The organism is Acinetobacter sp. ANC 3929 (assembly GCF_000369405.1).
Classification (GTDB): Bacteria; Pseudomonadota; Gammaproteobacteria; order Pseudomonadales; family Moraxellaceae; genus Acinetobacter.
Genome location: NZ_KB850000.1, coordinates 461,370 through 519,040, shown reverse-complemented (window position 1 = coordinate 519,040; position 57,671 = coordinate 461,370). Strand labels below are relative to the sequence as shown.

58 protein-coding genes, 1 tRNA gene and 1 pseudogene (1 of these 60 only partly in view) are annotated in these 57,671 nt (G+C 37.9%); 30 read left to right on the top strand and 30 right to left on the bottom strand.

Annotation, left to right across the window (positions count from 1 at the left end; genetic code table 11):
- Window positions 1-745, bottom strand: the 5' portion of a protein-coding gene (locus F909_RS05975) for an IclR family transcriptional regulator (protein ID WP_005152506.1). It extends 5 nt beyond the left edge of the window; 745 of the gene's 750 nt are visible here — the first part of the coding sequence; the start codon lies at window positions 743-745; the stop codon falls past the left edge of the window.
- A 273-nt stretch (window positions 746-1,018) separates the two neighbouring features.
- Between F909_RS05975 and F909_RS05980 the strand changes: the two genes are divergently transcribed.
- Complete coding sequence (locus F909_RS05980; protein ID WP_005152504.1) at window positions 1,019-2,689, top strand: FMN-binding glutamate synthase family protein; 1,671 nt, start codon at window positions 1,019-1,021, stop codon at window positions 2,687-2,689.
- Window positions 2,690-2,720: 31 nt separating this feature from the next.
- Here the strand turns inward: F909_RS05980 and F909_RS05985 are convergent, their stop codons facing one another.
- The 5 genes from F909_RS05985 to F909_RS06005 form a co-directional block, all read right to left on the bottom strand.
- Window positions 2,721-3,749 carry an alpha/beta hydrolase gene (locus F909_RS05985; RefSeq protein ID WP_005152503.1) on the bottom strand — a complete coding sequence of 343 codons (1,029 nt, stop codon included), beginning with the start codon at window positions 3,747-3,749 and terminating at the stop codon, window positions 2,721-2,723.
- Complete coding sequence (locus F909_RS05990) at window positions 3,749-4,885, bottom strand: YdcF family protein (RefSeq protein ID WP_005152501.1); 1,137 nt, start codon at window positions 4,883-4,885, stop codon at window positions 3,749-3,751. Before F909_RS05990 ends, F909_RS05985 begins: the two co-directional genes overlap by 1 nt.
- 8 nt (window positions 4,886-4,893) lie before the next feature.
- Window positions 4,894-5,928: a UDP-N-acetylmuramate dehydrogenase gene (murB, locus tag F909_RS05995; protein WP_005152500.1), complete on the bottom strand. Its 1,035-nt coding sequence runs from the start codon at window positions 5,926-5,928 to the stop codon at window positions 4,894-4,896.
- Between the two features lie 13 nt (window positions 5,929-5,941).
- The gene (locus F909_RS06000) at window positions 5,942-6,451 is read right to left on the bottom strand and encodes a low molecular weight protein-tyrosine-phosphatase (protein ID WP_005152499.1); all 510 of its coding nucleotides are present in this window, start codon (window positions 6,449-6,451) and stop codon (window positions 5,942-5,944) included.
- Window positions 6,452-6,802: 351 nt separating this feature from the next.
- On the bottom strand, window positions 6,803-7,648 hold the full coding sequence (locus F909_RS06005) for a DUF4344 domain-containing metallopeptidase (RefSeq protein WP_005152498.1): 846 nt from the start codon (window positions 7,646-7,648) through the stop codon (window positions 6,803-6,805).
- Between the two features lie 211 nt (window positions 7,649-7,859).
- On the opposite strand from F909_RS06005, the gene F909_RS06010 reads away from it, so the two are divergent.
- The 3 genes and pseudogenes from F909_RS06010 (at window position 7,860) to F909_RS06015 (ending at window position 10,102) form a co-directional block, all read left to right on the top strand.
- Complete coding sequence (locus tag F909_RS06010) at window positions 7,860-8,834, top strand: helix-turn-helix transcriptional regulator (RefSeq protein ID WP_005152497.1); 975 nt, start codon at window positions 7,860-7,862, stop codon at window positions 8,832-8,834.
- 6 nt (window positions 8,835-8,840) lie between these two features.
- Window positions 8,841-9,034: pseudogene (locus F909_RS21590) on the top strand (DNA polymerase V subunit UmuC); the annotation flags it as partial.
- Window positions 9,035-9,172: 138 nt separating this feature from the next.
- Window positions 9,173-10,102 (top strand): LpxL/LpxP family acyltransferase, encoded by a 930-nt coding sequence (locus tag F909_RS06015; protein WP_032878061.1) that lies wholly within the window; start codon window positions 9,173-9,175, stop codon window positions 10,100-10,102.
- Window positions 10,103-10,197: 95 nt separating this feature from the next.
- Here the strand turns inward: F909_RS06015 and F909_RS06020 are convergent, their stop codons facing one another.
- From F909_RS06020 to F909_RS06030, 3 genes are all read right to left on the bottom strand, one after another.
- Window positions 10,198-10,407 (bottom strand): cold-shock protein, encoded by a 210-nt coding sequence (locus F909_RS06020; RefSeq protein WP_005152493.1) that lies wholly within the window; start codon window positions 10,405-10,407, stop codon window positions 10,198-10,200.
- 104 nt (window positions 10,408-10,511) lie between these two features.
- Entirely contained in the window at window positions 10,512-10,733 is a 222-nt protein-coding gene (locus F909_RS06025; protein ID WP_005152491.1) for a hypothetical protein, read from the bottom strand.
- 192 nt (window positions 10,734-10,925) lie between these two features.
- Window positions 10,926-11,002: transfer RNA gene (locus tag F909_RS06030), tRNA-Met, on the bottom strand.
- 167 nt (window positions 11,003-11,169) lie between these two features.
- Here F909_RS06030 and F909_RS21585 point away from each other — a divergent pair.
- On the top strand, window positions 11,170-11,349 hold the full coding sequence (locus F909_RS21585; protein WP_005152489.1) for a hypothetical protein: 180 nt from the start codon (window positions 11,170-11,172) through the stop codon (window positions 11,347-11,349).
- A gap of 44 nt (window positions 11,350-11,393) precedes the next feature.
- Here F909_RS21585 and F909_RS21665 read toward each other — a convergent pair whose 3' ends face one another.
- From F909_RS21665 to F909_RS06040, 3 genes are all read right to left on the bottom strand, one after another.
- Complete coding sequence (locus F909_RS21665; protein ID WP_005152487.1) at window positions 11,394-11,528, bottom strand: hypothetical protein; 135 nt, start codon at window positions 11,526-11,528, stop codon at window positions 11,394-11,396.
- A gap of 601 nt (window positions 11,529-12,129) precedes the next feature.
- A complete protein-coding gene (locus F909_RS21580; protein WP_005152476.1) occupies window positions 12,130-12,240 on the bottom strand; it encodes a hypothetical protein in 111 nt (36 codons plus the stop codon).
- Window positions 12,241-12,636: 396 nt separating this feature from the next.
- The gene (locus F909_RS06040) at window positions 12,637-12,846 is read right to left on the bottom strand and encodes a hypothetical protein (RefSeq protein ID WP_005152473.1); all 210 of its coding nucleotides are present in this window, start codon (window positions 12,844-12,846) and stop codon (window positions 12,637-12,639) included.
- Window positions 12,847-13,194: 348 nt separating this feature from the next.
- Between F909_RS06040 and F909_RS21290 the strand changes: the two genes are divergently transcribed.
- Complete coding sequence (locus tag F909_RS21290; protein WP_005152471.1) at window positions 13,195-13,371, top strand: hypothetical protein; 177 nt, start codon at window positions 13,195-13,197, stop codon at window positions 13,369-13,371.
- Between the two features lie 506 nt (window positions 13,372-13,877).
- On the opposite strand, the gene F909_RS06045 is transcribed toward F909_RS21290, so the two are convergent.
- Window positions 13,878-14,339, bottom strand: a complete 462-nt coding sequence (locus F909_RS06045; RefSeq protein WP_005152465.1) for a hypothetical protein — start codon at window positions 14,337-14,339, stop codon at window positions 13,878-13,880.
- Window positions 14,340-14,569: 230 nt separating this feature from the next.
- Window positions 14,570-14,770 (bottom strand): hypothetical protein, encoded by a 201-nt coding sequence (locus F909_RS06050; protein ID WP_005152464.1) that lies wholly within the window; start codon window positions 14,768-14,770, stop codon window positions 14,570-14,572.
- 661 nt (window positions 14,771-15,431) lie between these two features.
- Between F909_RS06050 and F909_RS06055 the strand changes: the two genes are divergently transcribed.
- Window positions 15,432-16,592, top strand: coding sequence for an iron-containing alcohol dehydrogenase (locus F909_RS06055; protein WP_005152463.1), 1,161 nt, complete (start codon window positions 15,432-15,434; stop codon window positions 16,590-16,592).
- Window positions 16,589-17,029, top strand: a complete 441-nt coding sequence (locus tag F909_RS06060) for an acyl-CoA thioesterase (RefSeq protein ID WP_005152462.1) — start codon at window positions 16,589-16,591, stop codon at window positions 17,027-17,029. The genes F909_RS06055 and F909_RS06060 overlap by 4 nt, the downstream gene beginning before the upstream one ends.
- A 42-nt stretch (window positions 17,030-17,071) precedes the next feature.
- Here F909_RS06060 and dnaX read toward each other — a convergent pair whose 3' ends face one another.
- A complete protein-coding gene (gene dnaX / locus F909_RS06065) occupies window positions 17,072-19,060 on the bottom strand; it encodes a DNA polymerase III subunit gamma/tau (protein ID WP_005152460.1) in 1,989 nt (662 codons plus the stop codon).
- Between the two features lie 202 nt (window positions 19,061-19,262).
- Between dnaX and F909_RS06070 the strand changes: the two genes are divergently transcribed.
- A complete protein-coding gene (locus F909_RS06070) occupies window positions 19,263-20,429 on the top strand; it encodes a cupin domain-containing protein (protein ID WP_005152457.1) in 1,167 nt (388 codons plus the stop codon).
- A 198-nt stretch (window positions 20,430-20,627) separates the two neighbouring features.
- Entirely contained in the window at window positions 20,628-21,683 is a 1,056-nt protein-coding gene (locus tag F909_RS06075) for a linear amide C-N hydrolase (RefSeq protein WP_005152454.1), read from the top strand.
- 106 nt (window positions 21,684-21,789) lie between these two features.
- Here F909_RS06075 and F909_RS06080 read toward each other — a convergent pair.
- Window positions 21,790-22,955, bottom strand: a protein-coding gene (locus F909_RS06080; protein WP_085940850.1) for an IS3-like element ISAba21 family transposase whose coding sequence is annotated in 2 segments (ribosomal slippage) — window positions 21,790-22,697 and window positions 22,697-22,955 — 1,167 coding nt in all. Because the reading frame shifts where the segments join, the coding sequence is not laid out codon by codon here.
- Between the two features lie 80 nt (window positions 22,956-23,035).
- Between F909_RS06080 and F909_RS06090 the strand changes: the two genes are divergently transcribed.
- From F909_RS06090 to F909_RS06125, 8 genes are all read left to right on the top strand, one after another.
- On the top strand, window positions 23,036-23,509 hold the full coding sequence (locus F909_RS06090) for a hypothetical protein (RefSeq protein ID WP_005152452.1): 474 nt from the start codon (window positions 23,036-23,038) through the stop codon (window positions 23,507-23,509).
- Between the two features lie 477 nt (window positions 23,510-23,986).
- Window positions 23,987-24,553 (top strand): TetR/AcrR family transcriptional regulator, encoded by a 567-nt coding sequence (locus F909_RS06095; protein WP_005152450.1) that lies wholly within the window; start codon window positions 23,987-23,989, stop codon window positions 24,551-24,553.
- Window positions 24,554-25,110: 557 nt separating this feature from the next.
- Window positions 25,111-25,422 carry an ArsR/SmtB family transcription factor gene (locus tag F909_RS06100; protein WP_005152449.1) on the top strand — a complete coding sequence of 104 codons (312 nt, stop codon included), beginning with the start codon at window positions 25,111-25,113 and terminating at the stop codon, window positions 25,420-25,422.
- 83 nt (window positions 25,423-25,505) lie between these two features.
- On the top strand, window positions 25,506-27,206 hold the full coding sequence (locus tag F909_RS06105; protein WP_005152447.1) for a SulP family inorganic anion transporter: 1,701 nt from the start codon (window positions 25,506-25,508) through the stop codon (window positions 27,204-27,206).
- Between the two features lie 197 nt (window positions 27,207-27,403).
- Complete coding sequence (sstT, locus tag F909_RS06110) at window positions 27,404-28,606, top strand: serine/threonine transporter SstT (protein WP_005152446.1); 1,203 nt, start codon at window positions 27,404-27,406, stop codon at window positions 28,604-28,606.
- A gap of 6 nt (window positions 28,607-28,612) precedes the next feature.
- On the top strand, window positions 28,613-29,293 hold the full coding sequence (locus F909_RS06115) for a YoaK family protein (protein WP_005152445.1): 681 nt from the start codon (window positions 28,613-28,615) through the stop codon (window positions 29,291-29,293).
- A 3-nt stretch (window positions 29,294-29,296) separates the two neighbouring features.
- Window positions 29,297-29,836, top strand: coding sequence for a DUF2058 domain-containing protein (locus F909_RS06120; RefSeq protein ID WP_005152444.1), 540 nt, complete (start codon window positions 29,297-29,299; stop codon window positions 29,834-29,836).
- Between the two features lie 120 nt (window positions 29,837-29,956).
- Entirely contained in the window at window positions 29,957-31,198 is a 1,242-nt protein-coding gene (locus F909_RS06125; RefSeq protein WP_005152443.1) for a mechanosensitive ion channel family protein, read from the top strand.
- Between the two features lie 33 nt (window positions 31,199-31,231).
- On the opposite strand, the gene F909_RS06130 is transcribed toward F909_RS06125, so the two are convergent.
- The 9 genes from F909_RS06130 to F909_RS06170 form a co-directional block, all read right to left on the bottom strand.
- Window positions 31,232-31,483 (bottom strand): hypothetical protein, encoded by a 252-nt coding sequence (locus F909_RS06130; protein ID WP_005152442.1) that lies wholly within the window; start codon window positions 31,481-31,483, stop codon window positions 31,232-31,234.
- 157 nt (window positions 31,484-31,640) lie between these two features.
- Window positions 31,641-31,922, bottom strand: a complete 282-nt coding sequence (locus F909_RS06135) for a hypothetical protein (RefSeq protein WP_005152440.1) — start codon at window positions 31,920-31,922, stop codon at window positions 31,641-31,643.
- 294 nt (window positions 31,923-32,216) lie between these two features.
- Complete coding sequence (locus tag F909_RS21575; protein ID WP_228129401.1) at window positions 32,217-32,342, bottom strand: LptA/OstA family protein; 126 nt, start codon at window positions 32,340-32,342, stop codon at window positions 32,217-32,219.
- 184 nt (window positions 32,343-32,526) lie between these two features.
- Window positions 32,527-32,859, bottom strand: a complete 333-nt coding sequence (locus F909_RS06140) for a hypothetical protein (protein WP_032878191.1) — start codon at window positions 32,857-32,859, stop codon at window positions 32,527-32,529.
- A gap of 258 nt (window positions 32,860-33,117) precedes the next feature.
- Window positions 33,118-34,920, bottom strand: coding sequence for a non-contractile tail sheath protein (locus F909_RS06145; RefSeq protein WP_416202067.1), 1,803 nt, complete (start codon window positions 34,918-34,920; stop codon window positions 33,118-33,120).
- A gap of 250 nt (window positions 34,921-35,170) precedes the next feature.
- A complete protein-coding gene (locus F909_RS06150) occupies window positions 35,171-35,824 on the bottom strand; it encodes a hypothetical protein (protein ID WP_005152434.1) in 654 nt (217 codons plus the stop codon).
- Between the two features lie 577 nt (window positions 35,825-36,401).
- Complete coding sequence (locus tag F909_RS06160) at window positions 36,402-36,704, bottom strand: hypothetical protein (RefSeq protein WP_005152429.1); 303 nt, start codon at window positions 36,702-36,704, stop codon at window positions 36,402-36,404.
- A gap of 92 nt (window positions 36,705-36,796) precedes the next feature.
- Entirely contained in the window at window positions 36,797-36,991 is a 195-nt protein-coding gene (locus F909_RS06165) for a hypothetical protein (RefSeq protein ID WP_005152427.1), read from the bottom strand.
- A 156-nt stretch (window positions 36,992-37,147) separates the two neighbouring features.
- Window positions 37,148-37,465 carry a hypothetical protein gene (locus F909_RS06170; protein WP_005152425.1) on the bottom strand — a complete coding sequence of 106 codons (318 nt, stop codon included), beginning with the start codon at window positions 37,463-37,465 and terminating at the stop codon, window positions 37,148-37,150.
- Between the two features lie 457 nt (window positions 37,466-37,922).
- Between F909_RS06170 and F909_RS06175 the strand changes: the two genes are divergently transcribed.
- A complete protein-coding gene (locus F909_RS06175; RefSeq protein WP_032878053.1) occupies window positions 37,923-38,870 on the top strand; it encodes a metal-dependent hydrolase in 948 nt (315 codons plus the stop codon).
- A gap of 163 nt (window positions 38,871-39,033) precedes the next feature.
- On the opposite strand, the gene F909_RS06180 is transcribed toward F909_RS06175, so the two are convergent.
- Entirely contained in the window at window positions 39,034-39,396 is a 363-nt protein-coding gene (locus F909_RS06180) for a hypothetical protein (protein WP_005152418.1), read from the bottom strand.
- A 417-nt stretch (window positions 39,397-39,813) separates the two neighbouring features.
- On the opposite strand from F909_RS06180, the gene F909_RS06185 reads away from it, so the two are divergent.
- The 4 genes from F909_RS06185 to gcvH all read left to right on the top strand — a co-directional run bounded on the left by F909_RS06185 (window position 39,814) and on the right by gcvH (window position 43,748).
- Window positions 39,814-41,661 carry an ABC transporter ATP-binding protein gene (locus tag F909_RS06185; protein WP_005152414.1) on the top strand — a complete coding sequence of 616 codons (1,848 nt, stop codon included), beginning with the start codon at window positions 39,814-39,816 and terminating at the stop codon, window positions 41,659-41,661.
- On the top strand, window positions 41,661-42,101 hold the full coding sequence (locus tag F909_RS06190; RefSeq protein ID WP_005152412.1) for a MaoC family dehydratase: 441 nt from the start codon (window positions 41,661-41,663) through the stop codon (window positions 42,099-42,101). The genes F909_RS06185 and F909_RS06190 overlap by 1 nt, the downstream gene beginning before the upstream one ends.
- Window positions 42,102-42,229: 128 nt before the next feature.
- Entirely contained in the window at window positions 42,230-43,255 is a 1,026-nt protein-coding gene (locus F909_RS06195) for an AraC family transcriptional regulator (RefSeq protein ID WP_005152410.1), read from the top strand.
- Between the two features lie 118 nt (window positions 43,256-43,373).
- Window positions 43,374-43,748, top strand: a complete 375-nt coding sequence (gene gcvH, locus F909_RS06200; protein WP_005152409.1) for a glycine cleavage system protein GcvH — start codon at window positions 43,374-43,376, stop codon at window positions 43,746-43,748.
- Between the two features lie 70 nt (window positions 43,749-43,818).
- Here the strand turns inward: gcvH and F909_RS06205 are convergent, their stop codons facing one another.
- Together F909_RS06205 and aspA are read right to left on the bottom strand one after the other, a co-directional pair.
- Complete coding sequence (locus tag F909_RS06205) at window positions 43,819-44,973, bottom strand: lytic polysaccharide monooxygenase (RefSeq protein WP_005152408.1); 1,155 nt, start codon at window positions 44,971-44,973, stop codon at window positions 43,819-43,821.
- Between the two features lie 264 nt (window positions 44,974-45,237).
- Entirely contained in the window at window positions 45,238-46,686 is a 1,449-nt protein-coding gene (aspA, locus tag F909_RS06210) for an aspartate ammonia-lyase (protein WP_050559995.1), read from the bottom strand.
- A 473-nt stretch (window positions 46,687-47,159) separates the two neighbouring features.
- Between aspA and putP the strand changes: the two genes are divergently transcribed.
- A complete protein-coding gene (gene putP, locus F909_RS06215) occupies window positions 47,160-48,656 on the top strand; it encodes a sodium/proline symporter PutP (protein ID WP_005152406.1) in 1,497 nt (498 codons plus the stop codon).
- A gap of 45 nt (window positions 48,657-48,701) precedes the next feature.
- Here the strand turns inward: putP and F909_RS06220 are convergent, their stop codons facing one another.
- Window positions 48,702-49,193 (bottom strand): Lrp/AsnC ligand binding domain-containing protein, encoded by a 492-nt coding sequence (locus F909_RS06220; protein WP_005152404.1) that lies wholly within the window; start codon window positions 49,191-49,193, stop codon window positions 48,702-48,704.
- 120 nt (window positions 49,194-49,313) lie between these two features.
- Here F909_RS06220 and putA point away from each other — a divergent pair, with 120 nt between their 5' ends.
- From putA to F909_RS06240, 4 genes are all read left to right on the top strand, one after another.
- Window positions 49,314-53,075 (top strand): trifunctional transcriptional regulator/proline dehydrogenase/L-glutamate gamma-semialdehyde dehydrogenase, encoded by a 3,762-nt coding sequence (putA, locus tag F909_RS06225; protein WP_005152401.1) that lies wholly within the window; start codon window positions 49,314-49,316, stop codon window positions 53,073-53,075.
- 104 nt (window positions 53,076-53,179) lie between these two features.
- Window positions 53,180-53,650, top strand: a complete 471-nt coding sequence (locus F909_RS06230; protein ID WP_005152399.1) for a GrpB family protein — start codon at window positions 53,180-53,182, stop codon at window positions 53,648-53,650.
- A 95-nt stretch (window positions 53,651-53,745) separates the two neighbouring features.
- The gene (gene trmA, locus F909_RS06235) at window positions 53,746-54,831 is read left to right on the top strand and encodes a tRNA (uridine(54)-C5)-methyltransferase TrmA (RefSeq protein ID WP_005152393.1); all 1,086 of its coding nucleotides are present in this window, start codon (window positions 53,746-53,748) and stop codon (window positions 54,829-54,831) included.
- Window positions 54,832-55,080: 249 nt separating this feature from the next.
- The gene (locus F909_RS06240) at window positions 55,081-55,308 is read left to right on the top strand and encodes a hypothetical protein (protein ID WP_005152392.1); all 228 of its coding nucleotides are present in this window, start codon (window positions 55,081-55,083) and stop codon (window positions 55,306-55,308) included.
- 43 nt (window positions 55,309-55,351) lie between these two features.
- Here F909_RS06240 and F909_RS06245 read toward each other — a convergent pair whose 3' ends face one another.
- The gene (locus tag F909_RS06245; RefSeq protein WP_005152390.1) at window positions 55,352-56,095 is read right to left on the bottom strand and encodes a phosphodiester glycosidase family protein; all 744 of its coding nucleotides are present in this window, start codon (window positions 56,093-56,095) and stop codon (window positions 55,352-55,354) included.
- Between the two features lie 73 nt (window positions 56,096-56,168).
- On the opposite strand from F909_RS06245, the gene F909_RS06250 reads away from it, so the two are divergent.
- Both F909_RS06250 and F909_RS06255 read left to right on the top strand, forming a co-directional pair.
- Window positions 56,169-56,870 carry an IS1 family transposase gene (locus F909_RS06250; RefSeq protein ID WP_004282341.1) on the top strand — a complete coding sequence of 234 codons (702 nt, stop codon included), beginning with the start codon at window positions 56,169-56,171 and terminating at the stop codon, window positions 56,868-56,870.
- 192 nt (window positions 56,871-57,062) lie between these two features.
- Window positions 57,063-57,596, top strand: coding sequence for a lecithin retinol acyltransferase family protein (locus F909_RS06255; RefSeq protein ID WP_005152389.1), 534 nt, complete (start codon window positions 57,063-57,065; stop codon window positions 57,594-57,596).
- Window positions 57,597-57,671: the final 75 nt, after the last annotated feature.

Genomic DNA, 57,671 nt, shown 5'->3' with positions numbered 1-57,671 from the left:
CATCAATCAATTTATTTAAATTATTTGCAGCCTGACGTAATAAAGGCTCAAAAGTTAATAGATCATCAAGGGATTTTCTTATTGTGGGTGCATGTACATAAAGGCACGCCACAATGCTACCTGCTCTTTGAATGGGAACTGAACAAGCCACCATACCTGCAATAAACTCTTCATTATCAGTACCAAGTTTATTCAAAAAAATTTGATCCAAATTTTCTTCAAGTAAAACTGGATCGGTAATTGTATTTTTGGTGAGTTGTACGATCGGTAGATGTTCTAGTATATTTTTCCTGCGATTCATAGGCTGAAAACTTAAAAAAAGTTTTCCACTTGATGTACACCACAAAGGCACAGTAGCGCCAACAGGAAGATATACCTGTAAAGGCCAATTCGCCTGTACCCTATCGGTGTAAAGCATTTGATTATCACTGAGTATTGCAATACCACATGTTTCATTAATCTGATCAGATAGTTTTTGCAGGATTGCCAACCGCTCCATCTTTCGTGGTTCCTGCTCCCATGAACTCATCAACAGCTTATAGGTGCGATCCCCTAAAATATAACCTCCGTACATATCCGTCTTCACAAATTTTTCTTGCTCTAAGGTTTGCAACAATCGATGGATACTTGGCTTTGGAATATCCAACTCGACTGAAAGATCTAAAGGTGATGGTGGATGTTTTGCAGTTGAAATTGCCTCAATAATGTCTAAAACCCGAGTAATTGATGAACCTTTTTTATTCATTTTGAAGTCCCAAAACCTACATGCAGCCAATCTCTTTTCAAATACAGCGCATCTATATTTATGAAAGTTGGCAATATTCAAGATAGTAATCGTGTTAGGAACATGGATACAAGTAAATCTTCAGCCGTAAGCAGGAAAGTTACTTTTCCAATAAAAGATCAAATAAGCAAACTTATAAGAGAATAATTCTCATATCTAACAATTCATTACTTGAGCTTGTGTGAGCTTCTTGGCATCGTTTGTCAGTTGCTTCATTATGGGAATCTCCTGCCGATGGCTAGTCCAGCACAAGCTATAAGACATAAATTACTTAACACTTTCTTTTCAAGACATTCTGTTTGGTTTCTTTGTATTTTTACTGCTTTAACCATTACTTGGTTTAAATTTACCTATACCCCGCATACAATTTATTACTTTATATCCGATACACTCTTAAACGGTCTTTGGTTAGTCACAGGGTTGCTCAGTATTGTTGGTTTACGCGATTTACTGCAAAAGAAGCATGCTATCTTAAGAAACTATCCAATTCTTGGACATTTCCGCTTTCTTTTTGAAGATGTTCGCCCTGAAATTCGCCAATATTTCATAGAATCAGATCAAGATGCACTGCCTTTTTCACGCATGCAACGCAGCCTCGTTTATCAACGTGCAAAAAATGAAAATGCAGATAAACCTTTTGGTTCAATCATTGATGTCTATGATCCAAACTATCGTTTCATTGTGCATTCAATCGCCCCATGCCCACCTGCAAACCCAGAGTCTTTTCGTGTCCTGATAGGTAATGCGCAATGTAGTCAGCCTTATAGTGCATCAATCATGAATATCTCTGCGATGAGCTTTGGTAGTCTGAGTGCCAATGCAATTCGTGCTCTTAATAAAGGCGCGCATTTAGGCAACTTCTACCACGATACGGGTGAAGGTAGTCTAAGCCCCTACCATTTAGAGCATGGCGGCGATATTGTCTGGCAAATTGCCAGTGGTTATTTTGGTTGTCGTACACCTGAAGGCTTATTTGATCCAGATAAATTTGCACAACAAGCCAAAAATCCGAATATTAAAATGATTGAGGTCAAGCTCTCACAAGGAGCGAAACCAGGCCACGGCGGTATTTTACCCAAGCATAAAATCACTGAAGAAATTGCCCGTATCCGTGGTATTTCCAGAGACCATGACTGCATTTCTCCGTCTAAGCACCCAAGTTTTAACACCCCAATTGAAATGATGCATTTCATCCAAAAATTGAGAGAACTTTCAGGTGGTAAACCAGTCGGGTTTAAATTGTGTATTGGCCAACCCTGGCAATTTATGAGCATTGTCAAAGCCATGCTCGAAACCAAAATTGTGCCTGACTTTGTGGTGGTTGACGGTTCTGAAGGCGGAACTGGCGCAGCACCCATCGAGTTTAGTGACTATATTGGTACGCCACTCAGAGAAGGTTTACGCTTTGTACACAATACACTGGTGGGCGCAGGACTTCGCAATCAGGTTAAAATTGGTGCCAGCGGTAAAATGATCAGTGCCTTTGATATTGCCAGCACCTTTGCCTTAGGTGCGGATTGGGTCAATTCCGCTCGTGGCTTTATGTTTGCAGTAGGTTGTATCCAAGCGCAAAGCTGCCATACCAACCAGTGTCCTGTTGGCGTTGCGACACAAGATAAAGACCGCCAAAAAGCCATTGATGTTCCAAGTAAGGCTGAACGAGTCTTTAACTTCCATAAAAACACCCTACACGCCCTATCTGAAATGATTGCAGCTGCGGGTTTACATCATCCATCAGACATCAAAGCGCATCATTTGGCACAACGTATGAATGACCGTGAAATCAAAAACTATGCACAAATTCACTTCTTCTTGAAAGAAAATGAATTACTGCTTGGTGATTTGAAAGATGAAGATAATTTCTACTATCGTATGTGGAAAATGGCGGATGCCAATCAATTTTAAGATACGTATTTGAGTCAATCAAAAATCACCACTAGTAATAGTGGTGATTTGGTTTTGCATGCAAGAAAGCAGGAATTAAACCTGTCAGCGCAGCACGAATATCTGCCCGCTCATTAATCAATTGATGTGAACCTTCTTCTAACATCAACAAAGTCTGCAATCTGAACTTACGACGGATATATTCAATGTTATAACGCCAATCTACAGTTTGATCCAAAGCACCTTGTGCGAGCCAAACAGGAATACGACATGCTGGTCGTTGTTCCATTTCCAACATCCATTTTGACATGGCTAAAATCCAGTCCATGCCCATCATCCGAGGTTGCAATGGATCTTTTAGACGAACAAAACGTAGAAATTCAGGATTATGGTTATTACGGCGGAAATGTCGTGGTACTTGGCTTTTAATCCGACGGATAATGCCGAGTCCAACCGAATTATGCCACCAAGCCGTTTTTGCAGGTCGGATCAATGGTGACAACAGTAATACACGATCAACAATCGGATCTTCTCTACGTTCCGCAAATTCGAGTAAATGATGCATCCAAATTGCACCACCTGTACTTTGCCCAATGCCTAACCAAGGTTTAGGTAATTGTTTTGCACCCCGCACTGCTTCATAAACGGCCTGCAACACTTGCTGATAATGATCAAAATTCTGAATACTGGCTGGTGAACCATTACTCAAGCCATGCCCAGGCAGATCATAAGTCACAATGCTGAAACCTTGATCTAGTATCTCTTTAATAATTGGCTGATAAATTCCGCTATGTTCTAAATAACCATGTAGCAGACAAACCGTACCTTGTAATTTTTGCTGTTTTGGCTGAAAAACCTGCACATGCAAACGAAACAAAGGCATTTCCACATAGCCTTGCCAATGCTCACAATCCAGTAAATGTAAGCCATATAGCTTACGATAGGCTTGCAAAGGTTTGGATAGCTCAGTTGCACTGGATAAATCCAATGGCTCAAGAACTTGAGGCGTTGTTTCTCGATTCGGTACAGGTAGATCTAGTTGTTTTAAAATTGTCGGATTTAAAAATGGAATATCAGACATTATGGTATCTCTCGACAATCACTTGAGCCAAATAACATATCACGTATTGTTGCCAGCATCTCATAGTTCGCACGACGACTATGGTCATAGTTTTGCTCACTTGGACGCCATTGAGTTAACGTTGTTGGCATCGGGGCAATGACAGGAATCGTTTCTATTCCATTTAAGGCAAACAAGCGACGAGTACGTGGCATGTGGTATTCATCAGTAATTAGGATCACTGTGGGTGCACCACCTTTCTTTTGTAATAATAAAGAACTGAATCGAGAGTTTTCACAAGTGTTCATACTGCGATTTTCAAGTAGCTTCGCTTCAACACCACGTTCTTTTAACCATGCCTGCATATAAGGTGCTTCTACACCACTGAGTACAATTGGTAATGCATACTTCTTCTCGACTTGTAATGTTTTTTCTAAGCGCAAGCGAGTGTAATTATTCACAACAATATCTTTACCATTTGCTCCAAGCGTCAACCCGCCACCCAATACGACGATTGCATTTGGCTGTGAAATACTTTGTTGCTCGGCTACACTATCTCTGTTTTTTTTCAGTTCAATCAGATCTTTATTGGTCTGATCTTTGTCATCCTCACTCACAGGCAATGCAATCGGATAGGTTTCTAAAAAGGCAATATATTTCCCCATGAGTGCCTGATTATCGGGTGTATTCCATTGTAAAAAGTCCAACGGCGTATTAATAACAACAGCTGAACTCTCCTGCTCCTGTTCAGGCTGCTGTTCACTCAATAATGGAATATTCGGTTGTTTTTTCTCATCTTGGTTTTCTTTTTCTTGCTCTTCAGAAATTAACTGCTGCAGCAATTTATAACGGGCTTGAATTAACCTTAAATCCTCTGATTTCTCAGATTGAAAAGTTTTTTCCATAAGCTTCAAATAAGCCTGACGAGCAATCCATAAATTAGAACCTGGTTCAAGCGTTTCATGTTCACTTAAGGCCGCTGGCCGCTGGCTTTGCGCTGCCACCTCATTGACATCTACAGGAACAAAACGATTCAAACCTTTTACAACAAACTGTGAGTAAAAAGGTGAATATAAAAAAAGTACAAAACAGCCTAATAGCACGAATAATATGGTAATTACCCGTACTAAACTGACCATCCAATGTACTTTCGCCATAGATTTTTTCACCCACTATGCGCTTGAATTAAACCTTGTTCACTGTATAACACAGGTTCAGGTTCCAATAGAATACTAAACTTTTGTTTTACATCACTTTGTACAGCATGATAAGTATTTTGTACATCCGCTAGCGTCGCCTCAGCATAATTCACCAACACTAAAGCTTGCTTATGAAACATCCCAACCGAGCCTAATTGCTTACCCTTCCAACCGGCTTCATCAATTAACCAACCAGCAGCCACTTTAACACTGCTATTTGCCTGCGGATAATGCGGAATGTTTGGAAATTGTTGGGTAATTTTATCAAATTCAACTTGTGCCAAAATTGGATTCTTAAAAAAGCTTCCAACATTTGGAAATTCTTTCGGATCTGGCAATTTACTTTTGCGAATTTGTATTACCTGATTTTGTAAGTTTTCTGCAGTCAATTGATCGCCTACTGCTTGCTTAAGGTCACCATAATTCAGTTTAAGCTCAGCTTGTTTCAATAGTTTAAAAGTCACACTTACAATGATGTAACGATTGGGATGATCTTTGAAAATACTATGGCGATATGCAAAATGGCAATCTTGCGCAGAGATCGAATCAAACTGTTTTAGTTCACGATCATAAACTTGTACCGATTCAATAAACTCACCTGCTTCAACGCCATAAGCACCAATATTCTGTACAGGAGAAGCACCGACTAACCCTGGTATCAAAGCAAGATTTTGCAATCCAAACCATTGCTGTTGCGTACTATACAAAACAAAGTCATGCCATATTTGCCCAGCACCTACTTTAACTGTAATGGTATTTTCATCTTCATAAAGGACTTCAATGCCGTGAATATTTAAATGCATTACCAAGGCTTGTATTTGTTGTGGCAATAAAACATTACTACCACCGGAAAGAACCAAAACGTTTAAATGTTGCTGTTCGGCAAATGCCAAAGCCGCAATGACATCATCTGCATGATTGATCTGCACATAATGTGAAGCAATTGCATTCAAATTTAATGTATTTAAGTTTTTAAGCTGAACCTGCGCTTGTAGCTGCATATTAAATTAAATCCTATTGCCCTGCTTTCATTTGCTTTTTAAAAATATCCACCCATGCTTTGCTGCTGGACTCACACTGATCGAGTACTCGATCAAATCCATCCGCACCGCCATAATAAGGGTCTGGTACAGCTTGTTGACTAAACTGAAGATCATGCTCACTCATCAAAGCCAACTTGGCGCGAATCTGATGCGTACCAAACTGTTGCACAGCCTGTGACATGAGTGTTCGAATATCATCAAAGTTTTCATAGTCCATTGCTAAAATCAAATCGAACTCAACAAAGTCTGCTAAAACAATCTGTCTCGCACGTAGCGCAGATAAATCATAACCACGCTTTAGCGCATGTGTTTGACTACGTTTATCTGGTGCTTTATTGGGATGGTAATTGCTTGTTCCAGCAGAGTCGACCACGACATTTAGGCCATGTGCGTCACAATAATGTCTGAGAATCGCCTCCGCAGTTGGGGAGCGACAAATATTTCCTAAACACACACATAACACTTTATATTGTGTTGTCATCAGAAATAAGACTCAACATTTTGTTTTATAAGGAGGTTAAAATATTGCATGCAAAATTCCTGCAAAATAAAAGCAAAACTATTAAATGTCATTATGCCTGAATTGACCAATCTGACATCAGCTATTTTGTCAAAAATTGCTTTGATTTGAAAGGAAATAGTGTTTATCTCTATTGAATATTCTGTATGAATATGTGCTTTTTTTGAATTAACAATGTGTGCCGCTTACCAACCTGTTGCAATAAGCCATAATTAGCGGCTAAATTTATAAACGGATGAAATCTAATTAAATTAAAAGCGGAATAGCACAAAAGCCACTCCACTAGAGAGATTCATTTTTTATCTTTTTTAATTATTTTTTAAAATAAGGAGCAAGTAAAAAATCCCAAGCTTTAACGATTTGGTTGTACTCACGCTCACATTCTTCTGAACGATCTTTATTAAGTAAATCATCACTTATCAGGTATTGAAAGTTCTTCGTATCAGATCCATATACATAACATAGGAAATTTACTGCGCGCTGAGCATCTAATGAATGAGAATCATAAAAAGGTAAATCATCTAAAGTTTTTGCTCGCTTAGCAGCAAGACTGTAGGTGTCAGAAACAGTAAGCAGATAATCTTTATCCTCATCATTGTAAGTTAAAATATAAGCTGCTAATTGATCAGCGACATCCTCTTCTCTGCCTGTAATTTTTAAATCAAGTACATCGATCAATGCATGTCCAGCTTCGTGGAATAAAGTCCCGACAGCACTTTGATAGAGTTCAGTATCCAATATATCACCAAAATCCCCAGCTTCTGTGAACATCTTTCTTTCTTCCGCGCCTAATTCATAACACAATTCAATCGATTGCGTATCACTGTCATAAAATGCATTTGCTTCCTTACATTCTTTTGCCACAACTTTAATATCTACAGGAATATTCACAAAAGTATTCATCTCTGCAGTGTAGCCTTCCAGAAGTTTTCTACTTCGCCAAAGATTTTCTTCAATTCGATTTTCATTCGTTCGAGCAACTTCATAAATAGGTATAAATTTACCTTTCAACGGTGCAGTTTCGACTTTCTGCTCTGATTTGACATTTTTAGATTTAGAATCTGAGCTGTCATTACAACCAGCCATACTGAGTATGGCAAACATTGAAAGAGAAAGAATCGCTATTTTGTTTAGACTGCTGCTATGCATAATGTTCATTAAAAATGTAACCTTTACATGGAATATTTAATATTCATAAGATGGGGTGAATGGATACATTTTTAATGTTTCCACAATTTCTTAGGTTAAATTATTTATAGAATCATCTAGTGAAACAATCTGCAAATGCAGACGCTCTTGCAGACTTTCTCTTAATTAAAGTATGCTGCTACACAACAAATAAGTAGAGGCTGAAAAGCACTTGGAAGAAATGCAAAGTATTACTTCGATTGCGGTCTTAGGGCATTACTTATTGAAATTAGGAAAGATTTCTAAAGATCATCTTGCCTCTGAATTGATTCGAGAAGCATTACAAGAATTAAAAAATGTCATATCTTTCGATGCCGCTTGGTGTGGTCTAATCACCCATAATAAAGATCAAAAAATGGTGGGTATTCATCACGCCGAAACGATCAATCTACCAACGTGTTTCCCAACTGAATGGAAATCTTTAGCTATTGATGATGAATTCGCTCAAGAAGTAGATAACCTATCAGATACCGTACATCATTTTAGCTACCCAACCGATTTCCAATATGAATTTGAAACAAAAGAGCTCAATCAATTCAGCCGAAAATATCAACTGCTACATGGAATGTCCATGTGCATAAAGGATACCTTTACAGGACACATTTTTTTTATAACGTTATATCGCCATAGTGGAAGTTCATTTACAGACATAAATATGGCTTTTTTCGAGCAAATAGTTCGTCATATCAATCAAGCTTGGCGATATAACTTACAAGAGGCTTTAGAGCTCTCACCTAATCACAATATGTCCCATGCAGGCCTCGTAAGGCAGGATGGCTACATATTGAGTATTGGCTCAAGTCTCTGTGAAATCATTTATGCTAAATGGCCAAAATGGGAAGGTGTTTACATCCCTAATGAACTATTGTTTCACTTTGATAAGACACCTACGACTATTCGACTAGGTAAACTCAGCCTTAATGTCTCAAAAAAGGCAGGCAATATACGTATTGAAATTATAAATAAGAAAAAAGATTTAACCTTATCTCCACGTGAGTATCGCGTTGCGTATCTATTTTCACAAGGACATTCATATAAAAAAGTTGCTGAGCAATTAGGATTAAGTCCCTCCACTGTTCGGACCTATCTGCAAAGAGCATACTTGCAATTAGATGTTAGTAATAAAGTGGAATTGATCAAAGCACTCAACGCCTAATCATATTTCCGAAGGGATATCAAATACAAAAAGTGCTGTGCGTTATTGACGTGTTTAGAGCCTAAGAGTGGTCACACATACGATCTACTGACCGATTTTCACAAGATAGAAGAAAAGCTGATCAAGACTATAGAGTTTTTTCATCAGAGATTTGGAAAGAAAAATTTGGAATTAACCCCTGCTTTCTACCCAATCGAAATTGATCGATGAATCGTTATAAATTAAGTAAAAACCAGTTTCGTTAAGACGATCTTCTTATCGTAAATTAATCTTGAATAAATCAATAATATTAATTCATTTATGTTAGGCTAATCAGTTTTTCTTAAGAAACAGCCGCTATGTCGTCTAAACGGAAATTTAAGGCAGGAAAGTTTCATTGGTGTTTTTTATTACCAAAATATTGGGGAATATGGATAGCTTTAATAATCTTAATGATATTTGCAATTCTTCCTTGGGCCATCCAATGGCGGCTTGCTGAGAGGCTGTCAAAACTAGCGTGGAAAGCTCTCAAATCTCGACGCAGAACAACGATTAGAAATCTAGAACTATGCTTTCCTGAAAAAAGTGAGCAGCAAATACAAGCAGATGCGAAACAAGTCTTCTTTAATATGATGTTAGGACTATTTGAAGCATTAAATGCTTGGTACAGTCCCCGCTGGTTCCAAAATCGAATGCATATTCAAGGTTTAGAACATCTTAAAAGTGCTGGAGAAAAAGGAGTTTTACTGATAGGCACGCATACTACTTTGCTAGACGCTGGTGGTTTTGCATGTGGATCTTTTTTCGATTTAGATGTTGTCTATCGACCTCAAAATAATCCCCTCTTAGATATGTTCATTAGTCGATGCAGAGCCACAATTTATCAAAATCAAATTTCTAAAGATGATATGAAAGGATTGATATCTAATCTAAAACTTGGACATGCCATCTGGTATAGTCCAGATCAAGATTTTGGACTTAAGCAAGGAGTGATGGCACCTTTCTTCGGTGTGCAGGCAGCGACCGTAACAGCGCATAGACGGTTAATTAAAATTACCAAAGCAGCAGCAATTCCTTTATATTTTTATCGTGATGGTGACATTCGCAATCCTCAATACCATGTTTTACTAGAACCAGCTCTGGAAAACTTTCCAAGTACTAATGAAATGGAAGATGCAACACGAGTCAATTTGGTGATTGAAAATCAGATAAAAATGTATCCTACACAATACATGTGGTTCCACCGTAGATTTAAAACTCGCCTTCATGGTGAGAAAAGTCTCTACTAACTTTTAAGATTGCCATTAAGGCACGATCAATTAATTAATTTTATAGAATAATAAAAAAGCCCACATAAAGTGGGCTTTTTACTGATCTAAACGAATTAGATAACAGTGATAAGTGTTGCTTGTGGTCCTTTTTTACCTTGTCCAGGCACATAAGAAACACGTTGACCTTCATTTAAAACTTTAAAGCCATTGCTTTGAATTTCGCTGAAATGAGCAAATAAATCTTCACCAGAATCAGCTTGAATAAAGCCAAAACCTTTAGTTTCATTGAACCACTTAACTGTACCAGTAGATGTATTAGACATATTTTAAACCTTTTATACTTTACTTAAAGATCAAATCAAAGTTTCAGCAATGATTTGATCCAATTAATCTTTTAAAAAAAAGATATTACAAGAGTGTGAATTATTTATATCAATCGATAAAGCTGATTAACATCGGTATAGAAACTTTTTCCGTCTAAATTAAAGTCAATTTCCAGACCAGAATCTAAAAGTACTTTTTTTCCAACCTCAACCCATTTAAAACCTTTCAACGTATTTTGTTGACGTTTAAGTGGAATAATTTTCACACAAATTTCATTGCCATTACTGGCTTTGGCTACACGCCATTCACTAATAATTTTTAACACAAAATCACTCTTTTAAGAGCTCAAATGATTAATTTTATTTACTATACACTAGACAGATAATAATAACTGAATTTCTAGAATTTAATAATATATAGCTTTATTTAGGATTATATAAGCTAATTTTAATTGCTATTTGTTCTTTCCAGAATAGCAACTTTAAATACATCAAAGAGCAAAATTAATTTAATCGGTTGGTAGCGGGAGCTGGATTTGAACCAACGACCTTCGGGTTATGAGCCCGACGAGCTACCAGACTGCTCCATCCCGCACCGACGAGTTAGCTTTATAGTCTCTTTAACCTAAATAAGCAAGCTTAATATTGAATATAGGGGAAATAAAACCAATTTACAGGGTATTTCTCTATATTTAAGCGCTTAAACACCTATTTTGCTCAAGTTTACGTTAATATGGATTTCTAATGAAATAAGGATCTGGCATGCTCACTAGGTTTAAAGTAATAACAAAACAACCTGAACTTCAAAAGGATTTCACGAATCAAGAGTTTGCTAATCCAATTACTGAGTTTTGGGAGTTCTTTGAAAATAATACTCAATATACTTTATTAAGATATGAACATGTTATTGATGGTGTAAAAGCTATTTATTGTAATACATAGCCTCCTAATGGAGACCACCGAACTGATTCAATGAATATTGTTCTTTATTTAATCAAATGTTCTTTTACGATATGATCACTTAAAAATTCAATAACTTCTGAGCGTTCATCTAAAGAAGTCTCAATTTTTCTCACATAAATACTGATAAATACAGGTGCATGTGTTTCCAGTCCTTCCATTGAATTTAAACCTCTAACTCCATAATCACTAGCACCTGTGTGATCTGCGATTTTCCAACCTATTAGGTAAAGCAGATCTCACCATCTTACCTGCACAACTTTTGCCTATCATTGATTCTGTTAATAGTCCTTTTGAGCTTTTAGCCCATTACCCATCAATAACTTTTCATGCTGACGTTCAGCATATCGGGAGGAGTTGTATCTCAGATATATCCTTTAGGATTCATGGTAAGATTTGGTTCATATCCGTCTGATCTTGTCATCTGCTCACCGATTGAACGCATGAATGGGTAGCCCTACGGATCCTCCTCCTGCCTCTATAGCAAAGTTTGCTGCCGTATCATCAGTATATGCAGTTGTAATTTCATAAGCTTGTTTCTCATTTACATAATTTTTGACAACTGGTGAATAAGTCACAATATCTTTTTTGCTGGAGCATTTTTGAATGCTCTAGAGTAAGTTTTTAGTCTTCAACTTGGGCCTACACAAGTTTGTCGCGCACAAGAACGCACTCAATATTAAAATGGTTTTCTGTCCATTTTGTCTTCCTCTAAGCGTAAAAAAACACCCGTAGGTGCAATTAAGCAACTGATAACAAACCTTAAGGATTGATATAGTAAAAATACAGAATAAGCGTGGCGAGCAGAATGCTGGCCGCAGTTAAATAAGATCCAACAGTATTAAAGCTTTTAATAAATTTAGCAATTTCCATATTTTTCAATCTCTTGGAATTTTCATGAATTGTCATTTACTTTTAAAAGTATGTGAACCAATTCACGATAAAAGCATTATTTTGCCCGACCAACACCACTTTTGGCCATTTTACGACCAGTTCAAGCAGCAAATCATCCAACATGAAAATACAGTCATTAAATAATATGTGGACCAACTGGTAAATTATTACGTGTCCCACCCATCGTGGCAATCTACGGGCAATAAAAGGTCCCTAAATTTGCATAATCAGGGTTATAAAAACGATCTTCAGGATTGAGAAAGATGGACTTTATCGATTGCTATAATTCTGGCGGTAGTGCAAATTTGGGTGGATTTAAACGATGCAGTTTTCCTAAATTTCACCCATTAAAAAACCCACCGAAGTGGGTCATATTTATTCTATATAATAGCTATTGCCATCGGAGCTGTTGAAAACCAAATCTAAAGTGGGGAAAATAAACTCACCTTTTAATAATATATATTCAACATTAGGCTTCTGAACCCTCGCTGAATGGTTGATTTTAGTAGTATTTACTTCTGTGTAGTGTGCCTGGGCTCTCTTTTCTTTACCATGAAAATCAATAATTATAATGTCTTTTAGCATTAATATGCTCCGATTTAATCATACATACTATGCTTAACCACATTTTTATACTATCAATATTTTGTAGGCAAGTAGAATTAATTTTTATAACTTTTCAGTTAAAAACACTGAGAAATTTTATATTTGTGTGCTTTATGTACTCCCACTTGAAATTTAGATAGGGTCATTCCAAAATTTAAAGGATAAGACTCAACAAGTTATATATAATTGATTTTATTTATGAAATAAGTCATCGAGATAAACACCTTTTCTAAGACATATCAACACATATACGTCCTAAAAATACCTCAATGTAAAGGCTTTTAAAGTGTACTATCAATTCTCCCTAGTGAAGATAAGAAGATAAAAATGTCAGGTTTTAAAAGTTTTTCTCAAAATACAACTACCCATGTAAATACGATTAAAGCTCAGTCGAATGAGCATACAGAAGTAAACTCCCCTACTGATTCTCAACCTTCACAAGTTCTAGGCACCGTAAAAGATTTGCCTGAGAATGATAAACAAGCTGATCCTAATAACAAATAATTTCTAATTAACAGTGCAGCGTAAGCAATTTTGAGGCTCTATGACTATAAAGAATAAATTAGTGCACTGATTTATTATCCTATAAACTACTTTTATCAATTTGATTTGTTTAGTTATTAAAGAAATTAAAACCATTCATACGCTAAAATTGATATGACTAGTCTCTCAGATATGAGGGGCTTTTTTAATTGTTTTTAAAGTCACTCCATCAAAAAACGATTTGTTCGTCCAAATCACTGCCTATGCATATGTACATCATCATAATCCATCTAATTATAAATCGCAGCTTAGTATTGGGAGTAAGAAGCACCACTTTTGAAGTAACACAAATATTCCGTTATTCTTTTGTCTTAAAGGTTTCATCTTCAAAATTTTCAATATGGGAATCTGTCTCCTTCAAAGATCCTCCAGTAAATTTATTGATTGTTAAATCTGCTCCTGAAAGAATTAATCGCAAGATAAAAGTAAAAAGCCCATCTTCCGATGAGCTTTAGCCATCAACGATATTACTCTCCAATTGGGATGGAAAATCTAAGTTGATTAGTTCTCTGCCCTGATGGCAAAGGACTTTGCCTCACGATTCTTTGCTGGTAGTCTTGTTCTGAAATTAAACCTTTATTTTTAGCCTTCAGTATTGAGTTGAACTGTTGCTCATAGCCTTGCGCATTCAAAGCGTCAAAATGCCGATGTTCCAGTAAATATTGAGACTTATCATGTGGACTCATATTGGAAGTATTCGATTGAATTTGCTGTTGCTGCGCTAAATCATAATTGCGTTGATTTATGCGGTCCTGCTCTTGTTGTTTGAATGATTCAAAAAAATCAACCTGTTCACCACTTTCAATCTCGTAATGAGGCTCATCATTATCTAGAATTAAAAGTGATTTATCTTTCTTGAAGATATCATCTGCACTATATACCGAACCACTAATTGCCGTACTTATAAAAAAAATTAATATTTTTTTCACCGAAAACACTCAACATAAAACAAATAAAGACAAGTGTATATTTTAATATTTCTACAGAGATTTTTCAAATTAAATATTAAAAACAAAAACTTATAATTATCCTGCTGAATCATAACTCCTACTTGTGACTCTTAATGATGTATCCAGCCATATGATTATTTACTTCATAAGTACCGTAAATAAACAATCAAAAGAAAACCTCCCGAGGGAGGTCATCATTCTTTACGTTGTTAAAGGTCAGTTCCTATAAACACGCTCGAAATAAAGAATTCTGCATCTTCATCATCAGTTGAATCAAACTCTACTTCAAGGTGAATGACTTCCGCACCCGTCTTTTCTTTGAACTCAGCAAATTTCTTCTCAAGAAAATCTGAAATCTCATTTTCTAATGTTGCTCGTTCTTGGCGATATTGTTCTATTGCTTCTTTCATGATGAGTTCCTATTAAATTGAATAACCATAAAAGCAAACTATTGTGAAAATAACAAGACAACAAAAAAGCCCATCATTCGATAAGCTTTGAATTCTTTTCTTTGTTCTAGATATCGACTTTATAAATGCATGATTCAACCTTAACAACGCCACAAACTGCATCGATGAATTAATTTACTTAAGTTCTATTTAAAGGATGATGATCCTGATGAACAACTATTCAATCTTGGATCGTCTTATGAATCACTTTTTGTTTATTTATAAGAGATTGAGGCTTCTACAAATACTGCATATCAACAACCTTCAGGAAGCGCATAAATCTGGGATGAAACTATCTGGAACGATACTAATGTTGGTATTGCACTCACATTTGCAGAATGTGATGTGAAAAGTGGTTGCAAAACTATAGCTTAGGTTCTTGTTTTCGTTAAATTATAACCTTACTTTTTTGCGATAAACTCTATTCATGGCACTATAAGATATAATAATTTCAAAAAGATAATTAGGTGAAAAACCAACAATTTATAAGACGATTTGGATAGCATAATCACCTTAAAGTTACACGTTTAAGCGCGTCTTATGTTAATTTATTGAGGCAGTGATCCCCACAGTCACTTGATATAAAAATGTTGTATTTATTATGAAAAATAAGGATGTATGTATGAACCCGTTTCAATTTCAAACTGTTCCAAACATCATTTCGGGACTCGGTTCGATACAAGAACTTAAAAGTGTTTTAACACAACAAAATTATCATAAAGCACTGATCGTAACAGATGCAGGCATGATCCAGCATCAACTACATCTGCCAATCTTAAAGCTTTTAGAACAGATTAATCTGAACAGTATTATTTACTCGGATATTCAAGCCGATCCTCCTGAGCACATTGTGCTAGAAGCAGTTGATTTTGCGAAGCAAGAAAACATAGATGTGATTATTGGTTTTGGTGGTGGCAGTTCCATGGACGTTGCCAAGATCATCGCGCTGCTTGCTCATCCTAAACAACAGCAAACCCTGAGTGAAATCTACGGCGTGAATCAAGCTCAAGCACCACGCTTACCGTTAATTCTCATCCCAACAACTGCTGGAACAGGTTCAGAAGTTACCCCTATCTCGATTGTCACCACAGGTGCAACCACCAAGATGGGCATAGTTTCTCCTTTTTTATATGCTGATGTGGCAATTTTAGATGCAACTTTTACCCAAGGATTACCTGCACATATCACGGCAGCCACAGGTATTGATGCGATGGTTCATGCAATTGAGGCCTATACCTCAAATATCAAAAAGAACTTTTATGCGGATATGTTGGCTAAAAATGCCTTAATCTTACTCAACCATAATCTGGCTAAAGTACTCAAAAACGGTGCTGATTTAGAAGCACGTCAAAATATGTTGGTTGGGTCGATGCTAGCAGGTCAAGCTTTTGCCAATGCACCAGTTGGCGCAGTACATGCCCTCGCTTACCCACTCGGTGGACATTTTCATCTTTCACACGGACATACCAACGCGTTGGTGTTGGTTGAAGTGTTAAAGTTCAATGCGCCCAAAGCCAAACAACATTACGCGGAGTTAATGCAACTATTGGATCCACGCAGTACAGGTTGTATCGATGGTTTATGTGATCTGTTTATTGACCATATGCAAAATCATTTGGATCAAAGCGGCTTGACCCTAAAATTGAAGGATTTGGATATTCCAGAAGCGAAACTTCCACAACTGGCAAAGGATGCCATGCTGCAAACCCGACTGTTGCAAAACAACCCAAGAGAAATGACTGAGCAAGATGCTTTACAGATTTATCAGGCGATTTATGCATGACCAAACCAACCTTAAAACGACGTGAACAATTCAAGTTCCTTTTCCCCATCCAAACTCGTTGGGCAGACAATGATATCTATGGCCATGTCAACAACGTGACCTACTATAGTTATTTTGATACTGCTGCCAACACCTTACTGATTCAGAAAACAGGATTTGATATTCACAACAGTGAAATCATTGGTTTAGTGGTGGATTCAGCTTGCAGTTTCTTACAGGAATTGTCCTTTCCAGAAGTGATCGAGGTCGGCGTAGCCATTGGTAAAATTGGCAATTCATCACTCAGATACGAGTTGGCGATTTTTAAACAAGATCAACTCGAAGCAGCCGCCCAAGGACATTTTGTGCATGTATTTGTTGATCGAGAAAATCGAAAAAGTACCGCCATTCCACAAGCAATGCGGGATACATTAAGTCAATATTTACTGATCGATTAAACAAAAAAGGCAAAGATAAAAACTCGGCCTTTCTTGTACCAATCAAGGTTTTAATTGAACTTGATGAAGTTCTGCATCAAAGGTTTCCACCAAACTTTTAATTGTCGGTTCCTGATGTAGCAATTCAACTGCACGATTAAAGGCTTTTTCCTTACGTGCATTTTGCATGATTAATGGCGTACTTGAACTCACTTCACCATATTGCACATCAAATTGTGTATTCGACCATTGTGATTTTAAGGCATCTTCTAAGCCATGCTGTAATTGTGACAGCATACCTTCATATTGTTGTGGAATATGGAATACAGAAGCCCCATTAATTTGGCCTTGCATAATGCCATGCTGTGCTAACTCTTGCACAGCTGGTGAAAGCTGACTGGTTCTAAACCAGTATTCCCATTTTTCCAGATTCCATTCACCTTCTAATGTCTGCTCCGGCAACTTTAGAATATCTTGAGGCATTAAGCTGCTTGACTGTTCTTGAGTAGAAGAAACCACAATTGCTGTTGATTCGACAACTGTTTCTACAAGCTGTTCATCAATGACCGGAACAAAGTGTTCTGGTGTCACTACAGGTTGATGATCAAGATGCAGATCGTCTACTTGAGCAGATGCTTCAAGATTCTGTTCAACAGGGAAAATTAAAACCTCATCCGAATCTGTAATGCTCGACTGAACTGTTTCTGCTGACACTGAAACATCAAATCCAATTAACTGCCCATCTTCTGCATCAAACACCATCAAGCTGCTATCTGGATTTTGTGCAACAGGTTCAGGTTCAGGTTCAGGTTCAGGTTCAGGTTCAGGTTCAGGTTCAGGTTCAACCATAACGGTTTCTTGTTGAACCGCAAGCTGACTTTCTAGAGCCGAGTTTTGAGCGGCTGGTTGAACGCTGCTAGTTGCAATTTGCATTACAGGCGCTGCGCTGACTGTGACTTCATTGAGGGTCATTGGTCTGAATGCCAATAAGCGCAAGACAGTCATTTCAAATCCTTGCTCCTGAGTCACAGCAAGTTGCAACTCAGTACGCCCTTTACAGGCAATTTGATAATAAAGCTGTAAATCCTGAGCAGAAATAAGTTTTGAAAGTTGCAAAATTTTCTGATTAATTTCTTCACTATATTTCAAAGCAAGATCAGGTAAATACTGCAACAGCGCCAATTCATGCAACGTTGAAACCAGTTGATCTAGCACTAAAGAAACATCTAAAGCTTGTTGTCTAAACTGCAACAATAACTGACTGACATTGGCTTGCTGATTTTGATGAATTGCTAAAATCAAATCATAAATAATGGTTCGGTCAATCAGCCCCAACATGTCTTTGACATCTTGATGATGTACTGCCCCCTGACCATAGGCAATCGCTTGATCCGTTAAAGATAAGGCATCACGCAATGAACCCTGTGCAGACTCAGCAATTTGCCAAATTGCATTTTGATCAGCGTCAATATTTTCTTTCGTTAAAATCGCCGTCAAATGCTCGGTAATTTCATCAACTGCCAGCGGACGCAAGGTGAATTGCAAGCAACGTGAAATCACCGTAATTGGTAATTTTTGTGGATCTGTAGTCGCAAACAAGAATTTCACATGCTCAGGCGGTTCTTCCAATGTTTTTAACAATGCATTGAATGAGTGCGTTGAAAGCATGTGCACTTCATCAATCAGGTAGACTTTAAAACGGCCTTGAGTCGGAGCATAAGGAACATTGTCGAGTAGCTCACGAGTGTCTTCAACTTTGGTTCGTGAAGCAGCATCAATTTCAATTAAATCAATAAAACGGCCTTCATTTACCGCCTTACAGGTTGCACAGACCTCACACGGCGTCGAAGTAACGCCCGTTTCACAGTTTAAGCATTTGGCTAAAATACGGGCAATCGTGGTTTTCCCGACGCCACGCGTTCCCGTAAACAAATAAGCATGATGCAAGCGACCGCGTTCTAGCGCGCTGGTTAAAGCACGAGAAACATGGTTTTGCCCCACTAACTCATTGAAATTACGTGGACGGTATTTTCTTGCCAGTACTTGATACATGTATGCTCCTTTTTGCATCTTAAGGATACTGTTTTTTTGAAAGGCTGTGAACGAATACGCATCTAATTGATCAAGATTAAATACATTCCTTTACTTTTAATGGTGATTTCCAAGTATTTCATCACTTTTACACAAGACTTGCGTCAATATTCAACTCAAGTGACAATATGCACCAATTTATATGTTGTTGGTTTCATTTCCCATGTCTCAATCTTTAGCGGTACTCGGCGGCATTACCGCAGAACAGTTTCTTAATGAATATTGGCAGAAAAAGCCATTATTGGTCCGTAATGCGATGCCAGAAATTATTGGCTTATTAGAGCCAACTGACGTTCAGGAATTGGCTCTAGAAGAACATGTGACTGCTCGCTTAATTCGTCAAAAAAATAAAAATCCAAACGAATGGCATGTAAAGTCATCACCACTGACCAAAGGTGATTTCCAAAAACTACCCAACCTTTGGACGCTTTTGGTTCAAGCCGTAGATCATTATTCGTTTGATATTGCTGAACTATGGAAAAAATTTCCTTTTATTCCGCAATGGCGTCGTGATGACATCATGGTGTCTTATGCCCCTCAAGGCGGTTCAGTCGGGAAACACTTCGATTTTTATGATGTGTTCTTGGTACAAGGTCATGGTCACCGTCGTTGGCAATTGGGGCAAATGTGTGATGAATCAACTCAATTCATTCCTGACCAGCCATTAAAGCTATTACCTGAAATAGATGTACAATTTGATGAAGTGCTTGCACCTGGTGATTTACTTTATGTACCGCCTGGCCTCGCACATTATGGCGTAGCAGAAGATGATTGCTTAACCTTCTCCTTTGGCTTCCGTATGCCAAACCTTTCAGAAATGATTGATCAGGTCAGTGATAAATTTTCGGAAAACACTTCACTCAAAAATCCATTGATCGATATCGTACGTCAACAGACTGCACATTTGGGTGAAATTAATACTACTGAATTTGCTTACTTAAAAACTCAATTATTAGACTATCTCACGCAAGCGCCTGAATTTGATGCAGCAATCATGGCTTATATGAGTGAAGCAAGTTATCCGAACAATATTCCAGAGCCTGAAGAAGTTGATGCCAATGATGTAGCCGAAGTAATTGGTGCCGATTACCAAATCATTTTAGAGCCCGCTTCTAGATTGCTTTACAGAAAACAAGACCAGTCGCTTGAGTTTTGGGCAAATGGCGATACGATTTGCATATCAGAAGCATTTACTCCATTTTTGAAGCAAATTGCAGATGGTGAGAGCCTATTGCTAGATGAACGATTTAATCAAATAGAGATGCTAGAAGACATCACAACGCTGCTTAATACGGCCATTGTAATGTTATTACCACCAAACGAAAACTAGAACCTTCATTTTTATATGGATAGAGATTATTCTCTATCCATACTTATCTAAAATATAGAATTTAAAAAAAACCCTACTTTTTATAATGATTACATTTTAATGCTTGAATAAGAATTCTTTTTTAATAGACTTAAAGCGAACTCTTTATAAAAATATTTAATAGAAATCATTTTCATACAACAATATGGAGCACAACTTGTGTTTAAAAAAATATTATGCCTTTCATTTCTCGCATCGTCTTTAACTCTACAAACCAGCCACGCCTGTACCCGTGCAGTCTATTTAGGAAATAACGACCATATCATCACGGCGCGCTCAATGGACTGGAAGGTCGATGTGGGAACCAATCTATGGATTTTACCAAGTGGTGTACTTCGCGACAGCAATGCCGGACCAAAATCGCTGCAATGGAAAGCCAAGTACGGCAGTGTGATTGCCACGGGTTATGACATCTCAACAACCGACGGAATGAATGAAGCAGGTCTGGTCGCTAACGTGTTATGGCTAGTCGAGTCACAATATCCAGATACAAAAAAATCGAATAAACCACAGTTGAGTATTTCCGCTTGGGCACAATATGTGCTCGATAATTACGCAACCGTTTCTGAAGCTGTTCGTGCTTTAGAAAAAGAACCTTTTGATCTGATTACCGACAGTGTGCCTGGTGAACAACGACTCGCAACGTTACACCTCTCTATTTCAGATAAAACGGGTGACAGTGCCATTATTGAATACATTGGGGGCAAACAAGTCATTCATCATGATAAAAAATATCAAGTCATGACTAACTCGCCAACATTTGATCAACAACTCGCACTCAATACCTATTGGCAGCAAATTGGTGGAACCGTGATGCTGCCAGGTACCAATCGGGCTGCTGATCGATTTGCCCGTGCATCGTTTTATATCAATACCATTCCTAAAAATGACAATCCTAAAGATGCCTTAGCGTCCGTTTTTAGCGTTATTCGTAATGCATCTGTTCCCTACGGCTTAAATACCGCTGAAGAACCCAATATATCCTCGACGCGCTGGCGAACAGTTGCTGATCATAAACAGCAACTCTATTTCTTTGAATCAGCAGTTTCACCCAATGTATTTTGGATAGATTTAAAGAAAATTAACTTTAAGGATGGTTTAACGCGTAAACTTGATCTAGGTAAAGATCAACAAAATACCTTTGCAGGTGATGCAACAAATCAATTTAAACTCGCCAAACCATTTGAATTTCTTGGCCCACAATTACATCATTAACACTGAAATATTGAATACATACTAGAGAGTTGAAAGATGAATAAAACTTTATGTTTACTTAGCCTGATATGTGCTGAATTAGCAGGAGACTTTCACTTGGGATATGCTAGGCAGCTAACCGATAAAAGTTCTCTGCTATTTGATTTGGCGTTTTAAAATCCAAACTCTTTTGAATTCTTCGCTGATTATAAAATAACACAATGTATTTTGTAATATCTGCTTTAGCTTCATCTCTGGTTTTATAGTTGCAATGATGCACTAATTCATTCTTGAGTATGCCCCAGAAACTTTCAATCGGTGCATTATCGTAACAGTCCCCACGTTTGCTCATTGAACCTTGAAAATCACATTTTTCCAGTATCTTTCGATATTCATGGCTGCAATATTGGCTGCCTCTGTCCGAATGAACAATTAAGCCTTTCGTTGGTTTTTGATTACGAATCGCCATAGTCAGTGCATTGCAAACAAGTTGTGCGGTCATACGCTCATTTAAGCTATAGCCAACCACTTGTTTCGTGTACAGGTCTTTTACTGCTGCCAAGTATAACCAACCTTCAGCAGTCCAAATGTATGTAATATCGCTTGACCATGCAAGATTGGGCTTAGTCATTGAAAACTGTTGCTCTAGTAAATTTGCGTAGATCGCTCGATTATGATCACTCTTCGTAGTTCTTTTGAAACGCTTATGACGCTTACAATACAGCTGGTTGAGCTTTTTTATTTGACGTACAGCATACGTACTGATTTTGATACCTTGCGCTTGTAAATGCTTAGTTAATCGAATATAGCCATAGCTTTGTTTAGTTTCCTCATGAGCTATTTTGACCAAAATTGTCTGTTGATTTCGCTGAACCAATCTTTTATTCATGCCTCGTTTTAGCCAATCATAAAATCGTGACACTGAAACGTGAAGTAATCTAGCCATAAAGCTAATCGGGAATAAATGTCTTTGCTGTTTCATATAGGCGTACCTTACTGACTTTCTTTCGCAAAGTACGCTGCTGCCTTTTTTAGAAATTCACGTTCCATTTCAGCTGTTTTGAGCTGTTGTTTGAGCTTTTTATTTTCTTCGAGTAAGGCATTTAGATCAGGTGAATATTGTTTAGTGCCTGCTAAGGTGCCAGTCTTTGCTTTATTATTCCAATTTGAAAGAGTTTGCATTGAAATGCCAAGTTGTCTGGCTGTTTCCGATACATTGCCTTGATTGGCTTCAATCAATTTTATTGCTTCAACTTTAAATTCTGCGGTGTAAGTCTTCTGTTTCTTGCTCATGGTAAACTCCTGATGAGTGTCTATAGTTTACCAAGTTAAAACCTCCTGTTTTCTCAGCACACATCAGCCTTTGTATTGTTATGAGTGGTTGCTCAACCTTACCAGTCTCATCTGTCCCTTCAACAGACAATCTAGCAACAGCAGGTTCTTTGACCTGCAAAGCAAACGAACTCTGCCCCAATGTTTTCGTTGAATGGGACAAGCAACACAAAGCGCAATTAAGCGTAGAAACAGTGCTCAACAGTAGTTATGACTACTATGACATCAAGGGCATTACTTTCGTAGTTGATGGAAAAGCCTTTGCTTATAAACCCATTGGCCCGACAAAACAAAAGAACATTAATCGACTCATTCCTAGACGCTCATCAAATAGCTTTGTGCTTCCAAGTACATTCCTCTATGAACTAGACAAAGCAAAAAATGTTGAACTGTCGATCGAAACAGACAAAGGCAACATTAAGCGCTCGGTCTACACACCAAGCCAGCAATCAATGCTTTACCATAACTTTGTAAAACTCATCTCAACCTTGCCATCCCAACAACGCAAGTCTTAAAACAGAAAATTATGTGATTAAAGTCAGTTATTTATTTTAACTATAAACAACTGACTTTTTAATATGAAGTTAATATTCAAAATAGCATCATCAGAAAAAAACAGAACACCAGTGTTATTTTAATATACACAAGCTTACAAACAAGAATAAATCTCAATATAGACATGATTATTAAATCAAAATATAGCTAAAAATGAGTTATCCTTTGAAAACAATTAGATGAATAATCACCAATCAAATAAACTTAAATTATTCTAATCTTTTATCGTATTTTAAGATTTGATTAATAGTTATTTTCTATAGATATAGAACCCCATTTTCAAAACACCCACTTGAAAATGCGATTGGAAGAATCATTTAAATAAATAATATTATTTCCCCTATGATATTTTCAAAATACCATGTAAAATCCCTGCCAAAATTGCATAATGAAATGCAACATGATGCTCTTGGCGATGGGCGAACTCGAGGCGTTGTATGTCAAAAAAAGAAGATATTATTAGCACTGCATTAAGACTTTTTAATTCGCATAGCTATAATTCAATTGGTGTTGATCGGATCATTAGTGAATCTGGTGTTGCAAAAATGACATTCTACAAATACTTTCCATCAAAGGAAAAGTTAATTGAGGAATGCTTGATACAACGTAACACTAATCTTCAAACCTCACTCAATGCAACTTTGGCAACGTGTGATGAAGATGATTATCTTGGTAAACTCAAAGCAATTTTTGGTTGGTACGCTGCTTGGTTTAACAGTGAAGATTTTAACGGCTGTATGTTTCAGAAAGCATTAGAAGAAGTCATCAAAATCTATCCTTCTACATTACAACCAGCCACCCAATATAAAATCTGGTTAACTGCTTTAATCGAAAATTTACTTAAAAATCTTGATATTCGTAGCCCAACCCATCTCGCAACTCTGATTGTGAGTATTTTGGATGGTATGACGATCCAAGCACATGTCAACAGACACTCTGTCGAGATGGGTGAATATTGGAAACGTGTTGAACATTTAATTAACTTCGAGAAAGCACTTGCATAAATACGAAATATCCCTTTAAACATAAAGGGATATTTTTTTAAAACAGAATTAGGATATAGTTGGATAAAAAAAATAAGCGTGATTTATAGTTATTATTGTGACTCACGCTTGCGTCTGAGTGTAAAAAGAATAATAAATATTATTACCCTCTGGCGGTTGTACTTTCGCACTTCCGATCCTTCTTATGCAGACAGATCGTTCTGTCTTGTATCTCATTATATATGCTTTCTTCTAAAGCGCAATCTTTTTTTCAACTTTTTTATATTCATTAAATATATTAATTACTTAATTTTATTGTTTAGCACTATTAAACAATAAAGCATCTAAATTGAGCAGCGATGATGATACCACTAGATAAAACTTTGCCAAAACACCAATAATGTGAATAAAATCACCCTATTCAACATTAAGACAAAATAATTCACAATAAAATGGTATTTTATCACTTTTACTGATATATATTTTCATTAAAAACCATTGCAATTATTCAGTTTTACTACAATTTTTTCTTTGTCTGACTTTATACTAGCCACGGCTGTAACCTAGTGAGTATATGCATGCAAAAGGATTTCGAAATCGAAGCAATGAGAGAGTCTGCTGGTACAATTGTCAATGTACTGAAGTCTCTAGCGAATACTGATCGTTTAATTATTTTGTGTCATTTGGCTAAACAAGAACTTAATGTTTCACAAATTGAAGAGTTGACCCAAATTTTTCAACCGACGTTGTCTCAACAATTGATGATGTTGAGAAAGAGCCATGCTGTTTCTACCCGACGTGATGGAAAACAAATTTTCTACTCGATTTTGGATCCAAAATTAAAAGTGGTTTTGAATACTCTATATGAGCATTATTGCCCACACGCATAATATTGCAGGAACCATTTTAATCATACCCTCTTTAGCATTTTTTCTGCATAATATATACAAATTTATGATTTATACTATTCTGCATGAAACTGTTCCCCCTCAATCTAGACAAACTATTTCCTGCACGAAAATGGTTAAGTCATTATCAACTTTCGAGTTTCAAATCTGACTTGATTGCAGCTTTTATCGTATTGGCCATGCTCGTACCTCAAGGCATGGCTTATGCCATGTTAGCTGGATTACCACCAATTATGGGGATATACGCCAGTATATTACCTATGATTATCTATGCATTTACGGGGAGCAGCACTACTCTTTCAATTGGACCTGTCGCCATTATCTCGATGATGGTGTTCGCAGCACTCAATCCTTTATTTGCTGTGGGTTCGACAGCCTATATTGAAGCAGCTTGTTTATTAGCACTGTTGGTCGGTATTATTTCCCTACTTTTAGGACTATTCCGTTTTGGTTTTCTGATTCAACTGATTAGCCATCCAGTGATTCAAAGCTTTATTATTGCTTCAGCCTTACTGATTGCTCTAGGGCAGTTTAAATTCCTGCTCGATATCCCGCTTCAAGCAAGTAACATCCCTGAATTTATTATAAGTTTCGCTCAAAATTTTCATTCGATTAGCCTTACGGGTATGAGCTTTGGACTTATTTCTGTTTTAATACTTTTTCTGCTTCCAAAGTTGATCAGTTCGGATTTTCTGAATAAAACACTACCTTTACTCTTGGTCTTGTTGTCTATCACTGTCATCAGCTTTTTAGGTAACGATTATAATGCCATCAAAACCGTTGGTATCATTCCTACAGGTTTACCAAGTTTTAATTTCCCCACTTGGAATCTTGACCTAGTTCAACAATTATTACCAAGCGCTTTTATGATCGCTATGATTAGTTTTGTGGAATCTTTAGCGATTGCTCAAGCCACAGCGCTACAGAAACGGGATGATTTGAACAGTAATCAGGAACTGATTGCATTGGGTTTGGCCAATATTGCTGCGGGAATTAATTCAGGGTTTCCAGTTTCAGGGAGTTTATCCCGTACTGTAGTAAATACAGATGCAGGTGCAAAAACCCCAATGTCGGGTGTAGTTTCATCCTTACTTATGATCATGGTAAGTCTCTACTTTACCGGCTTCTTCCAAAATCTGCCTTTGGCTGTACTCGCAGCGACAATTTTTGTTTCTATCTGGAAATTAGTGACGCTGACACCTTTTATTGAAACATGGAAATATTCAAAAGCAGATGGTCTAGCCATGTGGGTGACATTCTTTGGTGTAACCTGTTTGGATATTTCAACGGGACTCATCATTGGTATTGTATTGACTTTCATTTTATTGCTTTGGCGGATCAGTCGACCACATATTGCGGTCATTGGTTTAATTGAAGGAACTCAACATTTTCGAAATAGATCAAATTACAATGTCATTACAATACCAACTGTGGTTTCTTTTCGTGTTGATGAAAATCTGACTTTTTTGAATGCACACGTTCTAAAAGGCCATGTGATTACCGAGGTCAGTCAAAATCCTCTGTTGCAACATGTGGTGATCAATTGCTCCAGTATCAGCAATATTGATCTAAGTGCATTAGAGATGTTAGAAGATCTTAATCAAGAACTAAAACAACTCCATATCCAAATGCATTTGTCTGAAATAAAGAACCCCGTGATGGATCGACTATCTAAATCACAACTGATAAACGAACTAACTGGACAAATATTTTTATCACATTATCAAGCAATACAAACACTTTCCCCTGAAATGCTTGTAGAATGAGCTGCTTTTATTGGATTTTTTTTATACAAAAGGATGTATCATGTTTTCCTAATTTTTTTTAAAAAACATTGTGTTAATTTTTTCTTTATTTTTAAAGTAATTGAATTGCAAAAAAAAATTTATTATTCACGGTTCTTAGGTATAGAATACCGCCCTTGTTTAACCTTAAACCGTGCATTGGTTTATAAGGCCTTTATATGTTTAATGTATTGTCTCGATTGAGTTTAGTTAGCAAAATTATTATCGCTATTTTTCTAGGGATTGGAGTAGCTCTTCTCTTTCCTAACTTTACACCCTACTTAAGTTTATTGGGTGAATTATTCATTAAAGCATTAAAGTCTGTTGCACCGATTTTAGTTTTTGTTTTGGTTCTATCTTCAATTGCAAATTTTCAGATCGGTCAAAGCTCGAATATCAGACCTGTGCTTGTATTATATGTTGTAGGTATGCTACTTGCCGCATTTAGTGCCGTAACAGCAAGTGTCCTATTTCCAAGCCAACTGTTTTTGCACTTACCAGCAGAAACTGGACTTCAAGCACCAGGCAGTCTTGCAGAGATTTTAAAGAATCTACTTTTAAGTTTTATTGCAAACCCAGTACAAGCAATTGGTGAAGCAAACTTCATTGGTATTTTGGCTTGGGCCGTTGGTTTGGGATTGGCTTTACGTCATAGTTCAGACAATACAAAGCAAGTTTTGACAGATGTTGCTCATGCTGTAAATAAAATCATTCATACCGTGATTGGTTTCGCACCTATTGGTATTTTTGGCTTAGTTGCAGTGACCTTTGCTGATGCAGGCTTGGCAACATTAAAAAGCTATGCGCATCTCTTATTCGTATTGATTGGCACCATGGCATTTGTTGCACTTGTCATCAATCCGATTCTAGTCGCGATTACGATGAAAGCGAATCCATATCCATTAGTCTTCACCTGTTTAAAAGAAAGTGGAATTACAGCCTTCTTTACGCGTAGTTCAGCAGCCAATATTCCGGTCAATTTAGACCTTGCACAACGTTTGGGTGTCAATGAAGCGACTGCAAGTGTATCTATCCCACTTGGGGCAACCATTAACATGGCGGGTGCAGCAGTGACGATTACGGTACTGACTCTGGCAGCTGTACATACCTTAGGTATTCCAGTTGGTTTAAGCACCATGATCATTTTATCTGTAGTTGCCACTGTTTCTGCTTGTGGTGCATCAGGGGTTGCTGGTGGTTCTTTGCTGTTGATTCCTGTTGCTTGTAGCTTGTTTGGTATATCATCTGAGATATCAATGCAAATTGTTGCGATTGGTATGATTATCAGTGTATTGCAAGATTCAACAGAAACGGCATTAAACTCATCAACCGATGTGTTATTTACCGCTGCAGTTGATTTCAGAGACCGTTCAAAATCATAGGTTAATATGCCACTTCAACGTTTACCTAACTGGATTCAACTTGGTGCTTTCTTACTTGCACTGAATGCAGGAATGGTAAACGTTTTGGGCTTATTTACACTCCTACATCAATCTGTTTCTCATATGACAGGCAATGTCAGTATGCTCGCAATGAGTTTACTGGAATGGCAGCCTGAGCATTTTATCTATCTAAGTCTGGTTGTCATTTGCTTTGTCATAGGCTCTTTTTATAGCGGCTTGATACTTGGCAACGGCAATATTGCCTTTGGTCGACACTATGGCCTTCCATTGAGCTTAGTTGCGATCTTTTTATTCCTCACTTGGTTGTTACTTCCCTATTTTCCGCGATATGGCTTATTGTGGGCTTGTGTTGCCATGGGGGTACAAAATGCCATGGTGAGCCATTACAAAGGCGCTATTATTCGTACCACGCACTTATCTGGCGTCCTCACTGATATAGGTTTAGCATTGGGCTATAAAGCACGCGGTCTAAAAGTAGAAAAACGTCGTATTTTTCTGCATCTACTCATTTTTATGGGTTTTTTATGCGGTGGACTCATTGCGAGTGTGCTTTATCCTTATTTAAAATTACAGACCTTTCTCATTCCTGCCGGCTTAAGTCTGGCAATGAGTATGGCCTACTGGATTTTCTATTTTCGTTCTTCATCAAACTCAAATTTGGATTGAATTATGGTTAAAAATGCATTGCAAGCTCAGTTGTTAAAAGCGGGTTTGGTTGATAATAAGAAAGCAAAGAAATTAACCAAGCAAGCACAGCATGGGCAACGCACAGGACAAAATGATGATGCGGCATTGAAAGCTGAAATTGATCGTGCCAAGCAAGAAAAGTTAGCCAAAGACCAAGCATTGAATTTAGAAAAGCAAAACATCTTAGAAGAAAAAGCGTTAAAAGCATCTATCATTCAAATGATCAAACACCATAAAGTGAAAGAAATTGAAGGTGACATCACCTATCAATTTATTGATGAAGGTAAAATCAAAAAGGTCTACCTTTCACAGCAAGTTTATAATGCACTTGTTTCTGGCTCATTGGTGGTTGCCAAAGATCAAGAAAGCTATGCTTATCTACCTAAGGCACTTGCTGAAAAAATTGATCAGAAAATGCAGGGTTTCATCTTAGTGAATAACAATACCGAGAAAAATGATCAAACCACAGATGAAGAAGATCCATATGCAGCATATGTTATTCCAGATGATTTGATGTGGTAAATCACTTCAGGCTTATGTAAAAATGCCATTACAAATCGTATGTAAACTGTGATCAAACTTATATAAACCTATAATACACCTTACAATTCTCACTTTAAGAATTTATAAGGTGTTTTGGGTTTGGATTATTTAAATTATATGCGTAGCGAGCTCGGCCATTACCCATGGCTAGAAACAACGCTTGCATTAGCAGTTTTGATTTTGTTTGCAGCACTTGCAAACTTTATAGCTAAAAGAATTATTGTCCGTGGTATCCGCCACTTAATTACAAAATTTAAATCACCAAACCAAGCAATTTTTGCACAGCATAGTGTTACTCGCCGCTTTGCCAATATTGTTCCTGCTCTCGTAATTATGAATGGTATTGTGACTGTTCCACATTTGCCAGAAAAGTTCATTAGCTTCGTACAAATGGGTGCACAAGCCTTTATCTTCCTGACGCTTGCACTCACTGTCAGTGAAGCATTGAACATCTTTAATTTAGTCTATCAACGTAATCCTAAATCCAGAAACAAACCGATTAAGGGCTATCTGCAACTTGTTAAACTCATCTTATTTGTGGTCTGTGGCCTAATGATTTTAGGCACTTTCTTGAAAAAAGATGTGTTTACTTTACTTGCAGGCTTCGGTGCAATGGCTGCTGTGTTGATGTTGGTGTTCCAAAATACCATTCTTTCTTTAGTTGCCAGTGTGCAAATTGCTTCTTATGATATGGTTCGTATTGGTGACTGGATTGAAATGCCATCATTAAATGCAGACGGCGATGTCATTGATATGTCATTACATACAGTGACCGTACAGAACTTTGATAAGACCTTTACCACCATTCCAACCAATAAACTGGTGACGGACACTTTTAGAAACTGGCGTGGGATGAGTGAATCTGGTTGTCGTCGCATTAAACGTTCACTGTTTCTCGATCAAAGCAGTGTTCACTTTATGAGTGATGCGGAGCAGCAAAAACTAAAAGATTTCTTGCTACTCGATCAGTACCTCGATGCAAAAAAATCTGAAATTGAAGAGTTCAATAATCACTTGAGCAATCAATCTCAATATAACCAACGTCGTTTAACCAATCTCGGGACATTCCGCGCCTATGTTGAGTTTTACTTGCGTCAGCATCAAGGTATCGCCCAAAACCAAACTATTTTAGTACGTCAAATGCAGCCAACCAGTGAAGGCTTGCCTTTAGAAATCTATGCATTTACCAATACCATTGCGTGGGCGTCTTATGAAGCAATCCAATCTGATATTTTTGATCATTTAATTGCGATCATTCCTGAATTTGGTCTGCGAATTTACCAAGCCCCATCTGGTCATGATTTTCAATTGCTTACGACAGAGCAAGAGACCAAGGCTTAAATTAAAAACTAAAAAAGCACCTTCGGGTGCTTTTTAATTTATCTCAAAATACTTCCGACAACCTTCCATCCATTCTTTTGATACTAGTGGCTGTTCTGGGTTTTCTGTATTTGCAAGTTCACAATCCGCAGGGTTGTTTAATCCATTGTCTAAAGGAAAAGAATAACCATAATAACCATCACTATTCTTCGCATAGCCTCCTGTCTTTTTATAATCCCAATATAAGTAGCTCACAAAAGCCAATACTATTCCCAGTATGATAAAAAAGAGTCCTTTTAAGCTCATTTTTTGCCCGAATTGTGTTTTACAACATTATAGGCAACTTTATTAAACATTTAGGGATTTTTTTAGCTTCAAGCCAATTCAATTTTCGAAGCGCAACATTTTGGGCACACAATAAAAAGCCCCATGAGATTTGGGGCTTTCCACAACACTTTTTAACTCAATCCCACTCGAGCTGGAATTGAATATTGGTATTGGTAAAATTAGGATTTAAGAAAACTCTATAACCTGCTTCCTTCAATTCCGTTACAACAATATCCGCGTCTTCGCTACTTACCTCATGTTTTGAAAATTGTTGCAAGGCATCTCGGTCGCCATCATTGGCCCTTAATTTGATCGTACTGGAAATCTTTGAGAGAATTTTATCTACAGTTAACTTTTTAACATTCGCGTTGGAAATTGCAGTTGCTTTTGAAGCTGGTAACAAAATTTCTTCGTTCACCGTATTCCGCCTGTAATATCAGAATAAGAAAAAATTATAATATGTTCTAATTCCAGTTTTTCAAGGTCACAACACCAACTAAACGACAGATTTTGGCGCAGAGATAATTTTCCTGTATCTATTGTATAAAAAAAACACAACACCACTCAGCACAACAACCTTTAGGACATTCTTCTATTCGCACTAAAGTTTACCTACTGATTTTTAGGGGCTTCATCTCTACCTTTTTCTGAGGTGGAATAATGATCTGAGCGCGTTTATCCGAACGACCACGAGCCTAGACATCACCTACAGTTAAATTATATCTAGTGTTTCACCTGAAATACTTGAGCTATCCATGATAATTGATGCGTTACCTTCTAATACGATTTCTATTGCTGAGGGATTGTAATCAATATGATTGGCTTTACCATAAAACACTCCCTTTATAATATTATTTTAGATCAATGCATTTACCAGCAGCAGATATTCGCATCGTAAGTTATAAAATGAGATTAATTCTTATTTAAAAAATAATGATATGAAGATAACTATCGACCCCAAATTTTTATAAAATGCCTGCTCTTTAAAAGTAAGAGAGGAAAAATCCCCTCTCTACACATCACTATTTACAAACAATATCCAGTTTTTCAGCATAATAATCCGTCGATACTTTCAAGTCAGACATTAGCTTCTCTTTGCTATAGTCCTTGGGTGCAAGTTTTAGCAACGCAGGAATATATTTTGATTCATACAGATTTGGGTAATCTTTGCAAAGTACGCGTGTTTGTTCTTGTTTTGGTGTATCTGGGTTGTCCAAAATGTCCATGTACTCGGAAATCTTGTTGTCCACAACTTCAAAACTTTCTTGTGCCTGCTCAGTTTTAACTTCTGGTTGCTTATTACAACCAACAAATAAAATTGAGATTAAGCCGAGAGATAGAATTTTGATTTTCATAACAATGCTGCATACGATAAATTCATAAAAATCCGCCATTGCGGGTCATTTGCTCTAATTTATCATTAAAGACAGACACCGTAGATATCTTTTGTACCTGTTGGGTAATAAAAATTTAACCGTAGATACTCAAGTAAAATCCTCATGGATACCGCTCCAATATCCACACCGTTCTCAGATGATAGTTTTTAAAAAATGAATAAATGATGAGAAAAGAAGTGGCTTTAATTTTAAAACCACTTCTGCTCTGGATATTACTTATAGGTAAATTTCAGGCGGATAAGGCGTATCATCACTAATCGGCGTATATAGTGTATTTTCAACAAAGAATCCATTGGGTGCCTGAACTGTATCGATGGTCACAGAATCCTGCATCACTTGCGGATAGGCCCAAATAAACTGCTTCATCAATCCTAAAGGATGATTGTTCTTCATATCTCCAAACACACGCTGCCAGATCGGTGTTCGATAAGGCTTGGTCTTATCAAATCCATAGAGGTGTGCAATTGAGGAATCAGGAACAAATCCTGCCAAATAAGCCACTTTATCAGTTGGGTAGTTCAAATCTTGTGTTGGAATCTCTGCAACAGCTTGATGAGCTAAACCTAAACGGGCTTCCAAAATCCAGTCATAGGCTTCCGTCATAATGTAATCAAAATTTGGATAACTATAGTGCTCACTTGGATAATTGATATCTGTCGCCAAGGTTTCAATAGGTGTACGAATTGTGGGGAAGAAAATCAATGGACACACTTTGGCCGTTGGGTATTTGGTTTTAACTACTGTACGAATATCTCGACATGTCTGCCCAAGTTTGTTGCGTAACCAAGCCTTAAACTCGTCATATGGTGTGCCTGTTTTATGGACAGCATCATAGATCGTTCCCAAATCTGGTGCATATAAACCTGTGTCTGCATTAAATGCCAGTTTGGTAGGAAAATCATAGACACAAGGTAAATCTGTACCTTGGTTGTACCACCACCATGGCTCACCAATCTGCATATTAACGGGACACCCTCCTGTGACCATCGTATCTGCAAACTCGATAAATGCTTTATGTAGATATGCCAAAGCATTTTGGTCACAAGGACTGAAAAAATAACTAGGGGGTTCATAGCCTGTACGACCTAAATTACTATTCCAATCACGTTGTGCCCAAAACTCATTTGCAGCTAATGAGTACATTTCAAAACTCACACCAAATACGGGCTGCATCCCTGCGCTTTGTAATGCCTGCGCGAAGCGCTCGTGCCATTTACGGGTACATGGATTCACAACAGCTTGGTTATTCACCAATGTGTCTGGTATTTGCCATTTATTAATACTGCTGTTCCAAGACATTTCAGGATATTTCGACATGCCACAATAATGATTGATCAAACCGTGATAGCCCAAAGCCTGCATATTATCGACCAAGCGCTGTGGGTTTAGATCATAATGATCATCGTAGCTGGTACAGATCCCGTAGTCATGTTGCGGTACAGAAACCCGCTTGAGCGTAAGTTTGGCATTTGGTCCCGTAGTTACAGAGTTGGTGATACGGATATAACCATCTTCTGCTTGGGCGAATGGTTGCGTCGAGTGAGCATTGTAGTTCGAGGTAAATCCAGAGAAAGAAATTCGCTGAATATTGGTGACAGGAAAAGAATCAGTTGCTGAAAAGCCTGCCTTGACCATATTCCAATTGATATGAATATGCGCCGTGCGAGACGCAGGCTGATTTGCATAATTGAACAGGACAATGTAAGCAACCTTGTCCTCACCATTGGCTTTATATTGCACCGTCAATGTTGGTGTTAAGGTTGGATTATTTAACATTGGCATAGATGCTGACAGTTCAATATCGAAGTCCCAAATCACACCGCTGTAATCATATTTGGTTTCATAAGCCAAAAATTTATGGTCTTTCGCATCATTTGAATCCCAGATAATCCCTGCAAGATCGGTTGTAGTACGTGAGCGGAAGGATGCTTCAAAGCCATTCCCATAATTGGTAATGGCAAAAGACATGGTTTGTGGGCCATCAATGCGCCAGTACTTTGGACTAAAACGATTAATCATTGATGTTTGGATATTTACAGCGGGAGTTGTGTTTAAATTTTTTTGTTTATATTCAAAAGTATTTGTCATTTTAAAAATGCTCTCATTCATCATTGAATCTTTATCTTAAGCGATCAGGAATTTTTCACTGTTTGCATGAGTAAGGATTGATTAAAAAGAACGCACTTATTTCGACATTATGTAAAAGCAAAATTTATAAGATCAAAAAAAGCTCATCTAGTGACGAGCTTTTTGTTGTAAAAACGGATGCTTAGAAATTGTAACGGATACCCACTTTATAAGTAATTCCATCCAGATCTAACACATCAGATGCAGTACTCTCACAGAAATAACCAGTACATACATCATCAAAGTTTTCGATGTACAACCATTTATAACCTAGCCCTACATAACCAGCGATGTCTTTTTGAATATAGTGACCTAATTCAAAATCAATCGGTAAGGTGACATAACGCAGCTTGGTATCATAGTTATCTGCATCAAGCCATGCATAACCAATACCAATACTTGCATTCGCATAAGTATTGGTATGATCATAAAATCTATAGCCACCTTTCACATTAATTTCAGTACTTTTCCAATCTGAATTTTTTTGGTAGTTCAGAGCAAACGTCGTACTTAAAGTATCCAATGCAGTAAATGTAATGCCTGTACCAATGCCATTTAATTTCTCATGACCATCAATCTCATCGGACTGCAATCGAGATCCATAATATTCTGCAAATATAGAGGTCTTGATGCCGCTATTGGTTTCACTAAGATAATCTTGCTCTATGGGTTGGACTGTGCGCTCTCCAAGCTCTTGCGGCGTCCCGTAATTGACTTGTAAAGGTGTATCTGCCCACCCATTAGTACCCATAAGAGATACAGTTAGCCCCATCACCCCAACAAGTATTTTTTTCATCCTAATGCCTATTTTTATTTGAATTGAAGAGCTTAGAGAATAATTTATTTTTAATTTTTTAAAAATCATTTTTGTTGAAAGACTATGAATAAAAGCGAGAAACCGATATCTGGTAAATCAATTGGTATTTTTCGCGAATTTATTCACACAATACTCATATCGTTCTTTTATCGTCTGATGATTACTTAATCGGATACATGAGCAAAAAAGATCACCCTCACTGTATTGAATTTCGCTTGGTACAGCTACACCAGCACATTGCAAATCAGTTTGGCCTATTCGGGGAATAAGAATACGACTATCCACTTTAAGCGCATAAAAAAATCCACCCACAATAATTATGATGAGAACTAAAATCGATGAATTGTTTTTAAAGAAATTTTTCATTATTCAAAATGTATCATTATACAGATCTAATAAGATAAATAAGTACCCATTCTATTATGTAGAAAGATATCTTATTTTTTATTCACTTATAGATGACTACCTGAATTCGATGATTAAACACTCAAAAGCAATCACAATGAGCTTTTTGATCATCGAAATTAGCTTAGAAGAAGAATATTGATCCTAAATTTTAGCGATGAATCTCTTTGTATAAGCGTTTAGATATCCAGTCAATAAAAGCTATTTTATTGCTAAATTGAGGTGTGTTAAATAAGTTAATATCCAGTTCAAAATTATCAAAGTTCAATAACTTATACATACCACCTCCTAAAGGGACCAAATGAGTGTGTGGATATTTAATCGATTTTAATGCATTTCTTAAAAATAATGCTTTGATTTGTAAGTCACTGTTCTTATAGGACTGATAACTTTGAGAGTTTATGAACAATTCATATTCACGATCTAAATTTTGAATAATTTGAGAAACAACCACCGTATGCCCCTTTATTATTTGAATTATTTTTATACCACAAAAAAATTAAAAGCCCATCATTTGACAAGCTTTTATACAATTAAACATAAATCTTATTGGACGCTTAATTCATCATCTTTTGCAACAATGACCGAAGTGAGCATTGGAACACCAAGAATAATAGGAACCATGATAATCCATAAATCCGTGGTTAACTTACTGGAAAAAAAGAAATGAATCACAAGAGCGACCAGCGCCAGTACTGCGAATAAAACACCCATGAATCGAACTGCGAATTTAACAAGCATTTTTTTGGCTCCTTATGATTCTAATATGTATAAACAGTATACGCCTACTCCATGAGTTACAGCATTTTCTTTTTCTATTGCACTATAAAAGCAACTTATATCTTTCTAAAGTCAAAAAAGCCCAACATGAAGTGAGCTTTGCTTTAAAAACCAAAATTATTTGGCTTCGTTTACACCAACGATAAACTGGCTACAGTTTGAACCTTCAGAAGCATTTGCCAACTGTTTTTCAGAAAATTTGAACTTTGAAGCAACGGATTGATAATCCTTCTTAAGACTTTGACCAGTCAATGTACCTAATTGTTTGACTTGCTCTGCCGTCAACAATTCATTTTCAACCGCTTGATTCATCATGACACAAGCAGTTGTCATTGCATCATAACGTGCCGCAGTTTTTGAATAACCAAATGAACCGATCAAACCACCAATAACCAGACCGATAAGTAAAGACAAAATAATATGCTTTTTATTCATTTAAGTAACCTGAACAACCAATAATAAAATTAAGCAAATCAATATATTTACTTTCTTAAGATAAACGATTTATTTTCTGTTTTTATTGTAGAGTGCTTTACATGACTTAAGCTACGAAATGTAATTTCTGATGAATTCTAAAATTTAAACACTCAGAAATGATCAGAATGACGTTACTCTTACTCTTACTCTTACTCTTACTCTTACTCTTACTGCATTCAAGATCAGCAATCATAGCAATGACTGCTTGATTAAGCTTATAAAAGCTATATCTTCAAAGGATGTAGCTTTTTTTATGTCTGATTTTTAGACTTCAATCAAGCCAAAACTACGATGTTTTATCCTTAAAAACGATTGAAACTTTATTTTTGTCCTATAAGCACATGGTGAACAATTTTACTCAATGCTAAAAATTACGTATTCAAATTCATTCGTAATTTTATATTGGGTGACAGGTATGATCACAGAAAATCATCAGCTAAAAGCAAGAAAGGTATATTTCGATTTTTCCGACTCTTCTGTTTGTTGGATGCCTGATGATCCTCTATGTTCCCACATTGCCAATGGCATCAATATGTTATTGCCTGCTGGTGAATTTTGGTTCTGCCGCGTTTTTAATAAAGCAGTGCCTTATGTCACTGATGAAACATTAAAACAAGAAGTGATCGGATTTATTCGCCAAGAAGCAGCCCACGCGCGTGCACACGAAAAAGCACAAGACTTTCTAAGAGAAAATGGCTACGACATACAAGATCCACTAAATCGCGCTCACCTTATTTTCAATATTCTTTTAGGTGATAAGCCATTGGGTTTGCCCTTCTTAAAAGGCGAAAAACTTGATGAGTATTGGTTACTGTTTCGTGTTGGCGTTATTGCAGCAATTGAACACTTTACTGGCACGATCGGGCAATGGACGCTCGATAGCAAGTCTTGGGACAAAGCTGATCCTGCGATGACCGATTTATTCCGCTGGCATCTTGCCGAGGAAGTTGAGCATCGTTGTGTGGCTTATGATTTATTTGAACACTTACTCACCAATAAACTTGGTTTTTATGTCTCCCGACAAGTGATTATGATGGGTGTTTTCCCTTTATTTATTTTCTTCCTTGCTGATTTTGCACGAAGCCTTGGGCAACAAGATCTGGAACATAAAGATATTCAAAAATTGATGCGTCGTGGATTCTTTAGCTTTATCCGTGAATTTGAAAAGACGGCGACGCAAACCGATAATCTACCAACAATCAAATATTTGTGGAAAGCAACATTACGCTGGACTTCTCCGAAATTTAATCCGATCCATGAAGGAGATACTGAACAAGCATTGGCTTATATGGCTCGTTCACCAGCAGTACAGTATTTTAAACAAATGACGCAAAACTCTGCAAAGACAACTGTATTAAGCTAGTCTTCAACAGTTAGTCATAACTTGCTAGACGATTGAAAACATACTGTAACTCACATCCACATCCTTAACACGTTTAAGGATGTATTGCGTTATTGACAGTTTTGGGTCTAAAAGCTTGGTATAAATCAAAACGTCTCGAAAAACCTGCCCAATCTACTGTCAATCAACATGAAAACTGAGTTTGCGTTAACTCATTTTTGAGCGCAAGATAATGTTTCTGGGCGGCATTTTGATTAAGCTTAAATTCATTTTTTGTCTGAATGATTTCATCTATGTCTTGCATATAACGCTGATAAGCTGAATAACGATCAATAATGAGTTGATGCAAATTTATTTTGCTCTTTTCAACCAAACACTCTTTTTGCTTTGCCTCTAATAGCTCAAGATTCGATTTTTCCTTGCCTTTTAAGCGATATTCAAACTGGATTTGATCATCTAAAGATTTGAAATATGCATCCGACAAATTGAGGTAATTTTCTCCAAAATTATTCATACTTCCTGCATGACTTATACTTAAAAAAAGCATAAATATAGCTGTAACTATTATTCTCATCACCGTTTCTATATATTAATTTTCATCTATTATATCATCGTCACGCATAAAATCCGACCCACAGTTTAATTAAGATTTAAAAAATAATATATTAAGACAGTCTAAACAAAAATAAGATCATCTTGATATTTCAAATTAAAACTTTGAAATTCCATTCAATCATAAAATTAAGCTACTTATACGCCTTCCTATAGTTCACTTTATTATTTTAAACCTATTCGTTGTTTATTATTAATATCCCAAAAAGATTCGCTCTGCTTTAAATTAAAACACTCTTTCTACAATAATCTTGATACGCATCATTTATTTTCTTTTGCCATCTTCTGGCAAGTTTTCTGATATCCTACAGTGGTGAGCTGAATCGTACTGTATAATTAGAGGAAATGCGGCATGCTGCAATGGTTTGAAAAATTAGTTGATCCCTATCCAACGAAAGACTTAAACAAACCATTACCAACAACTTTTTTTGCTTTCGTTTGGCAAGCAACCAAAGGCATCCGTCCTTATCTGTTTATTTTGATTGCTTGTACTGCAGCCGCTGCAAGCTTTGAAGCACTATTTTTCTCTTATATAGGCAAATTGGTCGATTGGTTGACACAAAGTCATCCAAGTACATTTTTAGAAAATAATCAGCAAAACCTCACCATCCTGATTAGCATCCTATTTGCCAATATTTTCTTTGTCAGCCTGCAATCTGTGGTCAAACACCAAGTTTTGTTTAGTAATTTCCCAATGCGTATGCGTTGGCGCTTTCATAATTTGTTATTACAACAAAGCCTAGACTTCTTCCATACTGACTTCGCAGGGCGTCTTTCTGCCAAGGTGATGCAAACTGCTTTGGCTGTACGCGAATTCTGGATGATTTTAGGCGATATGCTGGTTTATGTACTGATCTACTTCATTACGATTAGTGTTGTACTTGGCTCTATTTCTCCTGTACTGATTATTCCTTTAATGTTGTGGCTGGTTTTTTTCATTGTGATTGCCAGCTATTTTATCCCCCGTTTAGGTAAAATCTCTAAAAAACAAGCGGATTCACGTGCTGTTATGACAGGCCGTATTACCGATGCATATACCAATATCCAAACCGTAAAGCTCTTTGCGCATGCAGGCCGCGAAAGTCAATATGCCAAAGAATCCATGCAAGAATTTATGGTGACGGTTTATAAGCAAATGCGTTTAGGGGTCAAATACGAAATCAGCATTCGTTTACTCAGTGCATTTTTATATATTGGTGTCATTGGTACTTCAGTTTGGTTATGGACACAAGGCCAAGCTGCTATTGGCGTGATTGCAGCTACCACGGCGATGGTACTGAAGCTCGATAGTATGGCTGAGTTTTTAATGTGGCATGTCACCATGCTGTTTGAAAATGTCGGTACCATTCAGGATGGCATGACCACCTTAGGTAAACAGATCCAAATTCAAGACAAGAAAGATGCGACTACATTAAAAGTTCAGCATGGTGAAATCCGATTTGAGGACGTTAGCTTTGCTTATAACAAAAAAAATGTCATTGAACATTTTAACTTAACCATCAAACCTGGTGAAAAAATTGGCGTTGTTGGGCGTTCTGGTGCGGGTAAATCGACACTGATCCAATTACTACTTCATTTTTACGATATCAACCAAGGTCGTATTTTGATTGATGGCCAAAATATTCATGATGTTACTCAAGATAGCTTATGCGCCAATATTGCTTTAGTAACGCAAGATACCTCTTTATTACACCGTACTGTTGCTGAAAATATTAAATATGGTCGCCCAAATGCGACTGAAGCCGAAGTCCAGCTTGCGGTTAAAAAAGCAAGAGCAGAAGAGTTTATTCCACAACTCACAGACCAAAAAGGTCGTGTTGGTTATGATGCTTATGTCGGTGAACGCGGTGTAAAACTTTCTGGTGGACAGCGTCAACGTATTGCGATATCACGTGTTTTCCTAAAAGACGCTCCAATTCTGATTCTGGATGAAGCAACCAGTGCGCTTGATTCCGAAGTCGAAGCCGCAATTCAAAGTAGTTTAAATGACTTGATGGTTGGCAAAACGGTCATTGCAATTGCGCACCGTTTATCTACTATTGCTCAAATGGATCGCCTTATTGTCCTTGATCAAGGTCGAATTGCTGAGCAAGGAACACATGAGGAATTGATTGCCAATGATGGCTTGTATGCACAATTATGGAAACGCCAAACAGGTGGTTTTTTAGTTGAACAGCGAGTGACTCAGGACACAGAATAATGTTGTATTTAGAAGACTTAAATATTGGTGATCGCTTTAGCAGCCGTGAATATGAAATGACACTTGAAGAAGTGAAACAATTTGCCGGCCAATATGATCCCCAACCTTTCCATTTGGATGAACAAGCTGCGGAACAACACCCCATTTTTCAAGGTTTAGCCGCCAGTGGCTGGCATACCTCCGCAGTCACTATGCGTCTATGGACTGAATGCTTTCCAGTAGCAGGTGGACTATTAGGTACCGAGTCAAGTTTACGTTGGCCACGCCCAACCCGTGTTGGCGATAAAATTCATGTCGAAGTTGAAATTACTGCAATTGTGCCCTCTAAAACAAAAAATGATCGCGGTATCGTCAGCTACGTGACACAAGCTTTGAACCAACATGGTGATGTGCTATTAATATCTACAACCAAAATTCTAGTCTTTAGAAAAGCAATTTAATTGTTGAACATTCGGTGACTCTTTTGTCCAACAATTTTTATGATTGATAATTTTATTTCATGTAAAGATGTTTAAGACTTAAATGTTTAAAAGATATTGGCAAAATTGATGAGCGCCACGGAAAGCACATGAAAACAACCTCAACTCGTCAAGATCAAGGAATACCAGGCGTCTACGGCTTATTGCTATTAGATGTTGTTTCTCGCTGGGGATATAGCGATGAAACATTGTTTGCTCCATTTCATTTAACGAGTGAACAGTTGGCTGATCCAAACTATCGAATTCCAACACCGATTGCGAATGAATTGGTGAAACACGCTTTGCGTTTGACTGGTGAAAGTACACTTGGCTTTCATCTAGGTACGCAGATGCGTATTTCCATTCATGGTTTTATCGGCTATGCCATTATGACGGCGCATGACATTACCGATGCGATTGCATTGGCAAGTCGTTTCATTCAGTTACGCCTTCCCTTTTTACAACTCTATTTTTCCACATTCGGGCCGAAAGCCACCTTACAACTCCAATGTGATATTGAAGTCGAGCCCTTACGCACCGAAATCATTTTAGGTTTAACCATTGGTATTATGACCATGGCCAAAGCCTTAACTGGAATTGATGATTTAAAAGGTGAGGTTGACTTAGATTTTGCTGAACCAGCAGGCTTTGAGAAATATAAAGACCGTTTAACCAGTACAGTACGCTTTAATCAGCCACATTTGATTTCTAGCTTTGATAAAAAATATCTTGGCTTAAAGATGGTCAATGCAGATGCGATTGCCAGTCAGATTGCAATTAACCAATGTGAAACCGAATTATCAGCACTAGGCGAACGCCGTCGTTTAGCAATGCGAGTCCGTGATATTCTGACCAATTCAGAACAGCATTATTTAAGTATTGAAAATGTGGCTGAACGTCTGCATATGTCAGATCGAACATTAAAACGACAATTAGCTGCAGAAGGAACCTCCTTCTCAACCTTAGTCGATGAAGTTCGTTACCGTCATGCAACGTCTTTACTCTCTCGAACAGATTATAGTTTAGAACAAATTGCAGATGAGCTCGGCTATTCAGATGTTGCGAATTTTAGCCGTGCATTTAAGCGTTGGAGTGGTCGTAGTCCAAGTAACTGGCGCAAAGACCCTTATTTGTAAGATTGTAAATGTGGTGGGTTTATATAAAGCTAAACCCTTCATTACAAAAACTTTTGTTTTGATTAAAAAACCTGTATAAAGCCAATAAAATGATGAGACAGATTGTTAAGGAGTTGTCATGAATCATCCAGCGGAATTGAAATATGCACGTACGCATGAATGGGTAAGAATTGAGGGTGACCTAGTTGTTACGGGAATTACTGACCATGCACAAGATGAGTTGGGTGATTTAGTTTATGTGGAAACGCCTGAAGTTGGCAGCCATGTAACTGCAACTGAACAAGCAGGTATTGTTGAATCGGTAAAAACAGCATCTGATATCCATGCACCTGTGTCAGGCACCGTCGTTGAAGTAAATACTGAACTTGAAGATGACCCTGACTTTGTCAATGACGAACCTTATGGTAAAGGCTGGATTTATAAGATCAAACCAGACAATATGGCAGATGTTGAAAAGTTGCTTTCAAACAGCGACTATGAGTCAGGTTTATAATTTTTTAAATCCTGAATATCAAAAAACCGAGTGATCTATTCACTCGGTTTTTTGATTTTTACACTGACTATTATTTTATGAGAATCCATGCATCCTGCCAATTGGAACCAGTGGCAGGAACATATTGAGGCGCTTGGATCGTACACCAACCGCCATAAGGAAATGGCTTACACTGATAAATACGTCCATCGCTGCCTAATACCTTGGTCCCTACTTTATATGTACTGATATTCTTCGGGTAAACAAAATCATAAGAACCACCACTGATCAGTGCACGCTCAATTTTGATTTCGACACGCTGAATTCCACTATTTAAACTACTATAAACATCATTTTTCCCACTGACTGGCACAATCTCACCATTTGTGTTTTTAACGCCTGCCCGTAACGCGCTATGTTCTCGATTAATCGCTTCTGCTAATAAGCGTGGCCAAATATTTCGACTGCCATTGGCCGTACTTGTAATCAGTAATTCTGTTTTTAAATTTGAATTTTCACCATTAGCATCAAACACACGCGTCGATACCCGATCATTTTGCAATAAGTCATCAAGCGGATTGATATCACCAATATCATTCCAGCTTTGAACTGGTTTCGGTGGTTGTGGATCGACTGGTGTTGTTGGGTTACCTGAACCGACATTTACATCAATGACATTATAAAAGGCATTGCTGGTATCACCGATATCCCAAACCGCTAAAATGACATGGTAGCCACTTCGGTCAGCGGGCACACTACAACGATGTGTGACTACACTTGCAGGTTTTTGATATTTCCCATCCACACTGCAAAAGGGATTGAGATCAAAAGCACTACGTGCCAATGGTAATGAAGGATTCCACCCTTGCTTGGTGATAAAATAACGCCAACCTTGGCTCACATGTTGCGCTGTAAATTGCCAAGTAAAATCATTGGGACCCGTTGGTAAATTTGTTTTTATCCACCGTGTTGGCGATTGCACATTCAGTTCTGAAAATTGACTCAGATTCGCATTTGCAATCTGTCCATCTGGCGGCCCAGACTGCGGAAAATCTTTGGGTGCTTCTAAGCTTTGCGGTTCCCACACAATGCTGCCACACTGAGTATTCTTATTTAACTTACAGGCATAGGCTCGAGATTCAGGTTTAAGTACATAGCCATGCGCAAAAACCAGTGAAGGTACGACAGGCAATACCAATATTCCAATCGAGATTAAACTGCGTCTAATAAAGTGATGCATCATCATTATTCAACCTTTGTCATTTAACTTATTTATTGTTGTTAAGCATTGGTGTTCTTAAGACACCTCTTAGACCATAGGTGAGCCGCTTAAACAAGACAACCACCCACTCTGTAATGATCTGTAATATGTCAGATGACTTGATCACAGGAATAAAGCGTTGTGTTGACCCGATCAAATAATTTCACTAATCCATTATTTCTCAGTACCATCAAAAAAAAGCCCAATTCGATTTGAACTGGGCTTTAATCAAAACTATCCAGTTAAGAATTAAGCGACATAATCCACTTGAATACCATCAACTTCTGAAACCAAGTTTTCAAAAGAGAAAATCTCATCAAGTTGTTCTTGTGTCAGCAAACTGCGCTCTAAAACGACCTCTTGAATGGTTTTATTTTCAGCAATACATTGTTTACCGATCTCATCACACAATGCATGGCCCAAGAGTGGATCAAGCAACGTAATAATCCCGACACTACGCATTACTGCATCATGGCAAGCTTGTTCATTTGCTTTGATACCGCGTACACATTTTTCATCCAAGCTTTGAATTGCATGTGTAAGCAATTCAATTGATTCATTTAATGAAATTGCAATCACAGGCTCCATCACATTGAGTTGTAATTGCCCTGCTTCTGCTGCAAAGGTAATAGTCAAATCATTCCCAATCACTTTAAAAGCAATCTGATTGACCACTTCAGGAATTACTGGGTTTACTTTTGCAGGCATGATCGAAGAACCTGCTTGCAATTCAGGCAATTGAATTTCGCCTAAACCTGTTCGCGGTCCTGAACTGAGCAAACGTAAGTCATTGCTAATTTTTGAGAGTTTACATGCAAGGCGTTTCAATGTACTTGATAAGATGATGAATACGCCACAATCACTGGTTGCTTCCACATAATCTTCCGCACCGACCAGATTTAAGCCTGTGATGTCTTTTAAACATGAAACGGCTTGGACAGCATAACCTTTTGGCGTATTTACGCCTGTGCCAATCGCAGTCGCACCCAAGTTCACTTCAAGTAACATTTCTCGGGTACGCTTAATCAAACGTATATCTTCTTTTAATAAGGTCGCGAAAGCATGAAATTCTTGTCCGAGTGTCATCGGAACAGCATCTTGCAATTGGGTACGTCCCATTTTTAATACATAACGGAACTCAATTGCTTTATTTTCAAATGAAGTAATCAACTTATCCATTTGCGTAAATAAAGCATCTAAAGAACAGTAAGTGGATAGACGAATCGCCGTTGGATAGACATCATTGGTTGATTGTGACTTATTGACGTGGTCATTTGGATGAATCACATCATATTGGCCCTTTTGATACCCTAATGATTCAAGTGCAATATTTGCAATGACTTCATTGGTATTCATATTAATTGAAGTGCCTGCACCCCCCTGATAAATATCAATCGGGAATGCATTTTGCCATTTTTCTGTTTCAGTAATTAAAGCATCACAGGCATGTTGAATCGCCAAACTTTGTGCTTCTGTTAATTTGCCAAAACTTAAGTTCGCTTGAGCCGAAGCTTTCTTCACTTGTGCTAATGCACGGATAAAGTAGCCATTTTGTCCAACTTTTTGCGAAGAAATTTTAAAATTTTCAATTGCACGCAGTGTATGGATTCCATAATAACAATCTGCTGGAACTTCTTTTGCGCCGAGCAAATCATGCTCTATTCTTATCGTTGCCGCTTGAACCGTTTCCACTTCCATTTCTCTCAGACAATGCACCCTTATGGTGCAATGAACTAATATGAAATATTCCAACTGATTTTTCATTAGCAAAACTGCTTAACATTATATTTTTTTATAGTGAAAGTTCTCTAGATTGTTGCCTTTGTAACATTATGTGTCTTTGAATTTGCCTAGTTTTTAACACATCTAATTTAATATACATATGCAGATTTTGGTTATTGTAACGTTTGAAAACATTTTGCTTAATTTTTGATAGCTATTTCTTCAATTTTAGATGAAAAAAAATCCTATTTTTTCAATTAAAAAACTAATATTCATACACTTAATTTAAATTACACAAAACATACAAATATTAAACACAAACATAACAGTATTTTAAAAAACATTTGTGCTTGAATCTGTGACCTTATCAATCCCAAGAATAGTAAATCATTTTTTTGGCTATTCAGGTGTGATTGCAAATTATGGATATGTAAGGACAGGCATCCATTATGAATTTTTCTAATCCCACAGTTGTTGTATTCGTGGTATATATCCTGGCCATGCTTGGCATCGGTTTATACGCCTATTTTTCTACCAAAAACCTTGACGATTATATTCTTGGAGGCCGAAGTCTAGGCAGTTTTGTAACCGCATTATCAGCGGGCGCATCAGACATGAGTGGCTGGTTACTCATGGGTTTACCTGGTGCTATTTACTTGACTGGCTTATCTGAATCGTGGATTGCCATCGGTTTAATTATTGGTGCATGGCTAAACTGGTATTTGGTCGCAGGACGTTTACGTGTACATACTGAAGTACAAAACAATGCCCTCACCTTACCAGATTATTTTACTGGTCGTTTTGACGATCAGAAAAAAATCTTACGCGTCACATCTGCATTGATTATTCTTGTATTCTTTGCAATTTATTGTGCTTCTGGCATGGTCGCTGGTGCACGTTTATTTGAAACCCTATTCCATCTGCCATATTCAACAGCGTTATGGCTAGGCGCATTTGCGACGATTGGTTATGTGTGTATTGGTGGTTTCCTAGCAATCAGCTGGACCGATACTTTCCAAGCTGGCTTAATGATTTTTGCATTATTACTCCTTCCTATCGTAACGTATATGTCTCTAGGCATTGGCATGGAAGAGTTTAGTGCCGTGATTGAATCTGTTCGCCCGCACGCTTTTGACTTTGCGACCAACTTGAGTGTTGTTGCGATTCTTTCTGCTGCGGCTTGGGGTCTAGGCTATTTTGGTCAACCACACATTCTTGTACGCTTCATGGCAGCTGATTCTGTGAAATCAATTCCAGCAGCCCGCCGTATTGGTATGACCTGGATGATTCTTTGCTTAGCGGGTGCAGTCGGTTCAGGCTTCATCGGTATTGCATACTTCCAGATGCATCCTGAATTTGCAGCAGCAGTAACAGCTAACCCTGAAACTGTATTTATGGAACTCACCAAAATCTTATTCAACCCTTGGGTTGTTGGTGTGATCCTTGCAGCCATTCTATCTGCAGTCATGAGTACGCTAAGCTGTCAGCTTCTGGTTTGTTCGAGTGCTTTGACGGAAGATTTGTATAAAGGCTTTATCCGTAAAAATGCATCTCAAAAAGAATTGGTGTGGATTGGACGTGCGATGGTACTTGCTGTTGCAATGCTTGCCCTCTCTCTTGCTCAAAATCCAGAGAGTAAAGTTCTTGGCTTAGTTGCTTATGCATGGGCTGGTTTTGGTGCTGCATTTGGTCCATTGATTATTCTTTCATTGTTCTGGAAACGTATGACGTTAAACGGCGCATTGGTGGGTATGGTTGTTGGTGCTTTGACGGTAATCCTATGGAAAAACTTCTTCGGTTACACAGGTATCTATGAAATTATTCCAGGCTTCGTTTTTGCTTTGATCAGTATCGTGGTGGTGAGCTTACTTGGTAAAGCACCAAATGCTGCGGTCACCAGTCGTTTTGAACAAGCTGATGAAATCTATACACGTGAAATGAAATAATTCTTAAATGAAAATTTAAGGGGCTTTAGAGCCCCTTTCTTTTGCTTAAAATTTTGTTTTTGATTTGATTTTTATTTTTGAACTATCTTTTACCACTTGCATCACTGGGTAACTTCGAGTTTCCTTCACACCCGGTAATTGCCATAAAATCTGCCCAGCAATACGACGAAACTCCTCCATCCCTGCGCTGCGCAGTTTAATCAGAAAATCAAAACCACCACTGACCATATGGCATTCCACAATTTCGGGATATTGCGTTACGGCATCAATAAAATCATCCAAAACATGTGGGGTGGTTTTATCCAGCAGTACTTCAACAAACACCAAAAAACTAGCATTTAGCTTGTTGGGATTAAGTTTTGCCTCATATCCTAAAATGAATTCATCCTTGGTCAGCTTCTGGACACGCGCCATCACCGCAGTCGGTGATAGGTTCACGAGTTCTGCTAATTTACTATTAGAAATTCTCCCATCTGCTTGAAGAATATCCAGAATTTTTAGATCAGTTCGATCTAACGCATAAATAGGGCCATTCAACTGAATTTTCCTCTAAAAAATAAGTAAATTATAGTGAGTTACTCGGGTTTCATTCTGTAATCATAAATTATCTAAACCTCTCTACTCAATATGTTCTAGAGATTGTTATTGGAATTTAGTATGAATACATTGGATACTCCCGCACAAATGGAAACAGCTCACATAGACGGTTATATTACCGAATTTAAAGAAAAAAGTGAGTTTGAGCAACGCATTAATACAGCTTGGCGACGTGCTGAGCCTGAGGCAGTCGCTGTACTCGCTGAAGCAGCAAGCATTTCTCCTGATCTTGACCACAAAATTTATGAACTTGCATTTAGCCTAGCGCATAATTTACGTGAGCGTAAAAGCTCGGCTGGTAAAGCAGGTATTGTTCAAGGTTTACTTCAAGAGTTCTCACTTTCTTCACAAGAAGGTGTTGCGCTTATGTGTTTGGCAGAAGCTTTGCTTCGTATTCCAGATACAGCAACACGCGACTTATTGATTCGTGACAAGATCAACCAAGGCAACTGGAAAGAACACGTAGGTCAAAGTAACCTGATGTTCGTCAACGCTGCTGCATGGGGTTTGATGTTAACTGGCAAGCTCATGGAAACACCTAAGCAAACCAGTTTGTCTAGCGTATTAACGGGTCTTTTGGCGCGTAGTGGTCGTGGCATCATCCGTAAAGCGGTTGATGTTGCGATGCGTATGATGGGTGAGCAGTTCGTTACGGGTGAAACCATCGAAGAAGCACTGGATCATGCAAAACCATTTGAACACAAAGGTTTCCGCTACTCATACGACATGTTGGGTGAAGCTGCGCTGACTGATCATGATGCTGAGCGTTATTATAACGACTACACCCAAGCGATTCATGCGATTGGCAAAGCATCAAATGGCCGTGGCGTTTACGATGGCCCTGGTATCTCAATCAAGCTTTCTGCATTGCATCCACGTTATCAACGTGCGCAAATTGATCGTGTACATCACGAACTTTACAACAAAGTTTTTGAGCTTGCGTGCTTGGCAAAACACTATGACATCGGTTTAAACATCGATGCTGAAGAATCTGAACGTTTAGAAATTTCTCTCGAATTACTTGAGCGCTTATGTTTCGAACCAAAACTTGCGGATTGGAAAGGCATTGGGTTCGTTATTCAAGCGTACCAAAAGCGCTGTTTCTACGTTGTTGATTATATTGTTGATCTTGCAAAACGCAGCAACAAACGCCTGATGATCCGTTTGGTGAAAGGTGCGTATTGGGACAGCGAAATCAAAAAAGCGCAAATTGATGGTATGACCGACTATCCTGTGTTCACTCGTAAAGTTCACACTGATTTGTCATACATTGCCTGTGCGAAAAAATTACTTGCTGCACCAGATCAAGTGTATCCGCAATTTGCAACACACAATGCACAATCACTTGCAACAATCTACACCTTGGCTGATCCAAGCAAATACTACCCAGGTCAGTACGAGTTCCAATGCTTGCACGGTATGGGCGAGCCATTGTACGAACAAGTTGTCGGCTCTAAAGAAGATGGCAAATTGGGTGTTCCATGCCGTGTTTACGCGCCTGTTGGTAACCATGAAACATTATTGGCTTACTTGGTCCGTCGTTTACTTGAAAATGGTGCCAATACTTCATTCGTCAACCGTATTGCTGATAAGACATTGAAAGTTGAAGACCTGATCCAGTCTCCAATCAAAGACATTCAAACTTCAGCACAACAAGAAGGTCAGCTTGGCTTAAAACACCCTGCGATCCCACTTCCGCATGATCTTTACCCATTACGTCCAAATTCAAATGGCTTCGATCTGAATAACGATCAACCATTAACAGATTTAGATGCAACTGCACAAAAACTTCGTAACCACATGTGGAACAGTAAGCCACTGCTTGGTTTTGAATCAACAGTCCATGATCAAAGTAATGCAATTGCAATTACAAACCCTGCACAAAACAGTGAAGTGGTTGGTCATGTCAATGAAGCAACCAGTGCAGATGTACAACTGGCATTAGAAGCTGCCGTGCAAGCACAACAAAGCTGGGCCATGACGGACAAAGTTGAACGTGCCGCATGTTTAAAACGTGCTGCCGATTTGATGGAACTTCGCATTCAGGAGTTGATGGTATTGCTTTGCCGTGAAAGTGGTAAAACCTATGCCAACGCGATTGCAGAAGTTCGTGAAGCGGTTGATTTCCTACGTTACTACGCAACACAAATCGAAAACTTACCTGCAAATGCACAAGTAAAACCATTGGGTACAGTACTTTGTATCAGCCCGTGGAACTTCCCTCTTGCAATTTTCTCGGGCCAGATTGCAGCTGCTTTAGTTAGCGGTAACTGTGTGATTGCAAAACCTGCGGAACAAACACCACTCATTGCAGCTCAAGCAGTTGAAATGCTTTGGGAAGCTGGCGTACCACGCGGTGTGGTTCAACTTCTTCCTGGTCGTGGTGAAACTGTTGGTGCGCAATTAAGCCAAGATGATCGCATCCAAGGCATCATGTTCACAGGCTCTACAGAAGTTGCAAAAATCTTGCAAAAGACTGTGGCAAAACGCTTGTCTCCAAATGGTCAACCGATTCCGTTAATCGCGGAAACTGGTGGTCAAAATGCGATGATCGTCGATTCTTCTGCACTGACTGAACAAGTCGTTCTTGATGTTGTCAGTTCTGCATTTGACAGTGCCGGTCAACGTTGTTCTGCCCTACGTATCTTATGCGTTCAAGAAGACAGCGCTGCAACCGTTATCAAAATGTTGAAAGGTGCAATGCAACAGTTGATCGTTGGCAATCCTGCGATCTTAAAAACTGATATTGGTCCTGTAATCGATACGGAAGCAAAACAAACGATCGATACGCACATTCAAAAGATGAAATCTAAGGGTTACCCTGTTCATCAATTGATGTTCAATGATGCTGCAAGCCAACAAGCACTTGCACAAGGTACCTTCGTTCCGCCAACGGCGATCGAATTACCAAATCTTGATGACTTAGAGCGCGAAGTATTTGGTCCTGTATTGCATATCATCACATATAAGTACGGTGAACTTGAGCAATTGATCGATCGTATCAATGCAAAAGGTTATGGCTTGACCATGGGTCTACATACCCGTATCGATGAAACCATTAATACGGTTATTCAACGCGCAGAAGTAGGTAACCTATATATCAACCGTAACATCGTTGGTGCAGTTGTAGGTGTTCAACCATTTGGTGGTGAAGGCTTATCTGGTACTGGTCCAAAAGCTGGTGGTCCACTTTATATGTACCGTTTAATGGAGCATTGTTCTGAGAAAGTATTAGCAACACCATTTGCGGTGAAAGCTGAAATCTCTAACTTTGATGCTGTATCGAATGTTGCTTACCAAAACTTGTTGTCTTGGGCAAATAAAAATATGCCTCAAGCAATTCCAACGATTCCAGCATTTGGTGTTGGTAAGTTCTACGAATTGCAAGGTCCAACAGGTGAAAGCAACCAATACATTATTTTGCCTCGCCATCGCGTACTTGCTATTGCCAATGATGAAGCTGCTCAATTGCAGCAACTCCTAGCAATTTTCGCAGTGGGTAGCACAGCAGCGGTATTAAAAGACAATGCATTCCTAGTGAAACACAAAGCATCTTTACCAAAAGATGTATTAGATGCGATCACTGTGATTTCAAGTGTTGAAGCAGATCATTTTGATGCTGCTTTACATCAAGGTTCAGTTGAACAATTAACTGACTTACAGCATAAGATTGCAAACCGCTCTGGAGCAATCGTGGGAATCACTCACCTTCAAGTGAATGAGCAAATTCCTTTAGAACGCCTAGTCATTGAACGAGCAATTAGCGTAAACACTGCAGCAGCAGGTGGTAATGCGAGTTTGATGACTTTATCTGAAGACTAATTTTCAGTCTTCTATCTCCTAGCCCGAATCATGTTTACATGGTTCGGGTTTTTTATTATTTTAACGTTACCTTTAAATAGCAATAATAAAATGAGATTACTTATATGCAGTTTTTCTCAGCCCTCCAATACCAGCCCGCTTGTAAGCAACTTTTTGAAGATTATAAAAATAAGATCCTGCAACTTACCCCTTTTGCTATTGTTGAACATATTGGTTCATCTGCTATTCCAAACGCAATTTCAAAAGGTGACTTAGATATTTATGTAGAAGTCCCCGCTCATCATTTTTTAGATACCATTGAAAAATTACAACAGCTTAATTTTAAAGAAAAACTTGATACGCTACGCACGGATCAGCTTTGTATGTTGGAATCCCAACTACACGATGTCGCATTGCAAATCGTGGTCACAGGCTCCGAATTCTGTAATTTCCTCATCTTTCGCGACCGATTAAGAAATGCACCTAGTCTGACCGAACAATATAATCAGCTCAAACAAAGATGTATTGGCTTCTCTCAAGAGCAATATCGGGAAATTAAAACAGAGTTCATTCAATCTATTCTCGCCCTAGATTAAACAGATAAATAAGTGAATGTCATAATTTCCCTGCACCTTGTCCCGCTTTTTTTGATACCATTCCCGTTTAGATTTCACCTGTAGTTTTCTTTTTTATGACCGTATCTTACCAACAGCAGCTTCAAGAGAAAGTTGAACGTATTACCTCACAATTTGCATCGTTCAATCCACCAGCTTTAGAAGTATTTCAATCGCCTGAGCAACATTTCCGTATGCGTGCAGAATTTCGTATCTGGCATACTGAAGATGATTTGTTCTATGCCATGTTTGAACGTGCTGAAGATGGGAAACAAAAAGAAGTTATCCGTGTGGATGCGTTTCCGATTGCAGATCGAAGCATTAATGATTTAATGCCACGCTTATTAGAAGAATTAAAAGCAGTTCCTATTTTATCGCAACGTGTTTTTGAAGCAGACTTTCTCTCAACCTTAAGTGGAGAAATGTTAGTCACACTGATTTACCATCGTAAATTAGATGCAGAATGGGAAATTGCAGCCAAAGCCTTAGCAGAAAAGCTGAATATTAAAATTATGGGTCGCAGTCGCGGTCAAAAAGTGATTATTGGTGATGACTACGTCGTTGAACAGCTCAATGTTCATGGCCGTACTTTTAAATATAAACAAATCGAAAGTAGTTTTACCCAACCCAATGCGCAAGTGTGCCAACATATGTTGGAGTGGGCTTGTGATGCAGCGGAAGCTTCAGAAAAAGACCTGTTAGAATTGTACTGTGGTAATGGTAACTTCACTTTACCACTGTCATTAAAATTTAAACGTGTCCTTGCAACTGAACTTGCAAAATCTTCGGTATATGCAGCGCAATGGAACATTGAGCAGAACCAAATCGAAAATATTCAGGTTGCACGTTTATCTGCTGAAGAATTCACCCAAGCCTATCAAGGTGAACGTGAGTTTAGACGCTTACAAGAAGCTGACATTGATATTCAAAGCTATGACTTTAACACGGTTTTTGTTGATCCACCGCGCGCAGGCATTGATGATGAAACGCTTAAACTATTACAAGGTTTTGAGCGTATTCTTTATATTTCATGCAATCCAGATACCCTGCATGACAACTTAAAAACACTCAGTCAAACACACCGCATTGTAAAGTTTGCCATGTTCGATCAGTTCCCTTTTACCCACCATGTGGAGTCAGGGGTTTTACTCGAAAAAATTTAAACAAATTATTTCAACGTAACAGTAATTTATAAAGGGTTCGAGTAACCCTTTATTTTTATTTAAACTTTATTTATAAAAAAGTGATAATTTTCAAAGGTCAAGTCATTCAAATGTCATAATTTCGTTAGACATTCAAAGAATCATCGAAAAAATTGAAGTTCAATTGCTGCTTTTATCACTTAAGCTGACTTGTATTTTATTTTAAAGTGGTTATATTTCGAGCTATGTTAGGTTGTATATGAAGGCTCTATGAGTTTTTGGCAAAAACTGTTCAATGCAGATGAACAATACAATGAACACAAGAACCAAACTTCTTGCGTCGAAAACGATTGCTCTTGCAAAACCAATGAACAACTGTTGGATGCTTTAGTTAAAGCAACAGATGAAGATGTCATTAAAGGCATTAAAAAAGTACTGATTTCTCGAGGTTACAGCCGCAAAGAATTACTTGCGATGATTAACCCTCCTATCCAATAAAAATAAGCCCTCCCTAATCTCTTTGCATAAAGAGATTAGGGGATCAGCGCGACTTACACTTCTCTCTATTCACTTCTGCGACGATTGGCCCCAAATTAAAAGTTTGATCATGTCGTTTAGTTTTTGCTGAATACAAACTTGAAATCGAGCCATCCAAATACAGCGCATTATCTATTTTCAATTGCTGCTTAAAAAATTGTGCAAATTGATAAAAACTGACACGTTGCTGTGAAATCACAAAATACAACTGATTATCTTTTACGCCGACCCCGTTTCTAATTTTTAATGAATTCGAGTCAGCTAGAAACTGACTGTTAATTTTTCCCTTATAGATCAGCATGGGGCCTGATTGCGTTGCAAACTGTGCTTTAAATAGCTCTCGCTTATAGTCAGCGGTCGTTTTAATCACAGCATGGTGATCATTCCAAGCAACGACACCATTAGGCTGCATAAAGAAATTACCAAAGCCCTTTGCCTCGTTGAGCTTAGCTAGCTCTTTCCCATTTTCAATATATAAACCCACAGGTTGAAAATCTGCATGATACATTCCTGCATTCATTGCAAAACTGAGTTGCTCACAAGCAGGTAACACGTTCTGGATTGCGGCAAACTTCTGATAATAACGATTACTTTGAGCTTGTTTTAAGAATAGCTTCAACTGATTGAGCTGTTCTATTTTAATCACATCATATTTTTGATGATTCAATTGCAAGGTATCATGTTGCATCGCATTCACAGTCGGAACAGCTAAAAATGCCAATGATAGGAAAAACCATTTTTTCATCATAAATACAAATTTTAGGTGGTGTTTCAAAAAGTATGCTGAAAAAAAGCAGGTTGGATTTTGATAAAATAGAGAAATGCGAATAACTCTAGAAATCAAGTGTCCAGCCTGCCTAAGTGACAGTATAAAGAAAAATGGCACAAAAGTAGATGGTAAGCAAAATTACCAATGTAAAATATGCAGACGTCAATTTATTGGTGATCATGCTCTCAGTTATCAAGGCTGTCACTCAGGTATCAAAACCAAAATATTACACCTCATGGTGCGAGGCAGTGGTGTCAGGGATATAGCAGAAATTGAAAGAGTAAGTATCGGTAAAGTTCTACGGACACTTAGCCAATCAAAATATCAACTTCGAGCACAGCAAAGTCATTATGAAACCCTTGAAGTAGATGAGTTTTGGACTTTTGTTGGTCATAAGCAAAATAAACAATGGCTAATTTATGCCTATCATCGAGAAACAGGTGAAATTGTTGCTTATGTATGGGGTAACCGAGATTTAGCCACTGCAAAACGACTTAAATTAAAATTGAAGCAGTTAGGTGTAAGCTATACATGTATATCAAGTGACCATTGGGATAGCTTTGTTACGACCTTTAAAGAATGCAAACAGTTGATTGGTAAATTTTTCACTGTGGGTATAGAAGGCAATAATTGTCGATTACGGCATCGAATCAGGCGAGGCTTTAGGAGAAGCTGCAACTTCTCCAAAAAGCTTGAAAATCATTTCAAAGCCTTTGATTTAGTGTTCTTTTATATCAATAATGGATTCGTTTAATGCCAGCATACTTTTTGAAACACCACCAAATTTTAAACCTCAATTTTTATTTATTTTCCCATAGCAATGCATAGCACAAAAGAGCAGATACAAACACCACACATAATCATGGGCTGGAAATGCTAAATAGCCTCGATTGATTCACATTTTTTCATTAAAATAAGGGTGTAAATACAATAACTTTGTATCCACATGCAGCAAAAACATCCGCGCTTTCCCATCGGCGCACACATGATCGTAAAACACTTTGGTTATAGTCATCACGGTATCTATGCAGGACGTGGTCGAGTCATTCATTACTCTGGTTTTGCTCATATTTTCAAAAAGCATCCCATTGAGATCACTTCTATCCAACGTTTTGCACGCGGTAAGCAAATCTACTTGCGACATTACTCATCCCCACGCTACACCGCCAAAGCGGTTGTACGGCGTATGCGCTCACGCATGCATGAAAACCACTATCATTTAATTATTAACAACTGTGAGCACTTATGCACTTGGGCAATTACAGGCGTTGAATCCAGTACTCAAGTTGAACGCATGCAACGTCGTCTTGCGACCATTGGCTATGTCAGTTCCATCATGAGTTATATGAATGGCCTCATGCTTACGGTAGCAACCGCCTGCTTCGCGATTGTGCTTTACATCAAAATGATGCTGCGCCGACAAGCCAAGAAATCAGTCCCCGCTTATTTACATCTCAAAGAAAAAAATTCTAAAAAGTAAATAGTGTCAGATTCAAAATCGTATTTTTCACTTCTTTATTGATTTTTAATGCACCTTGTTTTAGTATCTTTGCTG

Coding starts and splice junctions, on each gene's coding strand:
- F909_RS05985 (WP_005152503.1), bottom strand. CDS start 3,749: ATGTCTGATATTCCATTTTTAAATCCGACAATTTTAAAACAACTAGAT.
- F909_RS06090 (WP_005152452.1), top strand. CDS start 23,036: ATGAGTGGTTGCTCAACCTTACCAGTCTCATCTGTCCCTTCAACAGAC.
- aspA (WP_050559995.1), bottom strand. CDS start 46,686: ATGGAAGTGGAAACGGTTCAAGCGGCAACGATAAGAATAGAGCATGAT.
- F909_RS21665 (WP_005152487.1), bottom strand. CDS start 11,528: ATGGAAGGACTGGAAACACATGCACCTGTATTTATCAGTATTTATGTG.
- F909_RS06140 (WP_032878191.1), bottom strand. CDS start 32,859: ATGAAAATCAAAATTCTATCTCTCGGCTTAATCTCAATTTTATTTGTT.
- F909_RS06170 (WP_005152425.1), bottom strand. CDS start 37,465: ATGAATAAAAAGCATATTATTTTGTCTTTACTTATCGGTCTGGTTATT.
- F909_RS21290 (WP_005152471.1), top strand. CDS start 13,195: ATGTCAGGTTTTAAAAGTTTTTCTCAAAATACAACTACCCATGTAAAT.
- gcvH (WP_005152409.1), top strand. CDS start 43,374: ATGAATCATCCAGCGGAATTGAAATATGCACGTACGCATGAATGGGTA.
- F909_RS21585 (WP_005152489.1), top strand. CDS start 11,170: ATGCTCACTAGGTTTAAAGTAATAACAAAACAACCTGAACTTCAAAAG.
- F909_RS06185 (WP_005152414.1), top strand. CDS start 39,814: ATGCTGCAATGGTTTGAAAAATTAGTTGATCCCTATCCAACGAAAGAC.
- F909_RS06165 (WP_005152427.1), bottom strand. CDS start 36,991: ATGCTTGTTAAATTCGCAGTTCGATTCATGGGTGTTTTATTCGCAGTA.
- F909_RS06175 (WP_032878053.1), top strand. CDS start 37,923: ATGATCACAGAAAATCATCAGCTAAAAGCAAGAAAGGTATATTTCGAT.
- F909_RS06120 (WP_005152444.1), top strand. CDS start 29,297: ATGGTTAAAAATGCATTGCAAGCTCAGTTGTTAAAAGCGGGTTTGGTT.
- F909_RS06250 (WP_004282341.1), top strand. CDS start 56,169: ATGCGAATAACTCTAGAAATCAAGTGTCCAGCCTGCCTAAGTGACAGT.
- F909_RS06060 (WP_005152462.1), top strand. CDS start 16,589: ATGACCAAACCAACCTTAAAACGACGTGAACAATTCAAGTTCCTTTTC.
- F909_RS06245 (WP_005152390.1), bottom strand. CDS start 56,095: ATGATGAAAAAATGGTTTTTCCTATCATTGGCATTTTTAGCTGTTCCG.
- F909_RS06240 (WP_005152392.1), top strand. CDS start 55,081: ATGAGTTTTTGGCAAAAACTGTTCAATGCAGATGAACAATACAATGAA.
- dnaX (WP_005152460.1), bottom strand. CDS start 19,060: ATGTATCAAGTACTGGCAAGAAAATACCGTCCACGTAATTTCAATGAG.
- F909_RS06145 (WP_416202067.1), bottom strand. CDS start 34,920: ATGATTAATCGTTTTAGTCCAAAGTACTGGCGCATTGATGGCCCACAA.
- trmA (WP_005152393.1), top strand. CDS start 53,746: ATGACCGTATCTTACCAACAGCAGCTTCAAGAGAAAGTTGAACGTATT.
- F909_RS06050 (WP_005152464.1), bottom strand. CDS start 14,770: ATGAAAGAAGCAATAGAACAATATCGCCAAGAACGAGCAACATTAGAA.
- murB (WP_005152500.1), bottom strand. CDS start 5,928: ATGCAGCTACAAGCGCAGGTTCAGCTTAAAAACTTAAATACATTAAAT.
- F909_RS06180 (WP_005152418.1), bottom strand. CDS start 39,396: ATGCTTTTTTTAAGTATAAGTCATGCAGGAAGTATGAATAATTTTGGA.
- F909_RS06000 (WP_005152499.1), bottom strand. CDS start 6,451: ATGACAACACAATATAAAGTGTTATGTGTGTGTTTAGGAAATATTTGT.
- F909_RS06205 (WP_005152408.1), bottom strand. CDS start 44,973: ATGATGATGCATCACTTTATTAGACGCAGTTTAATCTCGATTGGAATA.
- F909_RS06015 (WP_032878061.1), top strand. CDS start 9,173: ATGTCGTCTAAACGGAAATTTAAGGCAGGAAAGTTTCATTGGTGTTTT.
- sstT (WP_005152446.1), top strand. CDS start 27,404: ATGTTTAATGTATTGTCTCGATTGAGTTTAGTTAGCAAAATTATTATC.
- F909_RS06230 (WP_005152399.1), top strand. CDS start 53,180: ATGCAGTTTTTCTCAGCCCTCCAATACCAGCCCGCTTGTAAGCAACTT.
- F909_RS06005 (WP_005152498.1), bottom strand. CDS start 7,648: ATGAACATTATGCATAGCAGCAGTCTAAACAAAATAGCGATTCTTTCT.
- F909_RS06070 (WP_005152457.1), top strand. CDS start 19,263: ATGTCTCAATCTTTAGCGGTACTCGGCGGCATTACCGCAGAACAGTTT.
- F909_RS05980 (WP_005152504.1), top strand. CDS start 1,019: ATGGCTAGTCCAGCACAAGCTATAAGACATAAATTACTTAACACTTTC.
- F909_RS06195 (WP_005152410.1), top strand. CDS start 42,230: ATGAAAACAACCTCAACTCGTCAAGATCAAGGAATACCAGGCGTCTAC.
- F909_RS06150 (WP_005152434.1), bottom strand. CDS start 35,824: ATGAAAAAAATACTTGTTGGGGTGATGGGGCTAACTGTATCTCTTATG.
- F909_RS06255 (WP_005152389.1), top strand. CDS start 57,063: ATGCAGCAAAAACATCCGCGCTTTCCCATCGGCGCACACATGATCGTA.
- F909_RS21580 (WP_005152476.1), bottom strand. CDS start 12,240: ATGGAAATTGCTAAATTTATTAAAAGCTTTAATACTGTTGGATCTTAT.
- putA (WP_005152401.1), top strand. CDS start 49,314: ATGAATACATTGGATACTCCCGCACAAATGGAAACAGCTCACATAGAC.
- F909_RS06055 (WP_005152463.1), top strand. CDS start 15,432: ATGAACCCGTTTCAATTTCAAACTGTTCCAAACATCATTTCGGGACTC.
- F909_RS06010 (WP_005152497.1), top strand. CDS start 7,860: ATGCAAAGTATTACTTCGATTGCGGTCTTAGGGCATTACTTATTGAAA.
- F909_RS06190 (WP_005152412.1), top strand. CDS start 41,661: ATGTTGTATTTAGAAGACTTAAATATTGGTGATCGCTTTAGCAGCCGT.
- F909_RS06095 (WP_005152450.1), top strand. CDS start 23,987: ATGTCAAAAAAAGAAGATATTATTAGCACTGCATTAAGACTTTTTAAT.
- F909_RS06020 (WP_005152493.1), bottom strand. CDS start 10,407: ATGTCTAATACATCTACTGGTACAGTTAAGTGGTTCAATGAAACTAAA.
- F909_RS06040 (WP_005152473.1), bottom strand. CDS start 12,846: ATGCTAAAAGACATTATAATTATTGATTTTCATGGTAAAGAAAAGAGA.
- putP (WP_005152406.1), top strand. CDS start 47,160: ATGAATTTTTCTAATCCCACAGTTGTTGTATTCGTGGTATATATCCTG.
- F909_RS06130 (WP_005152442.1), bottom strand. CDS start 31,483: ATGAGCTTAAAAGGACTCTTTTTTATCATACTGGGAATAGTATTGGCT.
- F909_RS06115 (WP_005152445.1), top strand. CDS start 28,613: ATGCCACTTCAACGTTTACCTAACTGGATTCAACTTGGTGCTTTCTTA.
- F909_RS06100 (WP_005152449.1), top strand. CDS start 25,111: ATGCAAAAGGATTTCGAAATCGAAGCAATGAGAGAGTCTGCTGGTACA.
- F909_RS06105 (WP_005152447.1), top strand. CDS start 25,506: ATGAAACTGTTCCCCCTCAATCTAGACAAACTATTTCCTGCACGAAAA.
- F909_RS05990 (WP_005152501.1), bottom strand. CDS start 4,885: ATGGCGAAAGTACATTGGATGGTCAGTTTAGTACGGGTAATTACCATA.